This is a genomic window from Paludisphaera sp. (assembly GCF_037189885.1).
Lineage (GTDB): Bacteria > Planctomycetota > Planctomycetia > Isosphaerales > Isosphaeraceae > Paludisphaera.
The window spans coordinates 1-42,039 of the sequence record NZ_JBBCIR010000089.1 but is presented as its reverse complement, the minus strand read 5'-3'; the positions used below and the strand labels follow the sequence as shown (position 1 = coordinate 42,039).

35 protein-coding genes and 1 pseudogene are annotated in these 42,039 nt (G+C 70.8%); 15 read left to right on the top strand and 21 right to left on the bottom strand.

Going from position 1 to position 42,039, the window contains the following annotated elements; translation table 11 throughout:
• Nucleotides 1-35: 35 nt before the first annotated feature.
• On the bottom strand, nt 36-1,148 hold the full coding sequence (locus tag WG209_RS21655) for a 3-isopropylmalate dehydrogenase (protein ID WP_337177180.1): 1,113 nt from the start codon (nt 1,146-1,148) through the stop codon (nt 36-38).
• A gap of 237 nt (nt 1,149-1,385) precedes the next feature.
• On the opposite strand from WG209_RS21655, the gene WG209_RS21650 reads away from it, so the two are divergent.
• Nucleotides 1,386-1,847 carry a hypothetical protein gene (locus WG209_RS21650; protein ID WP_337177179.1) on the top strand — a complete coding sequence of 154 codons (462 nt, stop codon included), beginning with the start codon at nt 1,386-1,388 and terminating at the stop codon, nt 1,845-1,847.
• A gap of 34 nt (nt 1,848-1,881) precedes the next feature.
• On the opposite strand, the gene WG209_RS21645 is transcribed toward WG209_RS21650, so the two are convergent.
• A complete protein-coding gene (locus WG209_RS21645; protein WP_337177178.1) occupies nt 1,882-2,964 on the bottom strand; it encodes a TlpA disulfide reductase family protein in 1,083 nt (360 codons plus the stop codon).
• A gap of 301 nt (nt 2,965-3,265) precedes the next feature.
• On the opposite strand from WG209_RS21645, the gene WG209_RS21640 reads away from it, so the two are divergent.
• Complete coding sequence (locus WG209_RS21640) at nt 3,266-4,663, top strand: serine/threonine-protein kinase (RefSeq protein ID WP_337177177.1); 1,398 nt, start codon at nt 3,266-3,268, stop codon at nt 4,661-4,663.
• Nucleotides 4,664-4,858: 195 nt separating this feature from the next.
• The gene (locus WG209_RS21635; RefSeq protein WP_337177176.1) at nt 4,859-5,224 is read left to right on the top strand and encodes a hypothetical protein; all 366 of its coding nucleotides are present in this window, start codon (nt 4,859-4,861) and stop codon (nt 5,222-5,224) included.
• A gap of 341 nt (nt 5,225-5,565) precedes the next feature.
• On the opposite strand, the gene WG209_RS21630 is transcribed toward WG209_RS21635, so the two are convergent.
• The 3 genes from WG209_RS21630 to WG209_RS21620 all read right to left on the bottom strand — a co-directional run bounded on the left by WG209_RS21630 (nt 5,566) and on the right by WG209_RS21620 (nt 7,773).
• Complete coding sequence (locus WG209_RS21630) at nt 5,566-6,618, bottom strand: DUF1559 domain-containing protein (protein WP_337177175.1); 1,053 nt, start codon at nt 6,616-6,618, stop codon at nt 5,566-5,568.
• A gap of 90 nt (nt 6,619-6,708) precedes the next feature.
• Complete coding sequence (locus tag WG209_RS21625; protein ID WP_337177174.1) at nt 6,709-7,209, bottom strand: hypothetical protein; 501 nt, start codon at nt 7,207-7,209, stop codon at nt 6,709-6,711.
• A 108-nt stretch (nt 7,210-7,317) separates the two neighbouring features.
• Nucleotides 7,318-7,773, bottom strand: coding sequence for a nucleoside deaminase (locus WG209_RS21620; protein ID WP_337177173.1), 456 nt, complete (start codon nt 7,771-7,773; stop codon nt 7,318-7,320).
• 129 nt (nt 7,774-7,902) lie between these two features.
• On the opposite strand from WG209_RS21620, the gene aroA reads away from it, so the two are divergent.
• The 6 genes from aroA to WG209_RS21590 all read left to right on the top strand — a co-directional run bounded on the left by aroA (nt 7,903) and on the right by WG209_RS21590 (nt 14,522).
• A complete protein-coding gene (aroA, locus tag WG209_RS21615) occupies nt 7,903-9,216 on the top strand; it encodes a 3-phosphoshikimate 1-carboxyvinyltransferase (RefSeq protein ID WP_337177172.1) in 1,314 nt (437 codons plus the stop codon).
• Between the two features lie 122 nt (nt 9,217-9,338).
• A complete protein-coding gene (gene aspS, locus WG209_RS21610; RefSeq protein ID WP_337177171.1) occupies nt 9,339-11,099 on the top strand; it encodes an aspartate--tRNA ligase in 1,761 nt (586 codons plus the stop codon).
• Nucleotides 11,100-11,287: 188 nt separating this feature from the next.
• Nucleotides 11,288-11,701: a hypothetical protein gene (locus tag WG209_RS21605; RefSeq protein WP_337177170.1), complete on the top strand. Its 414-nt coding sequence runs from the start codon at nt 11,288-11,290 to the stop codon at nt 11,699-11,701.
• A gap of 204 nt (nt 11,702-11,905) precedes the next feature.
• Nucleotides 11,906-12,865, top strand: a complete 960-nt coding sequence (locus WG209_RS21600) for a DUF1559 domain-containing protein (RefSeq protein ID WP_337177169.1) — start codon at nt 11,906-11,908, stop codon at nt 12,863-12,865.
• A 26-nt stretch (nt 12,866-12,891) separates the two neighbouring features.
• Nucleotides 12,892-13,284 (top strand): hypothetical protein, encoded by a 393-nt coding sequence (locus WG209_RS21595; RefSeq protein ID WP_337177168.1) that lies wholly within the window; start codon nt 12,892-12,894, stop codon nt 13,282-13,284.
• A gap of 38 nt (nt 13,285-13,322) precedes the next feature.
• Complete coding sequence (locus WG209_RS21590; protein WP_337177167.1) at nt 13,323-14,522, top strand: deiodinase family protein; 1,200 nt, start codon at nt 13,323-13,325, stop codon at nt 14,520-14,522.
• Nucleotides 14,523-14,788: 266 nt separating this feature from the next.
• On the opposite strand, the gene WG209_RS21585 is transcribed toward WG209_RS21590, so the two are convergent.
• Genes WG209_RS21585 through WG209_RS21575 form a run of 3 tightly spaced genes read right to left on the bottom strand, consistent with a single transcriptional unit; the run spans nt 14,789 to nt 17,002 of the window.
• Entirely contained in the window at nt 14,789-16,054 is a 1,266-nt protein-coding gene (locus WG209_RS21585) for a hypothetical protein (protein ID WP_337177166.1), read from the bottom strand.
• Nucleotides 15,939-16,481, bottom strand: coding sequence for a hypothetical protein (locus WG209_RS21580; RefSeq protein ID WP_337177165.1), 543 nt, complete (start codon nt 16,479-16,481; stop codon nt 15,939-15,941). The genes WG209_RS21585 and WG209_RS21580 overlap by 116 nt, the downstream gene beginning before the upstream one ends.
• Nucleotides 16,478-17,002, bottom strand: coding sequence for an RNA polymerase sigma factor (locus WG209_RS21575; protein ID WP_337177164.1), 525 nt, complete (start codon nt 17,000-17,002; stop codon nt 16,478-16,480). Before WG209_RS21575 ends, WG209_RS21580 begins: the two co-directional genes overlap by 4 nt.
• Before the next feature lie 404 nt (nt 17,003-17,406).
• Here WG209_RS21575 and pdhA point away from each other — a divergent pair, with 404 nt between their 5' ends.
• The 5 genes from pdhA to WG209_RS21550 all read left to right on the top strand — a co-directional run bounded on the left by pdhA (nt 17,407) and on the right by WG209_RS21550 (nt 23,427).
• A complete protein-coding gene (gene pdhA / locus WG209_RS21570) occupies nt 17,407-18,420 on the top strand; it encodes a pyruvate dehydrogenase (acetyl-transferring) E1 component subunit alpha (RefSeq protein ID WP_337177163.1) in 1,014 nt (337 codons plus the stop codon).
• A 2-nt stretch (nt 18,421-18,422) separates the two neighbouring features.
• Nucleotides 18,423-19,400, top strand: a complete 978-nt coding sequence (locus tag WG209_RS21565) for a pyruvate dehydrogenase complex E1 component subunit beta (RefSeq protein WP_337177162.1) — start codon at nt 18,423-18,425, stop codon at nt 19,398-19,400.
• 173 nt (nt 19,401-19,573) lie between these two features.
• A complete protein-coding gene (locus WG209_RS21560) occupies nt 19,574-20,905 on the top strand; it encodes a dihydrolipoamide acetyltransferase family protein (RefSeq protein ID WP_337177161.1) in 1,332 nt (443 codons plus the stop codon).
• Between the two features lie 155 nt (nt 20,906-21,060).
• On the top strand, nt 21,061-22,446 hold the full coding sequence (gene lpdA / locus WG209_RS21555) for a dihydrolipoyl dehydrogenase (protein ID WP_337177160.1): 1,386 nt from the start codon (nt 21,061-21,063) through the stop codon (nt 22,444-22,446).
• 189 nt (nt 22,447-22,635) lie between these two features.
• Entirely contained in the window at nt 22,636-23,427 is a 792-nt protein-coding gene (locus WG209_RS21550) for a class I SAM-dependent methyltransferase (RefSeq protein ID WP_337177159.1), read from the top strand.
• Between the two features lie 24 nt (nt 23,428-23,451).
• On the opposite strand, the gene yacG is transcribed toward WG209_RS21550, so the two are convergent.
• The 7 genes and pseudogenes from yacG to groL (WG209_RS21515) all read right to left on the bottom strand — a co-directional run bounded on the left by yacG (nt 23,452) and on the right by groL (WG209_RS21515) (nt 29,768).
• The gene (gene yacG / locus WG209_RS21545; RefSeq protein ID WP_337177158.1) at nt 23,452-23,682 is read right to left on the bottom strand and encodes a DNA gyrase inhibitor YacG; all 231 of its coding nucleotides are present in this window, start codon (nt 23,680-23,682) and stop codon (nt 23,452-23,454) included.
• Entirely contained in the window at nt 23,679-23,993 is a 315-nt protein-coding gene (locus tag WG209_RS21540) for an FmdB family zinc ribbon protein (protein ID WP_337177157.1), read from the bottom strand. The genes yacG and WG209_RS21540 overlap by 4 nt, the downstream gene beginning before the upstream one ends.
• 40 nt (nt 23,994-24,033) lie before the next feature.
• Complete coding sequence (locus WG209_RS21535; RefSeq protein ID WP_337177156.1) at nt 24,034-24,555, bottom strand: nucleotide exchange factor GrpE; 522 nt, start codon at nt 24,553-24,555, stop codon at nt 24,034-24,036.
• 28 nt (nt 24,556-24,583) lie between these two features.
• On the bottom strand, nt 24,584-25,738 hold the full coding sequence (gene dnaJ / locus WG209_RS21530; RefSeq protein WP_337177155.1) for a molecular chaperone DnaJ: 1,155 nt from the start codon (nt 25,736-25,738) through the stop codon (nt 24,584-24,586).
• 233 nt (nt 25,739-25,971) lie between these two features.
• A pseudogene (gene groL, locus WG209_RS21525) lies at nt 25,972-27,591 on the bottom strand (chaperonin GroEL); the annotation flags it as partial.
• 58 nt (nt 27,592-27,649) lie between these two features.
• On the bottom strand, nt 27,650-27,949 hold the full coding sequence (gene groES, locus WG209_RS21520) for a co-chaperone GroES (RefSeq protein WP_337177154.1): 300 nt from the start codon (nt 27,947-27,949) through the stop codon (nt 27,650-27,652).
• 130 nt (nt 27,950-28,079) lie between these two features.
• Complete coding sequence (gene groL / locus WG209_RS21515; protein WP_337177153.1) at nt 28,080-29,768, bottom strand: chaperonin GroEL; 1,689 nt, start codon at nt 29,766-29,768, stop codon at nt 28,080-28,082.
• Between the two features lie 330 nt (nt 29,769-30,098).
• On the opposite strand from groL (WG209_RS21515), the gene WG209_RS21510 reads away from it, so the two are divergent.
• Complete coding sequence (locus tag WG209_RS21510; RefSeq protein ID WP_337177152.1) at nt 30,099-31,049, top strand: alpha/beta hydrolase; 951 nt, start codon at nt 30,099-30,101, stop codon at nt 31,047-31,049.
• Here the strand turns inward: WG209_RS21510 and WG209_RS21505 are convergent.
• The 6 genes from WG209_RS21505 to WG209_RS21480 form a co-directional block, all read right to left on the bottom strand.
• Nucleotides 31,037-31,993, bottom strand: a complete 957-nt coding sequence (locus WG209_RS21505) for a hypothetical protein (protein ID WP_337177151.1) — start codon at nt 31,991-31,993, stop codon at nt 31,037-31,039. The two genes, WG209_RS21510 and WG209_RS21505, sit on opposite strands and share 13 nt — an antisense overlap.
• Nucleotides 31,994-32,461: 468 nt before the next feature.
• Nucleotides 32,462-35,176, bottom strand: a complete 2,715-nt coding sequence (gene acnA, locus WG209_RS21500) for an aconitate hydratase AcnA (RefSeq protein WP_337177150.1) — start codon at nt 35,174-35,176, stop codon at nt 32,462-32,464.
• Between the two features lie 128 nt (nt 35,177-35,304).
• Entirely contained in the window at nt 35,305-36,153 is an 849-nt protein-coding gene (locus tag WG209_RS21495) for an MqnA/MqnD/SBP family protein (protein WP_337177149.1), read from the bottom strand.
• A gap of 120 nt (nt 36,154-36,273) precedes the next feature.
• Nucleotides 36,274-37,737 (bottom strand): hypothetical protein, encoded by a 1,464-nt coding sequence (locus WG209_RS21490; protein WP_337177148.1) that lies wholly within the window; start codon nt 37,735-37,737, stop codon nt 36,274-36,276.
• On the bottom strand, nt 37,734-40,151 hold the full coding sequence (locus WG209_RS21485) for a hypothetical protein (protein ID WP_337177147.1): 2,418 nt from the start codon (nt 40,149-40,151) through the stop codon (nt 37,734-37,736). Before WG209_RS21485 ends, WG209_RS21490 begins: the two co-directional genes overlap by 4 nt.
• A 188-nt stretch (nt 40,152-40,339) precedes the next feature.
• Entirely contained in the window at nt 40,340-41,257 is a 918-nt protein-coding gene (locus WG209_RS21480) for an ABC transporter ATP-binding protein (protein ID WP_337177146.1), read from the bottom strand.
• Nucleotides 41,258-42,039 lie beyond the last annotated feature (782 nt).

The window sequence follows — 42,039 nt, the reverse complement described above, 5'->3', positions numbered from 1 at the left end:
GGGCCGGCGCCGGCCCGATCCGCGGCGAGACCGATTCAACCGAGCGCCGAGAGGACGGCGTCGCCGACCTGGCGCGTGGTGGCCTTGCCGCCGAGGTCGGGGGTGCGGGGGGAGCCGGCGGCGAGGACCGCGGCCACGGCGGCGCGGACGCGGTCGCCGGCGGCCTGGGAGCCGACGTGGTCGAGCATCATCGCCACGGAGAGGATCGCCGCCAGCGGGTTGGCGATCCCCTTGCCGGCGATGTCCGGGGCCGAGCCATGGACCGGCTCGAACATGCTGGGAGCGGTCTTCGCCGGGTTCAGGTTCCCGGACGCGGCCAGGCCCATCCCCCCCTGGAGGACGGCGCCCAGGTCGGTGATGATGTCGCCGAACATGTTGGTGGTGACGATCACGTCGAACCACTCGGGGTTCGTGACCATCCGCATGCAGCAGGCGTCGACGTGCATGTACGACGGCTTCACGTCGGGGTAGTCGGCGGCGACCTCGTTGAAGGCCCGCTGCCACAGGTCGTGCGCGAACGTCAGCACGTTCGTCTTGGCCACCAGCGTCACCTGGCGGGAATAACCCTTCGCCCGGTCGGCCTCCGAGAGCCCGGCGAACGGGCCGGTCGCGGCGCGCTTGCGGGCGGCCTCGAAGGCGTACCGGATGCACCGCTCGACGCCGGGGCGGGTGTTCATGGAGGTCTGGATCGCGACCTCCTCCGGCGTCCCCTTGTAGGTGAAGCCGCCGGCGCCGACGTAGAGGTCCTCGTTGTTCTCGCGGACCACCAGCATGTCGATCTGGTCCGGGCCCTTGCCGGAAATCGGGCAGGGCGCGCCGGGGAACAGGCGGACGGGGCGCAGGTTGATGTACTGGTGGAAGTCGAACCGGAGCTTCAGCAGGATCCCCTTCTCCAGCACCCCGGGCGCGACGCCCGGGTGGCCGACGGCCCCCAGGAGGATCACGTCGCAGGCGCGCAGGCGGTCCTGCTCGCCGGCGGGGAGGACCTCGCCCGTCTTGAGGAAGCGCTCGCCCCCCAGGTCGAACGGGATCAACTCGTAGGCCAGGCCGTCGCGTGCGGCGACCTTCTCCAGCACCTTCAGGCCGACCTCGGTCACTTCCGGCCCGACGCCGTCGCCGGGGATCACGCCGATCTTCAGCAGGGACATCGCCGCTCCAGATGCTTCGATGGATTTCGAAAAGGCACTGCGGGCGGGCCGCGCGATCCAAGGGCCGCGCGGCCCGCCCGTTCAGGCTCGATCATAACGCCGGCGCGCGACGCTCACAAGAAACCGCGCGGGGCGGGCGACCTCATCGGGGCGATTGGCGCGGGAGATGCGATCCTCCGGATCATCGAAGGGGACGCGTCGGCGTCCCTCGTTCGCGACCACCTCGGAGCGGCGGCCATGATCCCTTCCACCATCGAGCGCGTGCCCCTGCACACCGCCGAACAGGTCAACCGGCGCATCCGCGATCGCGCCGAGCGGAGCGTCGTCCGTCACGTCGCGCGCGGGCCCGGCGCGATCGAGCAGAGGCTCCGGGAGCTGGACCGCGAGTGGGACATCGAGCGGGCGCTGGAGGCCGCGGCGGGGACGGTCTCGCTGACCGGCCTGGGGCTGGGGGCGACGGTGGATCGGCGGTTCTACCTGCTGCCGGGGGCGGTGGCCGGCTTCCTGCTGCTGCACGCGATCCAGGGCTGGTGCCCGCCCTTGCCGGTCCTCCGCCGCCTGGGCTTCCGCACCGCCGAGGAGATCGCCGCGGAGCGCTACGCCCTGAAGGCCATGCGGGGCGACTTCCGCGACGTCTCGGCCGACAACGGCGCCACCCCGACCGCCGTGAAGCAGGCGCTCCAGGCGGCCCGGCCGTAGCCGGGGGGGGCGGCGGTCGTCGCGCGCGGCGGGCTCAGCCGCCGCTCTTCTCGCCGGCGGGCTTGCCGCCCAGAAGTTCGGGGATCATGGTCTCAAGCCGGCCGCGCGCCTCGGTGGAGGCGAGGTTGCCCTCCCGGTCGACGATGAAGATGCGCGGGATGGAGCTGATGCCCCAGGAACGCGAGAAGTCGCCGTCCCAGCCCTTGCCCTGGTAGTACTGGGGCCAGCCGATATCGTTCTTCTCGACGTACTCCTTGAGCTTCGTGAGGCCCTTGCGGGTCTCCTCGGGCTCGTCGAGCGAGACGCCGATGAACTCGACGCCCTCGTCCTTGAATTCGGCGTAGAGCTTCTTCATCCTGGGCATCTCGGCGACGCAGGGGCCGCACCAGGTGGCCCAGAAGTCGACGACGACCACCTTCCCCTTGAGGTCCGCCATGCGGATCGTCTTGCCGGAGACGGCGTCGCTGAACTCCAGCTCGAACGGCTTGCCGACCGCCTCGCGGAGGCGTCGGTCCCCCTTGACTCGCTCGCCCAGCTCGGGGAAGTCCTTGATGAGCCGCTCCTCCAGCTCGACCTTCCGCGCCGGGTCCTTGATGGTCTGGTAGGCGGCGAAGAGTAGCCCGCCGAGCCTCCTGTCCCCCTTGGGGGCGACGGTGGCGAATTCGTCCGCGGCCTTGATGAAGCCCTCGGGGTCGCTGGCCTGGGACATCGCGAGGCGAGCCTTCACGTACGCGCCCTCGACGCGCAGCTCGGCGTCGCCGGTCTTCTCGACGGCCTCCTCGACCTCCTTGCCCAGGGCCCCCGCGTCGAGGTCCATCCCGTGCCAGCGCTCGACGAGGAGCTTGGGGAGGCGATCATTCCTGGGGTCGACGTCGAGCAGCTCGCGGGTCAGCTCGGAACGCTTCGCGCGGACTTCTTCCGACTCGGCCACATACGACTGGACGTAGGCGCGGTCCTCGCGCTTACCCTGGTCGAACCGGGGGGGCTTGAGGTCGTCGATCTCCTTGAGGATGGCCTCGCCGGTCCGGCCCGCGTCCTGGGCCGGCGCGGGGATTGCGACGAGCGCGGCGAGGGCCAGCGTCAGCGCCAGGGGCCACGGGGCGATTCGGGCGATCACGGGGAGCCTCCTTCCCGTCGCGAAGGACGGGCGCGTCCGGAAATGTTTCGAGGGCGGCTTCAGGGTAATCCCGCCGCCGACCCGCCGTCAATCGGCGGGTTTTCGCCGTGTCGACCCCTGGGCGACACAAACCGCCGGGAGTCTGGTATCCTTGGGGCGTGGGGCCCGCGCGGCCCCGGCGAGGCCCTCCCACGTCCGGGCCTCGTCTCCCCTGGCGGCATGGCTCCTCGCTTGGTTCATGGTATCAGACAAGGCCCCGCCGGTCGGCGTTTCGATCGGGTCGCGGGCGCGGAGACGTCGCATGGCCGGCCCCGCCGACGCCGAGAAGATCGGGACGAGCCCGTCGAAGACCCCAGCTCCGAGCCCGACCGCGAGCCCGAGCGCCAGGTCCTCCTCGTCCGTCACCCAGGACCCCCGCGGCCTCTCCGCGCTGGACGAGTCCAACCTGGAGCGCTCCATCATCCGCCGCGGGCTGGCCACGCCCGCGGAGGTGGAGGCGTGCAAGGCGTACCGGGCGAAGCTCGCCGCCCAGGCCCAGGCCCAGCCTCCGGCCGAGGGCTCCACCCTCGCGCCGACGCCGGGCCTCCTCGACGTCATGGTCGGCGCCAAGGTGCTGACCAAGGGCCAGATGGCCCGCCTGCTTCAGGAGCGCGGCGGTGGGGCGAAGAAGCTGGACATCCCCGGCTACACCATCATCGAGAAGCTGGGCAAGGGCTCGATGGGCGTGGTCTTCAAGGCCCGCCAGAACAGCGTGAATCGGATCGTCGCGGTCAAGGTCCTGCTGGACGCCCTGGCCCAGAACAAGGAGTTCATCCGCCGGTTCGAGCACGAGGCCCAGATCGCCGCCAAGCTCTCGCACAACAACATCGTCAACGCCATCGACGCGGGGGAGGCCGGCGGCCGGTACTTCTTCGTCATGGAGTACGTCGAGGGGCCGACGATCAAGGACTATCTCGACAAGAACCGGAGGTTCGAGGAGAAGGAGGCCGTCCGGATCGCCATGGCCGTGGCCGAGGCGCTCCAGCACGCGAGCCAGCGCGGGCTGATCCATCGCGACATCAAGCCCGACAACGTCATCTTGACCAAGGACGGCGGCGTGAAGCTGGCCGACCTGGGCCTCGCCCGGCTGACCGGCGACGAGGCGTGGGGGCTCTCCGAGGCCGGCATGGCCATCGGCACCCCCTACTACATCAGCCCCGAGCAGGTCCGCGGCCAGACCGACGTCGACATCCGCGCCGACATCTACAGCCTGGGCGCCACGCTCTACCACATGGTGACCGGCAAGGTCCCCTACGGCGGCGAGACCCCGTCGGAGGTCATGCGCAAGCACGTCGACCCGCGCGTCGAGCTGGTCCCCCCGGACCACCTGAACACCAGCATCTCCAGCGGGCTCGGCATGGTGATCGAGACGATGCTCGCGAAGAACCGCGAGAATCGCTACACCACGCCCGACGACCTCATGCTGGACTTCAAGTGCCTGCTCCAGGGCGACCCGCCGATGCTCGCCGGCCAGAAGCCCGACAGCCTGGAAGCCCTGGCCGAGGGCGACACCGGCGAGCACGTCCAATCCGCCGTCGACGACGCCCAGATGGCCGAGATCGCCTCCCACGTCAACGCCCGCAACCAGATCATCGCCGCCCTCGCCGTCGTCCTGGCGATCTCCATGGTCACCAACGTGCTGTTCTTCGTGGCGCGGTGACGAGGGCGGATTCGTCCACCGAAGCCGTCGCATCCCGGCCGGCGTTCGGGCCATGGAGACGGCCTCGAAGGTCGGAATTACTCGCTCAGCCCAACGGGGCGGCGCCAAGCGGTGACGGTGCTCCGGCCGGAGGCCGCCACCGTGCCAAGTCGGCCTCCCTATCTCGATAATCGCCAGGCGGACTCGAGACCGACCATGCAGGACCGCCCCGTCCGACCGCGAGACCTGGTGATCGACAACCACGATCGGCCGGGCATCGTCGTCTCGCGCCATCCCCGCCAGCCGGGCCGAAAATGGCTCGAGGAGCAGTTCGACGCCCGGATGCGCGACCCGGGCCATCGTATCTGGTGGAAGGTCCTACCCCTCGACGGCGGCATGGTCATCGTGCCCGAGGGATTGATGAAACATGTGCGTGAAGCGACGCTCGCGGACGCACTCCAAGCGGTGGCCGGAGCCAATGAAGCGGCGGTCAAGACGCTCATCGGGCTGTTCCCTGCACTCGTCGAGTATGCGAAATCACTGGTAGGCGATGACGCCTACGGCCCGGGGCCGGCGCGATGAAATCCGCCACTTCTCCCGGTGAGTTGACGACACGGCCCCCGATCGGCCCTCTTGACGGCCTTCCCCCCTGGAGGGGGAAGACAGACCGCGAAGCGGTCAGATGAGGGGGAGCAGGCCCGCGGGGCTTCGGATTTCGAGCCATAGGGCCAGGCCGACGGCCGCACAAGGCCCCTCCGAACTCCGAAGCTCGTGCCGCTCGTCCCCCCCTCATCCGGCCCTCCGGGCCACCTTCCCCCTCCAGGGGGGGAAGGCCGTGATGGGTGAACGTTCCTCCCCCAACATGAGCGTCGGGTCGTCAGCCCGGCGGGAGAGGGGACGATCCGGTCATTCCCTCCTGTCGCTCACATCGAGTCCGACGACACCACCTCGCCGCCGTTGCGGGTCGCGATGGCTCGCCAGGTGGGGACGGCGACGGAGTCCTTGACGAACCGGACCGAGCCGTCGCAGAAGAGGACGCAGACGCCCCCCGCGTGATTGCTCCGGGCCGTCTTGATCGCCGGGTTGTGCGGCGGGCTGGACTGCCAGCAGTCGTACGAGCGGGAGTTGGGCGTCAGATAGTGATTGTAGAGGGTGGTGCGATAGTCGCCGTCCCACCAGCCGAAGCCCTTGTCCAGCCGCCAGCCGCTCGGCGAGGCGCAGCCGGCGTCCCCCAGGGGGGTCGAGCCGATCGCGGCCAGGCGACGGACGTCGCCGGGGGGGGTCGCGCCGGCGACCGTCGACGCGCCGCCGCTGGCGGTCCCGATCAGCCCCTCGGACGCCGCGACGGTCGCGCTCGTGCCGTCGACCATCGACGCCGCCGACTGCGGCGGGCCGAGGATGAACGCGCCGTTGGGCGCGACCGTCAGCCCCGCGTCGCCGGGGTTCGCGCTCCACGGCGAGCCGTCGCCGGTGCAGAAATGGTAGTTCGACGGCCCCGAGAGCACCCCGCCGGGCAGGGTCGTCGGCGGCGCGGTCGGGTCGCTCGGGCACAGGAAGACGGCCACCTTCGCCGCCATGACCGTCGTGTTCGCCGCGAACGGGGTCCACGGCCCCGCCCCCAGCACGCCCGTCGGCCCCGCCGCGATCGGCCAGTCCATGTTCAGCGCGTTGTAGACGGTCGACTGCTCCAGGTACGGCGAGAGCTGCGCCAGGACCGACCATCGGTAGTGCAAGGCCGGCACGCCGGGGTAGACCTGCCCCGTCCGGGGGTACAGGAACCCGACGGGGAAGGTGTTGAGCGAGGAATGATAATTGTGCATCGCCAGGCCCAGTTGCTTCAGGTTGTTCGTGCACTGGGCGCGGCGGGCGGCCTCGCGGGCCGCCTGCACGGCGGGCAGCAGCAGCGCGATCAGCACCGCGATGATCGCGATCACCACCAGCAGCTCGATGAGCGTGAACGCTTTCCGAATCGACATATCCAGACCCCTGTAACGGACCTTCCACGGGAGCGCCGGGATCGCCGGCGCCGTAGGGCGACGCGCGTGGGACGGCCTGGGCGCGATCGCTCAGGCCGAGGGGTCCGCCCTGGGGGGCCGGTCCAGCCGGGAGCCGTCGGCCGGCTCGGCGCGGTCGGAAGACGGCGGCGGGAGGCGGTCGCGCCGCCCGGCCGCGCTCAGGGCTTCGAGCCCGGCGCCCGCCGCGTCGCCGACGCCGACCGGCGCCAACTTCACCGGCGGCGCGACCTCATCGCCCCCGGGGTCCACCGCCAGGCACGGCCCCGACGAGCCGTCTCGCGGCTCGGGCTCGGGGGCGAAGTCAGGCGAGGGCGGCGGGGATGGTTCGGGATCGATGGCCGGGGGAGGCTCAGCCTTCTTCCTGGGGCCGCAGCAGCAGGCCTCGCGACGGCATTTCACGCCGCAATGGCACGCGGCGGCGTGTTCGTCGGGCGAGAGCGAGGCCGAGGCGTCCCCCGCCGTCAGCGTCAGCGCCAGCGCGATCGCGAACGCCACCGCCGGCAGGAGCCGGAGCGAGCGGAGCCGGGATCGAGGCCGTCGCGCGGGGATCATCGGGGATCGGCCTTCGGGGAGGAGCCGGGGGAGGACGATGGAACGTCCCCATGGTCTCGCCCGGCGACGGTTCAAGTCAATACGGCGGCGCCTCGCCGATCATTCGTCCTACCTCGCCTTGAGCCGCTCGCACTCGTCGCGGAGGAGGCCTCCCGCGACGCGAGGGGCGGGGCGCCAGGGGTCGAGAGCCGGGTCCGTCAGGATCGGGTGGGCCGAGGTCGCGCCGCCGATCAGCGGGGTCTCGACGCCGTAGACGACCAGGCCGACGCGGAGTTGCCGGATGACGTAGGAGCACATGAAGCAGGGTTCCGCCGTGGTGTACAGCGTCGCGCCGGCCAGGTCCCGGCGCCCGGCGGCGTCGAGGGCCGCCTGGCAGGCCAGGACCTCGGCGTGACCCGTGATCGAGCCGCCCGTCGGCAGCGTCTCGGACGCCTCGCCGACGACGAGGCCGTCGATCGCCACGACGGAGCCGACCGGGACGTCGCCCCGGTCGCGCGCGATCGTCGCCAGCTCCAGGCAACGGCGCATGCGGGCCTCGTGTCGCGGCGTCTCGGGGTCGCTCAACGGGTCGCTCCATCGGGACGGGGGTCGCGGCCCCCGTCGGGGAGGGGCCGGTATCTTCCGTATCATCAAGCGCCGGGCGAGGGCATAATGGAAGCCCCAGGTCGCCTCACCCCGCCCAACGGACGAAAGATGCCCGAATACCCCGCCGAACTCGCCATGGAGCCTTACGCCGGCGCGCCGCCGGTCGCCTCGGTCCGCGTCCCCGGCTCCAAGAGCCTGACGAACCGCGCCCTGATCGTCGCCGCGCTGGCGCGCGGGCCGAGCACCCTCTCCGGGGCGCTCGACAGCGAGGACACGCGCGTCATGGTCGACGCCCTGAAGAAGCTGGGCGTGTCCGTCGAGCACGACGTCGAGTCGGCGACGATCCGGGTGGTCGGTTGCAGCGGCCGGTTCCCGGCGAACGAGGCCGACCTGTACGTCGCCAACTCCGGGACGACGCTCCGGTTCCTGACCGCCGCCCTGACCGTCGGCAAGGGGAGCTACCGCGTCGACGGCACGCCCCGGATGCGCGAGCGCCCCGTCGCCGACCTCCTCCAGGCGCTCAACGGCCTGGGGGCTTTCACCAAGAGCGAGCTGGGGACCGGCTGCCCGCCGGTTCTGGTGAAGGCCGACGGCCTGGACGGCGGCTTCGCGTTCGTCCGGGGGGACGTCTCCAGCCAGTTCCTCAGCGGCCTGCTGATGGCCCTGCCCTACTCCCGCGGCGAGACGGTCGTCGAGGTGGAGGGGACGCTGGTCTCGCAGCCCTACGTCGCGATGACGCTGGAGGTCATGCGCGAGTTCGGCTTCGAGCCCAGCAATCGCAAGTTCAAGCGGTTCGTCGTCCACCCCGGCCGGTACGAGGGGCGCGACTACCCGATCGAGCCCGACGCCTCGGCCGCGAGCTACTTCCTGGCCCTCGCGGCGATCACCGGCGGCACGATCACCGTCGAGGGGCTGGGATCGTCCAGCATCCAGGGGGACGTCCAGTTCGTCGACGTGCTGGAGCACATGGGCTGCTCCGTGGAGCGCGGGCGCGACCGGATCACCGTGACCGGCGGGCCGCTGCGGGCCGTCGACGTGGACATGAACGCCATCAGCGACACCGTGATGACCCTGGCGGTCGTCGCCCTGTTCGCCGAGGGCATCACGCGGATCCGCAACGTCGGCCACATCCGCCACAAGGAGACCGACCGCATCGCCGCCCTCGCCGCCGAGCTGCGCAAGCTGGGCGCGACCGTCGACGAGCAGGCCGACGGCCTCCTCGTCATCCCCCCCTCCCCCTCCGAGCTGAAGCCGGCCGCCATCAAGACCTACGACGACCACCGCATGGCCATGTCGTTCGCGCTGGCCGGGCTGAAAATCCCGGGCGTCGTGATCCAGGATCCCGGCTGCGTCGCCAAGACTTATCCCAACTACTGGGACGACCTGGCCGCCGCGCTGGGGCGAACCGCCGCGACCGCTTGACGGTCCGACTCGCTGGGAAGTATCGTAATCCCCCTGGCGACGGCCCGTCCGCCGTCCCGAAGGGGCGATCCAAGCCGGACGGGCGTTGAAACTTACGGCGACGACAGGCCGACGAGCGGACCATGCTGCTGAAACGGACCCACACCTGCGGGGATTTGACCAGGGGCAACGTCGGCGAGGACGTCGCGCTCAACGGCTGGGTTGACGCCTGGCGCGACTTCGGCGGCCTGGTCTTCATCGACCTCCGCGACCGCTTCGGCGTCACGCAGGTCGTCTTCGAGCCCGAGGCCGGGGCCGACCTCCAGGCCCAGGCCCGCGAGCTGCGCAACGAGTACGTCGTCGGCGTCCGCGGCAAGGTCGCCGCGCGGCTGGCCGGCAAGGAGAACCCCAAGCTCAAGACGGGGGAGGTCGAGGTCCGCGCGACCGAATTGGTCGTCTACAACGCCTCGCCCACCCCGCCGTTCGAGATTAACGGGCCCGAGCCGAACGAGGAGCTGCGGCTGAAGTACCGCTTCCTGGACCTCCGCCGGCCGGACCTCCAGCGCGTCTTCATCATGCGGCACCAGATCGGCCAGACGATGCGCCGGGTCCTCTCCGACCTGGGCTTCCTGGAGGTGGAGACCCCCGTCCTGGGCCGCAGCACGCCCGAGGGCGCGCGGGACTTCCTCGTCCCCAGCCGGGTCCACCCGGGGCACTTCTACGCCCTGCCGCAGTCGCCGCAGTTGTACAAGCAGCTGCTGATGGTCTCGGGGTTCGACCGCTACTTCCAGATCGCCCGCTGCTTCCGCGACGAGGACCTCCGCGCCACCCGGCAGCCGGAGTTCACCCAGCTCGACGTCGAGATGTCGTTCGTCGAGGACCAGGACGTCATGACGACGATGGAGGGCCTGATCGCGGAGATGGCCCGGGAGTTCGGCGGCGAGGAGATCACCCTCCCCCTGCCCCGCGTCGAGTACCACGACGCCATGGAGCGGTTCGGCAGCGACCGGCCCGACCTCCGCTACGGCCTGGAGCTGAAGGACCTGGCCGACATCGCCGACCAGACCGAATTCCGCGTCTTCCAGCAGGCGAAGGAGGCCGGCAACCGGATCCGCGGCCTGTGCGCCCCCGGCGGCGGCGAGAGGTACAGCCGCAAGGACCTCGACGGCCTCACCGAGTTCGCCGGGAACTTCGGCGCCAAGGGGCTCGTCTGGCTGAAGGTCGAGGCCGAGGCCCTCGCCGGGCCGACCGCCAAGTTCTTCAAGCCCGAGGTCCAGGCCCAGCTCCGCGAGCGGTTCGACGCCAAGCCCGGCGACCTCATCCTGATCGTCGCCGACACCCAGGCCGTCACCAGCCAGGCGCTCTCCAACCTCCGCGCCCGGCTCGCGGAGGAGCTGAAGCTCTACGACCCCAAGTCGTTCCACTACTCCTGGGTCATCCACTTCCCGCTGCTGGCCTGGGACGCGGAGGAGAATCGGTACGTCGCCGAGCATCACCCGTTCACGATGCCCCTGGCCGAGGACCTGCCGCTGCTGGACACCGACCCGGCGAAGGTCCGCGCCCAGGCGTACGACCTGGTCATCAACGGCGAGGAGGCCGGCGGCGGCACGATTCGAATCCACGACCCCGCCATCCAGTCCAAGGTCTTCGCCCTGCTCGGGCTCTCGCCCGAGGAGGCCGACGAGAAGTTCGGCTTCCTGCTGAGCGCCCTGCGCAACGGCGCCCCGCCGCACGGCGGCATCGCGCTGGGGTACGACCGGCTCGTCATGCTCTACGCCGGCCTGACCAACATCCGAGACTGCATCGCCTTCCCCAAGACCGCCAAGGGGACCGACCTGATGACCGGCGCCCCCGGCACCGTCTCGCCCCGCCAGATGAAGGAACTCCACATCCGGTCGAGCTGACACCGGCCCCGTCCGACCATCGACGACGCGACCGGGCCGCGGGGCGATCCCCCGCGGCCCTCGTCGTTTCGAAACGTCGCGTTCGAAAAATTCGTTGACAGCGCGGACGGGTGGGATACATTGATCCTCATCCCAGCTCCCTTTCCCGCCACGACGGCGGGCCACCGATTTCCGATCGGCCGCCTCCCATGACGACGCCGCGCGCGACACGCACGATCGTCCGGCTCTCGCCCCTGCTGGCGTGGCTGGTCGTCTCCGCGTTCGCGACGCCCCGGGCCGAGGCCGCCGGCTGCGCCCACCCCGCGACTGCCCCGGCCACGTCGAGCGCCGGCGCGTCGCTCAGCCTGCTGGACATCGCCGACGAGGCCGGGACGAGCTGGACCCCGCCCGGTGCCCCCTGCCACGGCCCCCGGTGCCGCTCCAAGGCCCCCGCGGCCGACGCCCCCGGCGCTCTCGTCGCCGCGCCCGACCGCCACCAGGCCATCGCCGACGCGACCGCGTTCCCGCCGCCGCCGTCTTCGATCGCGCTCACGCCGGGCGAACCCCGCCTCGTCCCCGTCCTCGCCGCCTCTCGCCTCGAACGCCCCCCGCGCATCGCCTGACGCGGGCTCCAGGATGACAGCGCGCGCCGAGTGGCATTCTCGCGGCATCTCGCCCGTCGCCGGGTCGAGGTCCATCCCGCGAGATCGTCCCGCGGCGCGACGCGAGCCCGCGCGTCCCATCCACTCTCGGCCACGAGACGACCGCCGCGCGGCGGGAGCGCCGCCGCGCCCTCATCCCATCCATCCTTCGCATCGAGGCGTCCCATGATTCGCATATCTCGCCAAGACCGCGGCTTCACGCTCATCGAGCTGCTGGTCGTCATCGCCATCATCGCCGTGCTGATCGCGCTGCTCTTGCCCGCCGTCCAGGCGGCCCGCGAGGCCGCCCGCCGCGCCCAGTGCACCACCAACCTGAAGCAGATCGGGCTGGCCGCGCACAACTACCACGAGGCCATCGGCGCCCTCCCCGGCGCGAACATGGTGTTCGGGACGACGGGGCTCTCGGCCCTCAGCATGATGCTGCCGCAGTTGGAGCAGCGCGCGGCGTTCGACGCGATCAACTTCTCGCTCAGGTACGACGCTCCGGAGAACACGACCTCGCGGGACGCCACGATCGCCGCGTTCGTCTGCCCGTCGGACGCCAGCCCGCCGCAGCCGGCGCTGGGGGGCCGGACGAACTACATGGCCAACATGGGGAGCGGCATCGTCTGGCAGGAGGCGGTCGGCGGCAACGCCTCGCTGCCGGCGCCGAACGGGCTCTTCCACGGCAACAGCTCCAAGCGGTTCTCCGCCGTGACCGACGGCCTGTCGAACACCGGCATGTTCTCCGAGCGGCTGCTGGCCGACGGCAGCAACGCCGTGGTGAGCAAGGTGGCCGACGTCTTCTTCTCGCCGCTGGCCCCCACGACGGTCGACGAGGCGCACGCCATGTGCGGCGCGATCGACATCTCCAACCTGGCGAACCAGTTCCCGCTGTTCATGGGCGCGCCCTGGCTGACGGGCCAGCACATCTTCCAGCACATCAACCCGCCCAACGGCCGCTCGTGCGGCTTCTTCGTGACCAACCGCGCCGTCATGCCCCCCAGCAGCATGCACCCCGGCGGCGTGAACCTCCTGCTGGCCGACGGCTCCGTCCGCTTCATCAAGGATTCGGTCGCCCTGCCCCCCTGGCGCGCCCTGGGGACCATCGCCGGCGGCGAGGTCGTCAGCGCCGATTCCTACTGAGCCGCGATCGACCCGGAGACCGACCCATGACCGACCGATCCCGATCCCGCGCCAACGCCCCCATGGCGCTGCTGCTCGCGCTGGCCGCCGCCTGCGGCTGCTCGCCGGGCGTCGCCCACGCCGTCGACCCCGAGGCCGCGCGGGCGGCCCTCAGGACGACCCTCGACGCCTGGAAGGAGGGCAAGACGCCCGACTCGCTCCAGTCCGGCTCGCCCGCGATCGTCGCGCAGGACATGGAATGGGCCTCGGGCGCGAAGCTGCTCGATTATTCCGTCGTCGCCGACAAGCCGGCCGACGCCAACCTCGACGCGCGCGTCAAGTTGACGATCTCGGCCCGGGGCAGGAAGATCGAGCGCGAGGCCAAGTACCTCGTCACCACCAGCCCCGCCGTGACCGTCTTCCGCGACATGATGAATTGAACATCAACGGACATTATTCGGACGACAGGAATTATCCCATGATCCTTCGCGCATGGCTCCGACGCGCGGCGATGCTCGCCGCGCCGGCCCTGGCCCTCCCCGTCGCGGCCGAGGAACCGGCCGGCCTCCCGCTCGCCAGGGCCGCCGAAAACCCCGGCGCGGTCCTCGGCGAGGTCTGGCCAGGCCGGCCCGAGTGGCTGGAGATGTACACGGCGATCCTGAACGACGAGCCCATGGGCCCCACCAACGGCTGGTTCAAGACGTCGAAGACCCAGACCCGATACGGGTGGGACGCCGCCCGGTCGAAGTACGACGGCGACGGCGACTCCAGGATCGCCCGCGACGAGTACCCCGGCGACGACGAGTCGTTCGCCCGGCTCGACGGCGACGGCGACGGGGCGCTCACGGCCGCGGACTTCGACTTCTCGAAGGCGTATTCCCCCTCCCCCGGCTCGATGCTCTTCTCCCGTCTGGACCGCGACGGAGACGGCAAGGTGGTCCCGGAGGAGGTCGAGCGCTTCTTCCGCGCGGCCGACCCCGACGGCGCGGGCTTCCTCTCGCGGCTCGACCTGGAGCGCGCCCTCCCCGCCCCCTCCGGTTCCATGAGCCCCGCCGACCGGCCGACCAAGGAGCAGCTCATCAAGGGGCTGTTCCGCCAGGAGATCGGCTCGCTCCAGAGCGGCCCGGACCTCGACGAGACGGCGCCCGACTTCGCCCTCAAGACGGCCGACGGAGGCGAGGAGATCACGCTGTCGAAGCTCGTCGGGCCGAAGCCGGTGATCCTGATCTTCGGCAACTTCACCTGCGGCCCGTTCCGGAGCATGGCCGGGAACTTCGAGAAGCTGCATCGCCGCTACGGGGACAAGGCCACGTTCGTCATGGTCTACGTCCGCGAGGCACACCCCACCGACGGCTGGCGGATGCGCTCCAACGACTCCGTCGGCGTCGCCGCGGCGCAGCCGACGACCTACGAGGAGCGGGCCGAGGTCGCCGGCCGCTGCGGCAAGCTCCTGAACCTGGGCTTCCCCATGCTCGTCGACACCATCGACGACGCCGTCGGCGCCCGCTACAGCGGCATGCCCGGCCGGTTCTACATCATCGACCGCGCCGGCAAAATCGCCTTCAAGAACGCCCGCGGCCCCTTCGGCTTCAAGCCAGCCGAATTGGAACAGTCGCTCGTCCTGCTCCTCCAGGACGAGGCGGGCGCGACCCCCGACGCCACCGCCGCCGCTCGGTGAGCCCCCGTCACAACGACTCCCCGGCCCTGCCGATGCCCTTCCCCCCTCGCGGGGGAAGGTGGCCCGGAGGGCCGGATGAGGAGGAAGCGAAGCAGGCGGTTCAACGGGATTCGCGACGGCCGGACAGGCCTTCGATGACTCCAACAGCCGACGCGCTAGTCGTCCCCCTCCTCATGACCGCTTCGCGGTCTGTCTTCCCCCGCGAGGGGGGAAGATCGTTTTCGCCGCGACCTCGCCGGTTGAAGATCGTCGGTGGACCGGTATCCTCACGGGCCGACGACCGGGCCGTAACCCACGTCCCGCGCCTTGTCGAGCGTCCCGCCGTCGTCGACGAGGTCCGGGCCGACGGAGTAGACGAGCCAACCCTCGGCGAGCTTCTTGACGATGAGCGGCCGCCCGGTGAACGGGTCAACGGTGGCCTCGGCGGGGAGGTCGAGGGTCGTCAGGTCGGCCGGCGGCTCGTCGACGCCGAGGCGCTGGAGGGCGTTGAGGACGCGAAGCCCCCGGACGGCCGCGCGCTGGGTCTCCGCCGCCCGGCGAGCCGCGAGGACGGAGGGCTCCAGGAGGTCCGCCAGCGGCCTCATCGGGTGCCAGTAGGCGCGGGCGGCGGTCGCCGGGCCCAGGGCGGCGAGCCCCGGATACGGCGTCCTGGAACGCTCCAGTTGCTCCTCATAGAAATCCATGAACATCAATAGCGCGTTGTTCAGCAGCCAGCCTCGCATCCAGAATAGCATCTGGCTGGCCATCTCCCGGCAGACCGCCATCGAGAAGGCGCGTTCGGTCCGGAGGGCGCGGCGGTAGCCGTCAAGGCCGTCGTGGCGGGCCAGTTCGGCGTCCAGCGCGCGGCGGGATTCCTCGGAGGCCGGCCCGGATCGGAGGGTTTTCTCCGCCTCCGTCATCGCCACCCGGGTCGTCGCCACGGAGACGAGATAGTCGATGATCAGGGGTTCGCGGGCCCAGTGTGCCGAGAGCCTCAGCCCCGCGACGTTCGCCGCGATCGCCTCGTCGAGCTTCCCCTGGGTCGTCAGGAGCATCGACCAGGCCGCCAGCACCCGGCTCGCCGTACGGCGGCCCTGGATCGCGTCCATCCGCCTGGACAGGAACTCCTGCGTGGGGAGCGAGACGTCGCGGTCGGAAGCGTAGTCGGGACGTCCCGCCGCTTCCAGGATCCCGGGAATGGCCCGGGGATGGTCGCGGAAGAGGGCCTCGACCCTGGCCTGGGATTCCGGGTCGAGCGCGCCTTCCGGGCGTCCGGTGTTGGGGAAGATCGCCATCAGTCCCTTCTGGACGGCCTCGACCTCCGCGGCGACGTCCTGGAGGGCCGCGTCGGCGTTCGTCTCCGGGGAGATCGGCCTCGGGGCGAGGTCGGCGAGCGAGACCGGGTCGCCGGCCCGGCGGAGCGCGTCCAGTCGGGCTTCAAGCCGTCGGCCGGTGACGCCCGTGTACCACACGCTCCACAAAAAGAACGCGACCAGGGAGAGGCCGGTCGCGATCGCGGCCCACTTGAGGAATTTCAGGACGCGGCGTCTCATGGTCGGGCTCCCGGAGTTCCAGGGTCAATTCGCGGACGAGGCGGCGCACCTCGGCGGCGTGGCGGGCGGGATCGGGCGCGACGCTCGGGGCCGTTGCGGAGAGGCGGTCGAGCGCCCATCGGCCGGCCTCGGGCCCGGCGACCTCGGCCACGTCGCGGGCGATCGCGAGGGCTCGCGGCGAGACCGGCCGGGGGCCGAAGGCCCGATCGAGCCGCGCGTCGGAGGCCCGATTGGCCCGGACGTTCAGCCCGACGCTCAGGAGCAAGGCGGCGGCCGTCGCCAGGCCGACGGGGAAGCGTCGGCGCGGCCGTGTGGGGAGCGGCCGGGCGAGTTCCGCCTCGACCGCGGCGAGGATCCGGGCGCGGAGTCCGGGCGGGGCTCCTCGCGGGGTCAGGGCGGCGAGCCGGCGTTCGACGTCGTCGTTCATCGGCTTCTCCTCGTGAGGGCGGAGCGCATGCGGCCCAGGGCCGATTGGTAGCGCGAGGCGACCGTCCCCAGGGGGCGGCCGACGATCGCGCCGATCTCGCGGAAGGTCAGGCCGGCGAAGATCTTCAGCTCCACGACCTCGCGGTCGCGGGGGTCCAGGGCGGCGAGCGCGATCGCGGCGTCCTCGGCCGCCTCGCGGGCCTCGGGGTCGTCGGAGTCGGCCTCGACGAACAGGTCGCGGGCGGCGGCGGCCCTGTCGGCGCGTCGGCGGCGGGCGTCGAGCCAGCGCCGGGCCTCGTTGCGGGCGACGGCGAAGGCGAAGGCCGTGGGGTCGTCCACCTCGCCCAGCCGGTCGCGGTCGCGGGCGAGGCGGAGGAAGGTTTCCTGGAGCACGTCGTCCGCGTCGGCCGATGCACCCAGCATCGACGCGAGGTAATGGTGGAGTCGATCGGCGAGAGCGTCGTGGAGCGCGACGAAGGTCGCCGGATCCCCGCTCGCCGGGCGTTCGGGCGGTCCATCCATCGTCGTCCCCGGGGGGCTGAAGGTCGACGAGCCCCGCGCGGGGCCCATGGGAGTAGACCCGGGCCGGGGGCGATTTTCCGGGGGAATATCCGGCGGGGCGGAAAAGGATAGGACGCGCGGCCGGGCCGCCGGGTTCGATTCTTCGCCAACCTTCCTGGTCAGGCGACGGCCCTTTCGTATAAGATGAACCGTCCAGATATCATCGGCGGACGGTGGACCAGAGACCAGGCCCGACCGCGGCGCCCCCGCGGAGCGGGCCACGCTCGAGGAACGTCTCGCACCCCGGCTGTCGCCATGCGCGCCGACCCGCCCCCCCGACGTCGCCCCCGGATGGGCCTCGGGCCCGCCATCGACGGGCCCGCCGACCCCGCTAGGTCCGCCGTTCAATCAGGAGTCAGGTTGCAATGGCCTCAGTGCAGACGGAAGCGAAACCGATCGTCGACCAGACGAAGGCCCTGGACTGGCTGCGGCAGATGCTGCTGATCCGCCGGTTCGAGGAACGGGCCGAGATGCTTTATCAGAAGGGCAACAAGATCTTCGGGTTCTTCCACCAGTACAGCGGCCAGGAGCCGGTGGCGGTGGGGTCGATCGGGGTGCTCCGCGAGGACGACTGGGTCATCACCGCCTATCGCGACCACGGCCACGCGCTGGCCCTGGGGATGTCCGCCCGCTCCGGCATGGCCGAGCTGCTGGGGAAGGTGACGGGCTGCTCCAAGGGCAAGGGGGGCTCGATGCACTTCTTCGACGCGGAGAAGGGCATGATGGGGGGCCACGCGATCGTCGGCAGCCACATCCCGCTGGCGGCCGGCTTCGCGTTCGCGAGCAAGTACCGGGGCGAGGACCGGGTGGCCCTCTGCTACCTGGGCGACGGCGCCATCAACCAGGGGGGCGTCCACGAGGCCCTCAACATGGCCGCCCTGTGGAAGCTGCCGGTCATCTACATCGTCGAGAACAACCTGTACGCGATGGGGACGTCGCTGGTCCGGTCCAGCTCGTCCCAGGACCTGACCACCCGCTGCGCCGTCCCCTACGGCATCCCCGGCCACCAGATCAACGGCAACGACATCGAGCTGATGGCCCGGACGACGCTGGAGTGCGTGGAGCACGCCCGCGCCGGCGAGGGCCCCAGCTTCATCGAGGCCCGGACCTACCGCTACAAGGGGCACTCGATCAGCGACCCGGGCAAGTACCGGATGCGCGACGAGCTGGACACCTACATCAAGAACGACCCGATCGTCATCTACGAGAACATCCTGAAGGATCGCGGCTGGATCGACGACGAGACGATCGAGGCGATGCGCGAGGAGGTCAAGGCCGAGATCGAGGACTCCATCGAGTTCGCCGAGCGGAGCGAGGATCCCCCGGTCGCGGCGGTCTACGAGGACATCACGGTGGCCCCCTTCATCCCGCAGGAGTGACCATGGCGGTTCTTTCGTTCCGAGAGGCCCTCAACCAGGCGATGACCGAGGAGATGGAGCGGGACGACCGCGTCTTCCTCATGGGGGAGGAGGTCGCCGAGTACGACGGCGCCTACAAGGTCTCCCAGGGGATGCTCAAGCGGTTCGGCCCCCGGCGCGTGGTCGACACGCCGATCTCCGAGGAGGGCTTCGCGGGCATCGGCATCGGCGCCGCGATGGTCGGCCTGCGGCCGATCATCGAGTTCATGACGTTCAGCTTCAGCATCGTGGCGATCGACCAGATCGTCAACAACGCCGCCAACATGCGCTACATGAGCGGCGGCCAGTTCTCGGTGCCGATCGTCTTCCGCGGCAGCTCGGGCATGATCGGCGGCCTCGGCGCCACGCACTCGCACCGCCTGGAGGCGTGGTACGCCCACATCCCCGGCCTGCTGGTGGTCACGCCGGCGACCCCGGCCGACGCCAAGGGGCTCCTGAAGACGGCCATCCGGTCCGACGACCCGGTCATCTTCCTGGAGCACGAGGTCCTCTACCCCGACAAGGGGGAGATCCCCGACGGCGACCACCTGGTGCCGTTCGGCAAGGCCGACGTCAAGCGGCCCGGCTCGGACGTCACGCTCATCACCTACTCGCGGTCGCTCAAGACGACCCTCGCCGCCGCCAAGGAGCTGGCGGAACGGGGGGTCGACGCCGAGGTGATCGACCTGCGGAGCATCCGGCCGCTCGACCTCGACACCCTGCTCCGGTCGGTCGCCAAGACCCACCGGGCGGTGATCATCGAGGAGAACTGGCCCTACTGCGGCGTCGGCGCCGGCATCGCCGACCGGATCTACCGCGCGGCGTTCGACGAGCTGGACGCCCCGATCCAGCGCGTGGCCTCGGGCGACGCCCCGATCCCGTACAACAAGCACCAGGAAGCCTCCCTGCTGCCGTCCGTCCCGCGGATCCTCGCGGCCGTCGAGGACGTGATGTACCGCTGAAACCGGCGGGGGGCCGGCCCGATCGATCCCCGGCCCCCCCGACGCCTCCCCTCGCGGGCCGGGCCGCCAACCCCGCCCGCGAGATCCCAACACACACACACACGAACCGTCCGCCTCTCCAGAATCGCGGAACCGGCGGGGGCGCCGACATCTCGGCCCCGAGGAGCAGACTCGTGCCGATCGAAGTGACCATGCCCAAGCTCAGCCCCACCATGGAGAGCGGGGTCATCGCGCAGTGGCTCGTCAAGGTGGGGGACACGATCAAGGAAGGCGACGTCCTCGCCGACATCGAGACCGACAAGGCCACGATGCAGATGAAGTCGTATGAGGACGGCGTCATCGCCCTCATCGACCACGAGGCCGGCGAGGAGGTCCAGCTGGGCGACCGCGTCATGGTCCTCGCCAAGAAGGGCGAGGATCCCAAGGAGGTCGCCGCCAGCCTGGCCGGCGGCGCCAAGGCCGACGCCAAGCCCGCCGCCCCCGAGAAGCCCGCCGCCGACAACGGCGCCCGGAAGCAGAGCCCGGCGGACGCCGGGGCGGAAGGCGACGAGGCGGACGACGAGGGCGAGGAGGCCGTGGCCGTCGGCGCCGGCGGCCGGGTCCGCTCGAGCCCGCTCGCCCGCAAGATCGCCGCCGAGGCCCGCGTCGACATCGCCCGCGTGAAGGGGACCGGCCCCGGGGGCCGCGTCGTCCGCAAGGACGTCGAGGACTTCCTCGCCGGCAAGGGCAAGGGGAAGGCCGACGCCCCGGCGGCGGCGGCGTCCGCCCCGGCCGCCAGGGCCGCCGCGCCGGTCGCCCGCGTCTCCACCGCCCCGCTGGAGGAGAAGCGGATCCCGAACTCGCGGATGCGCAAGACCATCGCCCAGCGCATGGCCCAGTCCAAGCAGACCGCGCCGGAGATCCACGTCACCGTGGACGTCCGGGTCGACAAGCTGATGGCCCTGCGCGAGACGCTGAACAAGGAGCTGGCGGCCGAGAAGGTCAAGCTCTCCGTCGGCGACTTCGTCACCAAGGCCGTCGCCGTCGCGCTCCGCCGCCACCCGGCGCTCAACGCCACCTTCGAGCCCGACGCCATCGTCCGCCACGGCGGGATCAACATCGGCATCGCCGTCGCGCTCGAGGAAGGGCTGATCGTCCCGGTCCTCCACCGCGCCGACGAGCTGGGGCTGATCGAGATCCGCCGGGGGAGCGAGGCGCTGGCCTCGGCCGCCCGCGGCGGGAACCTCTCCGGCGAGCAGCTCTCCGGCGGCACGTTCACGATCAGCAACCTGGGGATGTATGGCGTCAAGCAGTTCGACGCCATCATCAACCTGCCCGAGGTGGCGATCCTGGCCGTCTCGGCCGCGGAGAAGCGCCCGGTCGTCGAGGGTGACGCGATCGTCGTCGGCCAGGTCATGACGCTGACCCTCTCGGCCGACCACCGCGCCGTCGACGGCGCCGTCGCGGCCGACTACATGCGGACGCTGCGGAACCTGCTGGAAGAGCCGGCCCGCATGCTGCTCTGATCGCCCCGCCCGATCGCGGGCCCCGCGCCGGCCTCGTCCCTCGCGACGGCCGCCGCGGGGCCCTCGCGCTTCCGGTCCCCGGCTCGTCGCCCCATAATGGAGGCGACGAATCGAGGCCCGCCCCCCCCACCCCCCGGAATCCGACAGACACGACCATGGCCAACGACTACGACATCGTGGTGATCGGCGGCGGACCCGCCGGCTACGCCGGGGCGATCCGCGCGGCCCAGCTCGGCAAGCGCGTCCTCTGCGTCGAGAAGGACAAGCTCGGCGGCGTCTGCCTCAACTGGGGCTGCATCCCCACCAAGGCCCTGCTCTCCAACGCCCACCTCGTCGAGATGGTCAAGCGCCACGGCGCCCAGTTCGGCTTCCAGGGGGATGCCTCCTGGAACTTCGGCGACATGATCGGCCGCAGCCGCGGCGTCGCCGGGCAGCTCAACAAGGGGATCGAGGGCCTCTTCCGCAAATACAAGGTGAAGTCGAAGATCGGCGCGGCCCAGGTCGTCGGCCCGAACAAGGTCAAGGTGGGCGACGAGACCGTCACGACCGACGCCATCGTGATCGCCACCGGCGCCCGGCCGCGGCCGTTCCCGGGCGTCGAATTCGACGGCAAGACGATCATCACCTCCAAGGAGGCGATGTCGCTGGAGAAGCAGCCGAAGTCGATGCTCATCATCGGCGCGGGGGCGATCGGCCTGGAGTTCGGCTACTTCTACAACGCCATCGGCACCAAGGTCACGGTCGTCGAGATGCTGGAGCACGTCCTCCCGATCGAGGACGAGGAGGTCTCGGTCGCCCTGAAGAAGAGCCTGACCGCCAAGGGCCTGGAGATCCACACCGGCTCCAAAACCACCAAGCTGGCGAAGGCGGGGAACGGCGTGAGGGCCGAGGTCGAGACGCCCCAGGGGAAGAAGACCATCGAGGCCGACGTGGCCCTGGTGGCGATCGGCGTCACCGGCAACGTCGAGGGCCTGTTCGCCCCCGACGTGAAGGTGGAGATCGACCGCGGCCACATCAAGGTCGACCGCGAGAACGGCTTCGTCACCGCCGTGCCGAGCATCTTCGCCGTCGGCGACGTGATCGGCCCCCCCTGGCTGGCGCACGTCGCGCACCACGAGGCCGTCTACTGCGTCGAGCGGATCGCCGGCCATTCGAAGCACACCGTCGATTACAACATCATCCCCGGCTGCACCTACACCGAGCCGGGCGTCGCCAGCGTCGGCCTGACCGAGAAGGCCGCCCGCGCCGCCGGCCACGAGATCCGCGTCGGCAAGTTCCCGTTCCAGTTCAGCGGCCGGGCGCTCGCGGCCGGCGAGAGCGAGGGCTTCGTCAAGCTGATCTTCGGCAAGAAGCACGGCGAGCTGCTGGGTGCCCACATCATCGGCGCCGCCGCGACCGAGATGATCTCCGAGATGGTCATGGCGATGCGGCTGGAGGCCACCGAGGAGGAGATCCTCCACGCCATGCACCCCCACCCGACCTACTCCGAGGCGATCATGGAGGCCGCCGGCCAGGGCATGGGCGAATCGATCCACATCTGACGACCGCCCCCCGGCGACGACTCCTGGAAACAAAACGCCCCGCCCCTCCCCGCCCCCGCGGGGGGGCGGGGCGTTCGCGCGTCCCGGCGGCGCGTCGACGACCTTGACGAAAACCGGGCGGCCTCGATAATCCACCCCGAATCGAACGGGGGCCAAGGACGTTCCGACCTCACCGGGGGGAGCCGAAGGATGATCGATGCCGCGGGGATTGGCGACGTGCGTCGCGAGCTGGAACGGATCGGCTGCTTGTCCAGCACGTCGCCGAGCTTCCAGAATCAGTTGCTCTCCTACCTCGACATGAACGCCGATCGCGGCGACTTCCTCGTCGAGGTCGGATGCTTCCGGGGCGGGCTCACGGCGCAGCTCGCCTACTTCGCGCGCGAGGCGGGCAAGGATCTGTTCGTCGTCGACGTCGATCCCAAGTACCTGAACATGGCCAGGGAGACCGTGACGCGGGCGCTCGGCGGGCTGCCGTCGTGCGTCCACTTCGTCCAGGCGGACCTGCGGAACTTCCTGGCGCGCCCCCGCCCCAGCGACCGCTGCGTCCTGCTGTTCATCGACGGCGACCACCACTACGACGGCGTCGTCCGGGACATCCGCGCGGTCCTCGATTCCGGCCTGGAACGCCCGCTGAGCATCTGCTTCCACGACTACGGCCTGCGGTACACGGCCCGCGACCACCTGGACGTGCGCGTGGACCGGGCGATCCACGACCTGCTGGGCGATCACGCCGTCATCCCGATCGGCGAGGTCGCGGGCTTCTCGGGCGTCATGCCGACGGAGCCGGTCGTCGCGGACAGCGGCGCCCACTTCGAGTCGGGGGCGAGCGAAGGGGTCGTCGTCGTCCTGCCGGCGGCCCAGACGGTCGCCCGGCGCGTCGACCGGCCCGAAGGGGGCCGGGTCCGCCGGCTGCTGCGGTCCACGCTCCCCGCCGGCGTGCGTCGCACCCTGCGGTCGGCGCTCGCCGGCCCCCGCCGCTGACGCGGGCGAGGGGCCGGGAGGGCTTCAGTACGAATCCTCGTCGTCGTCGAGCCCGGGGCCGCTCGACGGCGACGTCCCGTTCGTCCCGTCGATCGCCGGGCCGACCGGCCGCCCGGGGATGGCGTACGACTCGTCGATCCAGCGGCCCAGGTCGACGAGCCGGCACCGCTCGGAGCAGAAGGGGAACGTCGGCAGATCCTCGACGCGATCGACCTCGAAGGCCTTCGAACAGATCGGGCAACGCCCCCGGATCATGAGGCCGACCCGCCGCCCGACGGGGCCGATGGGGCGGGCGAGGGCGACGAGGACGCCGCCTTGGACGAGTCGCCGGACGACGCGGCCTTGGCGGACGTGTCGGCCTTCGCGGCCTGCTTGTAGGAGTCGCTGCGGTAGTCGGTCTGGTAGAAGCCGGACCCCTTGAACAGGATGGCGGCGCCGGGGCCGATCTTGCGCCTGAGGCTGGGCTTCGCGCAGCCGGGGCAGTCGGTCTGGGGGTCCGCCTTGATGGATTCGAACGCCTCGAATTCGTGGCCGCAGGCGTCGCAGACGTAGTCGTAGGTCGGCATGGTTTCCTCCGGTCGCGTCGATCGATCGGGTCGGGGCGCGTCAGGCCTTGACCGAGACGGCGACCTTGGTGGGCCTGAGGACGCGGTCGTGGATCTTGTAGCCCTTGCCCAGCTCGGCGACGACGGTCCCCTCGGGGGCGTCGGCGGTGGGCTGGCGCATCAGGGCCTCGTGGAAGTTGGGGTCGAACGGCTGGCCGAGGGCCTCGATCGGCTCGACGCCGTACTTGGCCAACACGGCGAGGAACTGCTTGTGGACGAGGTCCAGCCCGGAGGCCACCCCTTCCTGGCCGGATGCCAGCAGCGCCTCGGCGGCGCGATCCAGGTTGTCCAGCACGTCGAGCAGGTCGCGGCCGAGGTCGCCGATGGCGTAGAGGCGGTCGGACTCGGCCTGCTGCTTCGATCGCTTCTGGTAGTTGATGAACTCGGCGCGGGCGCGGAGGGCCTGCTCGCGGGCCTCGTCGCGCTCCTTGGTCACGGCGACGAGGTCGGCGTCCTCGGCGGCGTCCGGGGCGGCCCCGGCGTTCGGCGGAGTCTCGGTCTCGGGGCGGTCATCCTGGGGCATGGCGTGGTCTCCCGGCGGCGCGGGCGCGTCAGGCGTTGACGCGGTCCTCGGGCTCGTCCTCTTCGGTGAAGTAGTCGCGGAGCCTCTCGAAGAAGCTCTTCCGGCGCGGGCTGACCTGCTCGTGCTCGGTCTCGGCGAACTCGCGGAGCAGCTCCTCCTGGCGGGGGGTGAGCTGCCGGGGGGTCTCGACGACGACCTCGACGATCTCGTCGCCCCGCCCCCGGCCGGAGATGTCGGGCATGCCGCGGCCCTTCAGGCGGACGTGGTCGCCGCTCTGGGCGCCGCGGGGGACCTGGATCTTCTCCGGGCCGTCGAGCGTGGGGACCTCGACCTCGGCGCCGAGGGCGGCCTGCGCGAAGCCGATCGGCACCTGGCAGTGTAGGTCGTTGCGGCGGCGTTCGAAGAACTCGTGCTTGCGCACGAGGATCTGGATCTGGAGGTTCCCGCGCGGGGCGCCGACGTCCCCCAGCTCCCCCTGGCCGCGGAGCTGCAGCCGCATGTTGGTCTCGACGCCGGGGGGGACGTCCACGCGGAGCCTGGCCCGCTGGGGGACGCGGCCGGCGCCGTGGCAGGACGGGCAGGGGTCGGTCACCTTGACCCCCTCGCCGCCGCACGACGGGCAGGCGGTGGCGACCTGGAAGAACCCGCGCGTCTGGACGACCTGGCCCCGGCCGCCGCAGTAGTTGCAGGTGACCGCGACGGTCCCCTTGCGGGCCCCGGAGCCCCGGCACTCGCCGCAGAACTCCTGGCGGTCGACCTCGATCTCCCGGGTCGCGCCCCGGGCCGCCTCGGCGAGCGAGATCTCCAGGCGCATCAGCAGGTCCGGCCCCTGGCGGGGCCCGCGACGCCCGCCGCCGCCGCCGAACAGGTCGCCCAGCAGGCCGCCGCCGAAGATGTCGCCGAAGGTCGACATGATGTCGTCGGCCGAGCGGAAGTCGTGGAACGCCGAGCCGTCGAGCCCGGCGTGGCCGTAGCGGTCGTACCGCTGCCGCTTCTGCTCGTCCGAGAGGACGTCGTAGGCCTCGGCGGCCTCGCGGAACTTCCGCTCGGCCTCCTTGTCGCCCGGGTTGCGGTCGGGGTGATACTTCAGCGCCATCTGGCGGTAGGCGCGCTTGATCTCGTCGCCCGCCGCGCCGCGCTGGATCTCCAGGACTTCGTACAGGTCGCGTTTCGTGGTCGCCATCGGGGCGGGGTCTCGGCGGGTCGGGGGGGGCCCGGGACGCCTCGCGGGGGGCCCCCTCGGGCCGCGCGGGTTCCCCTGTCCAGGATCAAAATCTTAGCATACGGGACGGCGTGCTCCCAGGCGGATCGCCGCCCCCCGCCCGGTCGGGCCCGGCGATGGACGGCGAAGGGCCGGGCCGGCGCCCGGGAAGGGCCGCCGGCCCGGCCCCTGGGGTCGCGACGGCCTCGGCCACATCGGACCGAGCCCTCGACGCGGGCGCCCTTGGCCTCGTCATCCTTGATGTTGGTGATGAGGGCCTCGGTCGTCAGCAGGAGCCCGGCGATCGACGCGGCGTTCTGCAGCGCGGTGCGGGTGACCTTGGTCGGGTCGATCACGCCGGCCTCGAACATGTCGACGATCTCGCCGGAGTCGGCGTTGTAGCCCTTGGAGCCGCCGGCGGCCTTGACGTCGTCGGCGACGACGGAGCCGTCGCGGCCGGCGTTCTCGGCGATGTACCGGACGGGCTCCTCCAGGCCGCGGAGGACGATCCGCGCCCCGAGCTTCTCGTCCCCTTCCAGCTCGCCGATCAGGGCCTCGACGGCCGGGATCGTCCGCAGGAGGGCCGTGCCGCCGCCGGGGACGATCCCCTCCTCGGCCGCCGCGCGGGTGGCGTGCAGCGCGTCCTCGATGCGCGCCTTGGTCTGCTTCATGTCGGCCTCGGTCGGGGCGCCGACGCGGATCAGGGCGACGCCCCCGGAGAGCTTCGCCAGCCGCTCCTGGAACTTCTCCCGGTCGTACTCGCTGTCGGTCTCCTCGATCTGGCGGCGGAGCTGGTCGATCCGGCGCTGGATCTCCTCGCGCTTGCCGGCGCCCTGGATGATCGTGGCGCTGTCCTTGTCGACCTTCACCTGGCGGGCCTGGCCGAGCTGGTTGAGCTGGAGGTTCTCCAGCTTCAGCCCGAGGTCCTCGCTGACGACCGTGCCGCCGGTGAGGACGGCCATGTCGCCCAGCATCGCCTTGCGGCGGTCGCCGAAGCCCGGCGCCTTCACCGCGGCGATGTTCAGGATGCCGCGGAGCTTGTTGACGACCAGGGCCGCCAGCGCCTCGCCCTCGACGTCCTCGGCCACGATCAGCAGCGGCTTGCCCGACTGCGCCACCTTCTCCAGCAGCGGGATCAGCTCGCGGAGGCCGCTGATCTTCTTCTCGTGCAGGAGGATGTAGGCGTCCTCGAAGATCACCTCCATCGTGGTCGGGGAGGTGACGAAGTAGGGGCTCAGGTACCCCTTGTCGAACTGCATCCCCTCGACGAACTCGAGGGTGGTGCTGGCGGTCTTGCCCTCCTCGACGGTGATGACGCCGTCGCGGCCGACCTTCTCCACCGCGTCGGCCAGCATCCGGCCGACCTCGGGGTCGTTGTTGGCGGAGACGGCGCCGACCTGGGCGATCTCCTCCTTCTTGGAGACCGGCCGGGAGACCTTCTCGCCCAGCTCGGCGACGGCCGCCGCGACGGCCTTGTCGATCCCGCGCCGCAGCGCCGTCGGGTTGGCGCCGGCGGTGACGTTCTTCAGCCCCTCGCGGTACAGCGCGCGGGCCAGGATGGTCGCGGTGGTGGTGCCGTCGCCGGCGACGTCGGACGTCTTCGACGCGACGACGTTGACCAGCTTGGCGCCCATGTTCTCGAACGGATCCTTCAGCTCGATCTCCTTGGAGACCGTCACGCCGTCCTTGGTGACCAGCGGGCCGCCGAAGGACTTGCTGAGGATCACGTTCCGGCCGGTGGGCCCGAGGGTCGAGCCCACGGCCTTGGCCAGGACGTCGACGCCTTCCAGCAGCTTGCGGCGGGCGGCGTCGGAGAAGAGCAGTTGCTTCGCCACGGGTATCAGGCTCCTCGCACGAGGTTGTCGGTCAGAATCGCTTCGACGCGGCCCGGCCTCACTTCACGACCTTGGCCAGGATGTCGGACTCGCGGAGGATCTTGACCTCCTCCCCCTCGACCTTGATCTCGGTCCCCGAATACTTGCCGAAGAGGACCTCGTCCCCCACCGCCACGCCGATCGGGCTGCGCTCGCCGGAGTCCAGCAGCTTGCCGGGGCCCACGGCGAGGACCTCGCCGCGCTGGGGCTTCTCCTTGGCGGTGTCCGGCAGGACGATGCCGCCGGCCGTCTTGGCCTCGGCCTCGATCTGCTTGATCACGACGCGGTCTTCCAGGGGGCGAATCGTCAGCTTGGCCATTTCCGTTCCCTTCCCTCTCGTCTTCGTCTTCTCGGATGATCGAATCGGTGTTCGTGGATTGATCTGGTCGGCCGGCGGGCGCGGCCCCCCTCGCGATCGGGGGGCCGGGCGGCGCGTCGCGGGGACGCGCTCACATCATGCCCATGCCGCCCATGCCGCCCATCCCGCCCATGCCGCCCATCGGGTCCATGCCGCCGCCGTGGTGGTGGTGGTCATGGCCGCCGCCGGCCTCCTTCTTCTTCGGGGGCTCGGCGATCATGCACTCGGTCGTCAGCAGCAGGCCGGCGACGGAGGCGGCGTTCTGCAGCGCGGTGCGGGTGACCTTCGCGGGGTCGACGACGCCGGCGGCCAGCAGGTCGCCCCACGCGCCGGCCTCGGCGTTGTAGCCGTAGTTCGCGTCGGTCGACTTCTTGACCCGGTTGACCACCACGGCCCCGTCGATGTCGGCGTTCTCGGCGATCGAGCGGGCGGGCTGCTCGGCGGCGCGGCGGACCAGGTCGATGCCGAACTGCTCGTCCCCTTCCCCCTTGAGGTCGGCGACGGCCGCGGAGGCGCGGATCAGGGCGGTGCCGCCGCCGGCGACGACCCCCTCCTCGATCGCGGCGCGGGTGGCGTGCAGGGCGTCCTCGACGAGGGCCTTGCGCTCCTTCATCTCGGTCTCGGTGGCGGCCCCGACGTTGATCTGGGCGATGCCGCCGGCGAGCTTGGCGAGACGCTCCTGGAGCTTCTCCTTGTCGTACTCGCTGTCGGTCGAGCCGATCTCGCGGCGGATGGCGTCGGCGCGGCCCTTGATGGCCTCGCCGGTCCCGGCGCCCTCGACGATCGTCGTCGCCTCGCTGGTCAGCGTCACCTTGCGGGCGCGGCCCAGGTCGGAGAGCTGCACGCCGTCGAGGTCGACGCCCAGATCCTTGAAGATCGCCTTGCCGCCGGTGAGGACCGCGATGTCCTCCAGCATGGCCTTGCGGCGGTCGCCGTAGCCCGGCGCCTTCACGGCCGCGACCTTCAGGATGCCGCGCAGCTTGTTGACGACCAGGGTCGCCAGCGCCTCGCCCTCGATGTCCTCGGCGATGATCAGCAGCGGCTTGTTGGCCTTGGCGATCTTCTCGAGCACCGGGATCAGCTTGGTGGGGGAGCTGATCTTCTCCTCGTGGATCAGCAGGTAGACGTCCTCGAGGACGACCTCCATGCGGTCCTGATCGGTGACGAAGTGGGGGCTCAGGTAGCCGCGGTCGAACTGCATGCCCTCGACGACGTCGACGGTCGTCTCCAGGCCCTTGGCCTCCTCGACGGTGATCACGCCGTCGGTGCCAACCTTCTCGAAGGCGTCGGCCAGCTTCTCGCCGATCGACATGTCGTTGTTGGCGGCGATCGCGGCGACCTCGGCGATCTCCTTCTTGCCGCTGATCTTCTTCGACTGCGACTTGACGTTCTCGACGATGGCCGCGACGGCCTTGTCGATCCCGCGCTTGACGGCCATCGGGTCGGCGCCGCCGGCCAGGGCCTTCAGCCCCTCGCGGAAGATGGCCTCGGCCAGCACGGTGGCGGTCGTCGTCCCGTCGCCGGCGGCGTCGGAGGTCTTCGAGGCCGCCTCCTTCACGAGCTGCGCGCCCATGTTCTCATAGGGGTCGGTCAGCTCGATCTCCTCGGCCACCGAGACGCCGTCCTTGGTCACCGTGGGGGCGCCCCACCCCTTGTCGATGACGGCGTTGCGGCCCCGCGGCCCCAGGGTGCTGCGCACCGCGCGGGCCAGCTTGCCGACGCCGGCGGCCAGCTTCTGCCGGGCCTCTTCATCGTATGCCAGGATCTTCGACACGTTCATCCTCCCAGTCCACGTCTCGATCGCGACGGCCGTGGGCGCTGGCCCGGCTCGCCGCGGGAGGCCGTGCCAATAACGGCCCCCGGAGTGATTCAATCGCCCCTAAATGCAAGTCGCGTACCGAAGCCTATATTGCAACCCAAAGTCATAACTCAAACAGACTTACGACCCGACCGACATTCCCCGAATTCGGCCTGGGCTGCCGTTTTGACAGGGACGGCCGAAATGGCGAGGGGGCCGGCGGGAGGTTGCGGGGCCCTCCCCTCTCCTCTACGATCGGTGCCGCCGGGGGCGTCCCCGGCGAGCGACGGCGACGGATCGGGAGGCGACGACGTGTTATCACGAGCATGGGCGGCGTTCGGATGTCTGGCGATGGTCGCCCTCGCGGCGACGGGCGCGCGCGGGGACGACCCGCTCGCCGGCGCCTCGGAGGTCGTGAAGCTGTGGCCCGACGGGGCCCCGGGCGCGAAGGGGACCGACCCGGTGAAGGACGTCCCGACGCTCTCCGTCTTCCTGCCCGCGCCGGACGCGGCGACCGGCGCGGCGGTGGTGGTCTGCCCCGGCGGCGGCTACGGCGGGCTGGCGATCGACCACGAGGGGAAGCAGGTCGCCGAGTGGTTGAACTCGATCGGCGTGGCGGCCTTCGTGCTCAAATACCGGCTCGCCCCGGCGTATCGCGAGCCGGCCATGCTCCACGACGTCAATCGGGCGGTCCGCGTGGCCCGCGCGGGGGCGTCGAAGTGGGGCGTCGACCCGGATCGGATCGGGCTGATGGGCTTCTCGGCCGGCGGGCACCTGGCCTCGACCGGCGGGACGCAATTCGACGCCGGCAAGCCCGACGCCGACGACCCGATCGAGCGCGTCAGCTCGCGCCCGGATCGGCTGATCCTGGTCTATCCGGTGATCGTGATGTCGGAGCCTTACACGCACAAGGGCTCGGCGCGTAATCTCCTGGGGGAGAACCCCTCGGACGAGCTGGTGAAGTCGTACTCCAGCGACCTGCGCGTGACGCCCGAGACGCCGCCGACGTTCCTGGCCCACACCAACGCCGACGCCGCCGTGGTCCCCGAGAACAGCCTGCTGTTCGCCCTGGCGCTGCGGAAGGCGGGCGTGCCGCTGGAGCTGCACGTCTTCGAGAAGGGCCAGCACGGGCTGGGGCTGGGGACCGGCTCCAGGCAGCACAACATCGGCCCGGAGCCCGGCTTCATGGCCTGGCCGAAGCTCTGCGAGACCTGGCTGAAGGGCCAGGGCTTCCTGGACGGGAAGCCCGCTCAGTCCCCCTGAGGCGGCCCCTCGGCGCGGGCGGTCGGCGCGAGGGCCGGCCGCGCCGCCAGGGCGCGGAAGGCCGCTTCCACCGCCTCGGGCCGGGCCTGGGCCGTCTCCAGACGCCCCGGGTCGAGCAGGAGGGCCAACTCCGCCGGGACGCCCCGCTCGTCGCCGGCGGGGATGTCGATCATCGCGAACGACCACGCGATCGGGTAGCCCGCCAGGGTCGTCGCCTTCACGTGGAGCGGGCCGTCGACGATCGCCGGGGGCTCCAGCTCGCGGACCACCGGCGACGCGCCGCCGACGGCCGGCTTGCAGGCGAGGAAGCGGAGCCGATCCGACCCCGGCTCGACCATCAGCGCGTACATGACGTCGACGGTCTCGTGCTCGTCCCCGACCAGGCACGTCGTCGGCGCCCGCAGCAGGGCGAACGCGGGCGTGGCCGCCGCGAGTTCGACCCGGCCTAGCTCGCGCGAGCCGGCCGCCAGGATGAGCCGCTCCTTGGCCGACCATTCGCCCGAATCGTCGCCGACGTTCGTCGCGGAGACGATCACGTCCCCCGCGTCGGGCCCCCGCCCGACGACCGGGGCGGAGAGGCCCACCCCCACCCGTCGCAGCCTCCCCCCCGACACGTCCGCAAGGATCACCAGCCGGATCCGGCGCGCCGTCGCGTGAGACTCGGGCGAGACGGTGTCGATCGCCCCCGTGGCCAGCATGGGGATCGACTTGAACGCCACGTGGGTCCAGCCGGCCGGCGGCGCGTCGTCCCGGAACCGCTCGCCGGGGGCGAGCCGCGCCAGCTCCGGCGGCACGGCGTCCGTGGAGGCCGTCGGTGCCGTCGCCGCCCGGGGACGCGACTCCTGCCGCTGGGAGGCCCCGATCGTCATCAACGGGATCGCGGCCAGCAGCAGGACGGCCCCGCGCCAGAAGACTCCCCTGGGGTTGGTGGTCAATACGCTCACGAACAGCCTCCGCGCCCCGGTTCTCGATCGTCGTGGCCATGGTCCCCGATCCCGCCTGGGCGGGCAACGCGAAGTTTCGACGTCCGGGGGCCACGCATGTCTGCTTTTAGCCTCGATTCCGACGCGGCGAAGCCAGGGGGAAGGTCAACCCAGTTTCCGCCGTCGACTCATCTTGATTTTATGCGCATCCGGCGCCGACGCGCCGGGATTCGTCCGACTCCAAAGGGCGAGCTGGCAAAATGTGATGACTTTACCGCTTGCGCGGCCTGGATTCACCGCGAGCCGACCGGGACCGGTCCTCCCGCGAGGGGAGGCGTCATATCCGGGGAAGCGATGACGAAACGGCGTCGCCCCGGTCGGGAAGAAGGGGAGGCACGGGGAATCCCGCCCGAATCGTTCGCGTTCGAAACGACGACGCCCGCCGGCGGGGCCGGGGGGCGTCGCGTCGGGCAATCGCGGCGGTGGGCGTCAGGCGGGCTTGGAGGCCAGGAGCTGACGCAGGACGTAATGGAGGATGCCGCCGTTCTCGTAGTAGTGGACTTCCTGCGGGGTGTCGATCCGGACGTGGGCCGGGAAGCGGACGGAGGTGCCGTCGGCCCGCTCGGCGACGACGTTCACGCACTTCGCGACGGCGATCCGCTCGCAATCGCAGCCGGACTCGTCCTCGATCCGGTAGACTTCCTCGCCGGTGAGGCCCAGCGACTCGGCGCTGGAGCCGGCCTCGAACTGGAGGGGGACGATGCCCATGCCGACGAGGTTCGAGCGGTGGATGCGCTCGTAGCTCTCGGCGATGACGGCGGAGATGCCCAGCAGCTTCGGCCCCTTGGCGGCCCAGTCGCGCGAGGAGCCCGAGCCGTATTCCTTGCCGGCCAGGATGATGAGCGGCGTCCCCTCGGCCTGGTACTTGGCCGAGGCGTCGTAGATGCTCATGACCTCGCCGTCGGGGAGGTGGCGGGTCCAGCCCCCCTCGGTGCCGGGGGCAAGCTTGTTCCGCAGCCGGATGTTGGCGAACGTCCCGCGGACCATGACCTCATGGTTCCCCCGGCGCGAGCCGTAGGAGTTGAAGTCGGCCGGCTTGACGCCGTGCGAGATCAGGTAGAGCCCGGCGGGGGAATCGGCCTTGATGGAGCCGGCGGGGGAGATGTGGTCGGTCGTGATGCTGTCGCCCAGGAACGCCAGGACGCGGGCCCCGCGGATCGGCGGCGGCGCGGTCGGCTGGCGCTGCATCCCCTCGAAGTACGGGGGGTGCTTGACGTAGGTGGAGTCTTCCTCCCAGGCGAACGAGTCCCCCGCGGGCGTGGGGAGTTCCCGCCACTGCGGCCCGCCGTCGTAGACCGCCTCGTACTGCTCGCGGAACTGCTCGGTGTTCACCGACGCCGCCACGACGTCCTGGATCTCCTTCTGGGTCGGCCAGACGTCCTTGAGGAAGACGGGCTTGCCCGCCTTGTCGTGGCCGAGCGGCTCCGAGGCCGGGTCGAAGTCCATCCGCCCGGCGAGGGCGTAGGCGACGACCAGCGGCGGCGAGGCCAGGTAGTTCGCCCGGACGTCGGCGTTGATGCGGCCCTCGAAGTTGCGGTTGCCGCTCAGGACGGCGACGGCGACGAGATCCTTCTGGTGGATCGCCTCGCTGATCTCCGACGGCAGCGGCCCGGAGTTGCCGATGCACGTCGTGCAGCCGTAGCCGACCGTGTTGAACCGCAGCTGGTCCAGGTACTTGTCCAGTCCGGCGGCCTGGAGGTACTCGGTGACCACCTTCGAGCCGGGGGCGAGGCTCGCCTTGACCCACGGCTGGGTCTCCAGCCCATGCTCGACGGCCTTCTTCGCGACCAGCCCGGCGGCCAGCATGACCGAGGGGTTGGACGTGTTCGTGCAGCTCGTGATCGCGGCGATCACGACCGAGCCGTCCTTCACCTGGGAGGCGACGGCCGGCGTCGACCCGGCCTCGATGATCCCCGTCTTCCCCTTCGCCGGCCGGGCGGCCTGCATGTCCTTGAGGGCGGCGGCGAAGGCCGGCTTGGACTCGCGCAGCGGGATCCGGTCCTGCGGCCGTCGCGGGCCGGCGATGCTCGGCTCGACGGTCGCCAGGTCCAGCTCCAGCGAGTCGGTGAAGATCGGCTCCGGGGTGCCCTCGTCGTGGAACATCCCCTGCGCCTTGTAGTACTCCTCGACCAGCCGGATCGCCTCCTCCGGGCGGTTGGAGAGCCGGAGGTAGCGGAGGGCCTCGGCGTCCACGGGGAAGATGCCGCAGGTCGCCCCGTATTCGGGGGCCATGTTGCCGATGGTCGCGCGGTCGGCCAGCGGGAGGTTGGCCAGGCCGGGGCCGTAGAACTCGACGAACTTGCCGACGACCCCCTTCGAGCGGAGCATCTGGGTGACGGTCAGCACCAGGTCGGTCGCCGTCGCCCCCTCGGGGAGCTTGCCGACGAGCCGGAAGCCGACCACCTGGGGGATCAGCATGGAGACCGGCTGGCCGAGCATGGCCGCCTCGGCCTCGATCCCGCCGACGCCCCAGCCCAGGACGCCCAGGCCGTTGATCATCGTCGTGTGCGAGTCGGTGCCGACCAGCGTGTCGGGGTAGGCCGTCGGCCCCCCCTCGGACTTGTCGTCCACGAACACCACGCGGGCCAGGTACTCCAGGTTCACCTGGTGGACGATGCCCGTGGCCGGCGGGACCACCTTGAAGTTGTCGAAGGCGTTCTGCCCCCAGCGGAGGAAGGCGTAGCGCTCGCGGTTGCGCTCGAACTCCTTCTCGGCGTTGAACAGCAGGGCGCGGGGGCTGCCCGCCTCGTCGACCTGGACGGAGTGGTCGATGACCAGCTCGACCGGCTGGAGCGGGTTGATCTTGCGGGGGTCGCCGCCGAGCGCCTTGACGGCGTCGCGCATGGCGGCCAGGTCGACCACGGCGGGGACGCCGGTGAAGTCCTGCAGCAGCACGCGGCTGGGCCGGAAGGCGATCTCGCGGTCGGGGACGGCCTTGGGATCCCACTTGGCCAGCGCGCGAACGTCGTCCGCCGTGACGGTCGACCCGTCCTCGTAGCGCAACAAATTCTCCAGCAGCACCTTCAGCGAGAACGGCAGCCGGGAGACGTCGAGGCCGTGATCGGCCAGCGCGCCCAGGCGATAGTACTGATAGGTCCGGCCGTCGACCGACAACGACGCCAGGGCGCCGAACGACTTGGACATCTCCCGTCCCTTCGAAATATCTTCAGGGAGGCGCCGGTCCGATCCGGGACCGGCCCTCGGTCACTTGGGGGCGCCCGGCGAGGCGGCCGGGGGGAGTGGCGCCGGCGGCCGCGGCCTCGCCTTCGGGATCATCCGACGAATTGTATGGGAAGCGGGCCCGGGACTAAACCCAGTTCCGCCCCCCGGTCCAGGAACAGCTGGACGGCCTTGCGGCCCTCCGGCCCGTAGTCGACCGTCCGCTGGTTGACGTACATCCCGACGAACCGGTCGGCCAGGGCGGGGTCCAGGTCGCGGGCGTAGGTCAACGCGTACGCGAGCGCCTCCTCGCGGTGGTCCAGGGCGTACTCGATGCTCCGCCTGACGAGCCGGGCGATCCTGGCGATCAGCTCCTCGCCCAGGTCCTTGCGGACCACGTTGCCCCCCAGCGGCAGCGGCAGGCCGCCGGTCTGCTCGTTCCACCAGACCCCCAGGTCGAGGACCTGGTGGAGCCCCTTGTCCTGGTAGTAGAGCTGCCCCTCGTGGATGATGACCCCCGCGGCGACCTCGCCGGAGAGGACGGCCGGCAGGACGGCGTTGAAGTCCATCTGGACGACCGGCGTGTCCTTCCCCAGCGCCAGCCGCAGGGCCAGGTACGCCGACGTCATCGTCCCCGGGACGGCGATGGTCTCCCCCTTGAGCTGCTCGACGGTCATCGGCTCTCGGGTGACGATCTTGGGGCCGTAGCCCTCCCCCATGCTCGCGCCGGAGGAGAGCAGCGCGTACTTGTCGGCGACGTACGCGAAGGCGTGGATGCTGACCGCGGAGACCTCCAGCTCGCCCGCGAGGGCCCGCTTGTTGAGCGTCTGGATGTCCTCGAGCTGGTGGACGAACCGGAGCCCGCCGGTGTCGATCTTGTCGTTGGTCAGCGCGTGGAACATGAAGGCGTCGTCGGAGTCGGGGCTGTGGCCGACCCGGATGATCGTCTCGCCGGTGCTCATCGAAGGACCTTTCATCGGGAGGGCGCGGGCGCCCTGGAAAACACGCCGGCCCCGGGGAGCCTGAACGGCGCCCGGGGCTGGCGGGAAGACGGTCGATGATATCACGAAACGGGCGCGGGATCAGCCCCCGGGCCGGGTGGCGGGGGCGTCCGACGCCCTCGGCTGGGACGGCGGCGGGGCCGAGGAGACCTCGCCGGCGCCGACGCCCAGCATCTCGATGGCGTCGAACGGGTCGACGGTGTTGTCGGCCTCGGCGGCGGCCAGCAGGTCCTTGAACGGGAAGACGTCGGGGACCGGCTCGCCCAGCTGCCGCAGGACGCGGACGTAGCGCTTGACGACCAGGCCCGTGTCCTTCCGGCTCAGGTCGTCGTCGCGATAGGTCGGGAACCCCTTGAGGTTCTCGTCCCAGATGGCGAGCCCCTCGCGGAACTTCTCGGCGGCCGTGGCGAAGTCGCCCGTCTTGTACGCCTTGGTCCCCTCGTAGAACGACTGCCGCGCCGCGACCCCCTCGGAGGTCATCTCGGCCTGCGCCCGCTCCTTCCAGTAGCGGTAGTTCATCTGGCTGGCCCAGCGGTCGGTCCAGTACTGGGCGTTCTCGGGGAGGGTCTTGAACTTCTCCGGGTTGGTGGCGTCGTCCAGGTAGACCTCGTCCTTGACGTACTCGCCGTCGCGCAGGACGACGTTGTGCGACATGAACTTGTGCTGGCCGAACTTGATCCACTCGCGCAGCGCCTTGGCCCACTCGTTCTTGGCGACCTCGCCGAACGTCGCCTCCACGCCGGCGATGCTCATCTTCTCGAGCGCCGCGGCGTAGTGCGTCTGCGCGTGCGCCGGCATCGAGCGGAACGCGATGTCGTCGGCCCGCCCCTTGCGCTGGGGGGTCGGGTCGATGTAGGTGATGTCGCTGGAGGTGCCGCCGCCGACGCGGGCGCCCCCCTCGTCGACGAGGCTCACGGCGCGGCTGAACCAGCCGTAGCCCAGCTGGAAGTTGTCGTTGCGGACGACGTCGCGCCGCTCCTCCGGGTCGTAGTACGTCTTGAAGCCCTCGTCCTCGTCGTCGCGGAAGAGGCGGCGGAGGATGATCGACTCGTCGGAGAAGCCCAGCTTGTGGTAGTAGAACCAGGCCGTGTCCCAGATCAGGTCGGGCGAGCGCTGGTTGTTGCGCACGCCCTCCTGGACGAACTTGATCCCCTGCTTGATCCAGTCGTACTTGTCCTCCGGCGCGTCCCACTCGACGGAGACGTTGTAGGCCAGGTTCCAGCCCTGGAACGTCCAGATCGAGAGGAAGTGGGGCTGGAGCTTGGTGATCAGGTCGACGGTCGCCTTCAGGCGGTCCCAGTCGTGGTTCTTCTTGTGGTCCTCGGCCTGGATCCACAGGTAGTTGGCGACGATGCCGCGGAACCCGCCCAGGAGGAACAGCTTCATCATGAAGCTGCCCGAGTCGATCTGGCCGATGGCCGCCTCGCCGAGGTCCTTCTCGACCTTGATCCGGTTGACCCGGGCGGTCGCCGGGACCATCGCCACCAGCAGGGCGACGATGACGATCCCGTAGACCATCTTCTTCGTCTGGTTGGTCGGCCTCATGCGGCCACCTCGCGATTCTTGAGGATGAAGTATCCGGCGATGGAGAACGGCAGGGCGTAGGCCAGGGCCAGGAGCGTGTTGCCGAGCATGTGCCGCCAGCCGACCGCGAAGCCGTCGGCGACGGTGTTGGTCACGTCCAGCACCTGGAAGTTCGGGACGATGTAGACCAGCATCGACATGATCGGCATCACCAGCGAGTCGAGCGTCTTGGCGACGACCACGCCGGCGGTCGGCGCCAGCTCCGACATCTGGTTGTCGTGCGTCACCAGCCGGATCAGCGACTCGAACGGCCCGCCGCCCAGGACGGCCTGCCGGGTGAAGTCGATCAGGAAGCCGAAGGCCAATTGCCCGGCGATGAAGAAGGCGATCGTCGTCAGGAGCGCCACCGGCCAGCTCAGGAAGGTGCCGGCGAAGACGCCGATGGCCGTCAGCACCATGGCCTGCAGCCAGATGCCGAAGAGGCCCTTCATGTAGTTCCAGCCGAAGTCGCCGTTGTCCGCCAGCAGGTACAGGTCGCTCTCGGCCATGCCGAGGTACTGCGTCGGGCTCATGCAGCGGACGTCGATCCGCAGCGAGCCCATGCAGCCGACGAGGACCGACGGCTGGATCAGCAGGCGGTTGGTGTAGTACTCGCGGACGGGGAAGACGTCCTGGAACTTCGAGCCGGCGGCCTCGTTGGTCAGCTCGATGTCGGCGTAGACCGGCTTGCCGACCTCGCCCTTCGTCGTCCGGTAGATGTTGAAGGTCATCTCGATCCGCAGCGGGGGCGCGTGCAGGGCCTCGGCCCCGGCCTCGTCGCCGGCCTCCTCCAGCTCCGCGGCGCGGGCCGAGACCGCCTCGAACGACGCCCGGGCCTTGTCGAGGTCCCCCTTCCAGCGGGCGATCGACGCGTCGAGCTGGGAGGACCGCGACGGGGTGAGGTCCGGCTGCGACTTCTCGCGCTCCAGCGCGGCGAGCTGGGCCTGGATCTCGAAGACCCGGTTCTCCTCCCCTTCCACGGTGCCGAGGGGGAGGAACTGGGAGACGTCGATGCGACGGTCGAGGATCACCGGCCGGTTCGGCGGCGAGAACGGGTCGGGGACCATGCCGTAGCGCCAGATCGCGGCGGCCGGGGTGGCGCCCTCGATGTGGCTGCGCGGCTCCTTCATCGACTGCTCCTGGCCGACGTCGATCCCCATCGCGTGGGGGTCGCCCTTCGAGTCCAGGAACGACAGCGAGCCCTTCACCGGCACCCGCGCCGCCATCCGCGAGCGGAGCTGCTCGGCCTGCTCGGAGTACTGGTTCGCCTCCCGCTCGCGGCCGTCGGACCGGGCCCGGTCGGACAGGGCCTCGATGCGGGTGATCTCCCCCATCACCGTCCGCCACAGGTAGGTCAGGCTGATCCCGCCGAACAGGGCCACCAGCACCGTCACCAGGGCCATGTAGCCCAGCATCCGGCCCCAGACCACCTCCAGCCGCCGCACCGGCTTGGTGACGACGGTGTAGATCGTCTGCTGCTGGATGTCCGTCGGCAGGCTGATCGGCGTGAGGATCGTCACCATCGCCGTCAGCAGCAAGGAGCACAGCAGCGTCAGCGTGCCGACGTACAGCCGGCCCATCTCGGCCGCCCGCGGCGGCTGGAGGAACCAGTGGGTGAACGCCAGGACCATGCCGAAGACGATCAGCACCACCCACGGCGCCCACATCTTCCGGTTCGACTCGTACAGCGTCACCCGGGCGATCGCCGAGAGCCGTCGCGCCCGCACGGCGAACAGCTCGCCGACCAGCAGCGAGAGGACGCGCGCCAGGACGACGTAGCCCATGAAGGTCACGCCCAGCCGCGTCCCGTGGACGACGCCGTCGCGCCAGGACATCTCCGGCATGTCGGGGAGCCGGTGGAACATCCCGAGCTGGATCATCCCCACGCCGGCGCCCACGCCGAGCGCCAGGGCCAGCGCCATGCCGACCAGCGTCAGCTTGTCGGCCGGCCGGCCGAACGGCCCGATGGTCTTCCAGACGCCGACCAGAGCCCAGGTCGCCAGCGAGAGCACCGCGACGTAGCTCATCAGGCTCGGCAGCGGCAGCCCGGCGATCGTCACGGGCTTGATCCAGCCCTCGGTCTGGATCACCTGCACGAAGACCGTCAGCGGGATCAGCGCCAGCGCCAGCAGGCCGAGGTAGTCATACCAGCGGCCGACGCCGACGAAGCGCTCCTTGACGGCCGTGACGACCCACGAGCCGACCCAGCCGACCAGCGCGACCAGGCCGATGATCTTGGCCCAGGTCAGCAGGGCGCCGAGCAGCCCGGGGATGGCCACCGAGGTGTCGCCGGCCAGGTAAAGCCACAAGAGGGCGTTTTGCGCGGCCTGCGAGGCCGGGGGCGAGGCTGTCTCCGCCTGCGCCCAGAGAAGGGGCGGGATCAGGAACGCGGGCATCGGTGGGGTGGCTCCTCGGCGGCGGGCGCCTCGCGCCCGATCGCCCGGCCGGCGCGCCGGGCGTCGCGATGATGAAGACGGGGATGAGTTCGATCGGATTCGGGATCGGACGACGTATCGGATCGGGTCGGGTCGGATCCGCCGCGCCGGGGCCGATCGGCGGCCGGCGCGACGCGGACGGCCCCGGGTCAGGAGGGCTGGCCGGCCTCGGCCGGGCGCGGGGCGTCGTCCGGCGCGACGACCTTGCGGCGGCCGGGGTGCAGCTCGCTCTCGCGGACGATCCGCAGGAACAGCTCCTCCAGCGTCGTCGTCGGGTGGTCGACCATCGCCTCGCCGCCGTGCCGGGCGACGACCTGGCGGATCTCCTCGAGCGCCTGCGGCGGCAGGTTCCGGGCCCGGATCTGGGTGACGTCCTGCACCGTCAGCAGGTCCGACACCTTCCCCAGCTCCTTCAGCTCGCCGCGGTGGAGGATGGCGATCCGGTCGCAGATGTCCTGCATGTCGGCCAGGAGGTGGCCGGAGAGGACGACCGTCTTCCCCTGCTCGCGGAGGTCGCGGATCAGCTCCTTGATCTCCGCCGTGCCGATCGGGTCGAGCCCGGAGGTCGGCTCGTCCAGCAGGATCAGCTCGGGGTTGTTGATCAGCGCCTGGGCCAGGCCGATCCGGCGCTGCATGCCCTTGGAGTACTCGCGGAGCTGGCGGTGCTTGGCGGCGGAGAGCCCCACCATGTCGATGAGCTGGCCGACCCGCCGGTTGCGCTCCGAGGCCGGCATCTTGAACAGCCGGCCGTAGAACTGGAGCGTCTCCTCGGCGTTGAGGAACTTGTAGAGGTACGACTCCTCCGGGAGGTAGCCGATCCGCTCGTTCTTGGAGACGTTCGTGGTCGGCTCGTTGAAGATCCGCGCCTCCCCCTCGGTGGGGAAGAGCAGGCCCAGCAGGAGCTTGATGGTCGTCGTCTTCCCGGAGCCGTTGGGGCCCAGGACGCCGAAGATCTCCCCGCGCCGCACCTGGAGGTCGAGGGCCTTGAGGGCCTGCACCTTGGGCCGGCCCCAGAAGTCGCGGTAAACCTTGGTCAGATTCCGCGTCTCGATGACGACGTCGCTCATGGAAGGAGGAGCCTCGGATGACGGGATGAAGGACTTTCGGAGAGCGCCCCGGCGGCGCCCGCGGCGGGCGACCTCGGCCGCTCCGCAGACGTTGTGGCGATCTTCGGAGGATACTCGATGGATGAAGGCGAAGTCCCGCCGGGCGGAGGATGTCGGCCCCCTCCCCACGCGCGTGGCGCGGGGGGGACGACTCGGCGAGTGGCCGCTCGGGGGTGCTACGACGCCGCCTCGCGCAAGGTTCGCGACCTTCTCGTCAAGGCCCTCGCCTTCCCCCGCGACCCGATCCAGGAAGATCGATCCTACAAGGAAGGTTGGGACCTTGGCAAGCATGCGAGGAAACGCCCCCACGGCGAGCCCGCGGAAGGATGGCGCGGGACCGCGCCCCGAGGGGGAGGCCGTCGCTCAACACGTCGATCAACTCACCCAGGCTGGCGGCGATCTCCGCCCCCGGCGGCGAGAGACCCTTCCTGTCGTCCATGGCTCGTCTCCGCGCGCTGGCCGACGACCGCTTCCCGAGAAAAATCGGAGATTCCTGAAATCCCGCCGCTCCCCGCCCTGACCATGCGGGTTGTTGACGACATTGTTCCTTGACATCCCGGAATCAGTCGACACGAGCGGCGATGGCCGTCCTTCGTCCCCTCTCCCGCCGCGCTGACGACCCGACACTGATCCGGCGGCACGTCGGGGCCGATCGTCCCTCGGGAACGCCGCCGGCTGCGAACCTCCCCCTTCTCCCCTCGTGGGAGAAGGTGCCCCGGAGGGGCGGATGAGGGGGCGCGCGG

Excerpts from the sequence above, each read along its gene's own strand:
- WG209_RS21655 (WP_337177180.1), bottom strand. The coding sequence starts at position 1,148 with ATGTCCCTGCTGAAGATCGGCGTGATCCCCGGCGACGGCGTCGGGCCG.
- WG209_RS21650 (WP_337177179.1), top strand. The coding sequence starts at position 1,386 with ATGATCCCTTCCACCATCGAGCGCGTGCCCCTGCACACCGCCGAACAG.
- WG209_RS21640 (WP_337177177.1), top strand. The coding sequence starts at position 3,266 with ATGGCCGGCCCCGCCGACGCCGAGAAGATCGGGACGAGCCCGTCGAAG.
- WG209_RS21635 (WP_337177176.1), top strand. The coding sequence starts at position 4,859 with ATGCAGGACCGCCCCGTCCGACCGCGAGACCTGGTGATCGACAACCAC.
- WG209_RS21630 (WP_337177175.1), bottom strand. The coding sequence starts at position 6,618 with ATGTCGATTCGGAAAGCGTTCACGCTCATCGAGCTGCTGGTGGTGATC.
- WG209_RS21625 (WP_337177174.1), bottom strand. The coding sequence starts at position 7,209 with ATGATCCCCGCGCGACGGCCTCGATCCCGGCTCCGCTCGCTCCGGCTC.
- aroA (WP_337177172.1), top strand. The coding sequence starts at position 7,903 with ATGCCCGAATACCCCGCCGAACTCGCCATGGAGCCTTACGCCGGCGCG.
- aspS (WP_337177171.1), top strand. The coding sequence starts at position 9,339 with ATGCTGCTGAAACGGACCCACACCTGCGGGGATTTGACCAGGGGCAAC.
- WG209_RS21605 (WP_337177170.1), top strand. The coding sequence starts at position 11,288 with ATGACGACGCCGCGCGCGACACGCACGATCGTCCGGCTCTCGCCCCTG.
- WG209_RS21600 (WP_337177169.1), top strand. The coding sequence starts at position 11,906 with ATGATTCGCATATCTCGCCAAGACCGCGGCTTCACGCTCATCGAGCTG.
- WG209_RS21595 (WP_337177168.1), top strand. The coding sequence starts at position 12,892 with ATGACCGACCGATCCCGATCCCGCGCCAACGCCCCCATGGCGCTGCTG.
- WG209_RS21590 (WP_337177167.1), top strand. The coding sequence starts at position 13,323 with ATGATCCTTCGCGCATGGCTCCGACGCGCGGCGATGCTCGCCGCGCCG.
- WG209_RS21585 (WP_337177166.1), bottom strand. The coding sequence starts at position 16,054 with ATGAGACGCCGCGTCCTGAAATTCCTCAAGTGGGCCGCGATCGCGACC.
- WG209_RS21580 (WP_337177165.1), bottom strand. The coding sequence starts at position 16,481 with ATGAACGACGACGTCGAACGCCGGCTCGCCGCCCTGACCCCGCGAGGA.
- WG209_RS21575 (WP_337177164.1), bottom strand. The coding sequence starts at position 17,002 with ATGGATGGACCGCCCGAACGCCCGGCGAGCGGGGATCCGGCGACCTTC.
- pdhA (WP_337177163.1), top strand. The coding sequence starts at position 17,407 with ATGGCCTCAGTGCAGACGGAAGCGAAACCGATCGTCGACCAGACGAAG.
- WG209_RS21565 (WP_337177162.1), top strand. The coding sequence starts at position 18,423 with ATGGCGGTTCTTTCGTTCCGAGAGGCCCTCAACCAGGCGATGACCGAG.
- lpdA (WP_337177160.1), top strand. The coding sequence starts at position 21,061 with ATGGCCAACGACTACGACATCGTGGTGATCGGCGGCGGACCCGCCGGC.
- WG209_RS21550 (WP_337177159.1), top strand. The coding sequence starts at position 22,636 with ATGATCGATGCCGCGGGGATTGGCGACGTGCGTCGCGAGCTGGAACGG.
- yacG (WP_337177158.1), bottom strand. The coding sequence starts at position 23,682 with ATGATCCGGGGGCGTTGCCCGATCTGTTCGAAGGCCTTCGAGGTCGAT.
- WG209_RS21540 (WP_337177157.1), bottom strand. The coding sequence starts at position 23,993 with ATGCCGACCTACGACTACGTCTGCGACGCCTGCGGCCACGAATTCGAG.
- WG209_RS21535 (WP_337177156.1), bottom strand. The coding sequence starts at position 24,555 with ATGCCCCAGGATGACCGCCCCGAGACCGAGACTCCGCCGAACGCCGGG.
- dnaJ (WP_337177155.1), bottom strand. The coding sequence starts at position 25,738 with ATGGCGACCACGAAACGCGACCTGTACGAAGTCCTGGAGATCCAGCGC.
- groES (WP_337177154.1), bottom strand. The coding sequence starts at position 27,949 with ATGGCCAAGCTGACGATTCGCCCCCTGGAAGACCGCGTCGTGATCAAG.
- groL (WP_337177153.1), bottom strand. The coding sequence starts at position 29,768 with ATGAACGTGTCGAAGATCCTGGCATACGATGAAGAGGCCCGGCAGAAG.
- acnA (WP_337177150.1), bottom strand. The coding sequence starts at position 35,176 with ATGTCCAAGTCGTTCGGCGCCCTGGCGTCGTTGTCGGTCGACGGCCGG.
- WG209_RS21495 (WP_337177149.1), bottom strand. The coding sequence starts at position 36,153 with ATGAGCACCGGCGAGACGATCATCCGGGTCGGCCACAGCCCCGACTCC.
- WG209_RS21490 (WP_337177148.1), bottom strand. The coding sequence starts at position 37,737 with ATGAGGCCGACCAACCAGACGAAGAAGATGGTCTACGGGATCGTCATC.
- WG209_RS21485 (WP_337177147.1), bottom strand. The coding sequence starts at position 40,151 with ATGCCCGCGTTCCTGATCCCGCCCCTTCTCTGGGCGCAGGCGGAGACA.
- WG209_RS21480 (WP_337177146.1), bottom strand. The coding sequence starts at position 41,257 with ATGAGCGACGTCGTCATCGAGACGCGGAATCTGACCAAGGTTTACCGC.